The sequence below is a fragment of the Azospirillum sp. TSH20 genome (assembly GCF_003115935.1).
In the GTDB taxonomy this organism is placed as follows: Bacteria; Pseudomonadota; Alphaproteobacteria; order Azospirillales; family Azospirillaceae; genus Azospirillum.
Genome location: NZ_LGQU01000065.1, coordinates 1 through 54,095 on the forward strand (window position 1 = coordinate 1; position 54,095 = coordinate 54,095).

Below are 54,095 nucleotides of genomic sequence, written 5' to 3' on the forward strand. Positions count from 1 at the left end.
TAACCTGAAGGCCGCAGGTTCAAATCCTGCCCCCGCAACCAAATCAACAAAAAGCCCGCCTCCGCAAGGAGCGCGGGCTTTTTGCTGTCCGTATTTTCCGGCCGGGAGGGTGTGATGTCCGGCCGCTCCGCTTGTCTAGGAATCCAAGGGTGCCATTGCCGGCCCCGTCCAAGACAAGGACAGTGATGCCGACCATGCTCGATTGCCTGATCGTCGGCGGTGGCCCCGCCGGGTTGACTGCTGCCATCTATCTCGCGCGCTATCGCCGCAAGGCTCTGGTGATGGACGAGGCGAAGAGCCGCTGCGCCTGGATCCCGACTTCCCACAATCTTGCCGGGTTCACCGGCGGCATCCGCGGCACCGATCTGTTGGCCCGCATCCGAGCCCAGGCCGGAAGCTACGGTGCCTGCATCGAGACGGAGTCGGTGGCGAGGCTGGAGCGGCTGCCCGGCGGTTGCGGCTTTCGTGCCGGTTTGGGCGATGGCCGCGAGATCGATGCCGCTTCCGTGCTGCTCGCCACCGGCGTGATCGACGGCCAGCCGCGGATGCCCCATCTCTACGACGCGATGCAGCGCGGCCTGATCCGCGTCTGTCCGATCTGCGACGGGTATGAGGTGATCGACCGGCGCATCGCCGTCCTGGGGCATGGCGCCCAGGCGGTCGGCGAAGCCCGTTTCATCCGCACCTACAGCCCCTATGTCACCCTGCTGACGCTGGGTGAACCGATGGCCCTGTCGATTGAGGAGCGGGGTGAACTGGATGCCGCCGGCATCGCGGTGATCGAAGATCCGGTCGTCGTCGTCGGCACCTGCGAGGATGACAGCACCCGCCTGACCCTGGAGAGTGGCCGCATCCTCGACTTCGACACGCTCTATTCCGCCCTCGGCATCACCGCCCGCTCGGGCTTGGCGGAGCAGCTCGGCGCCGCCATGGATGAGGATGGCCGCCTGGTCGTCGACCGGCACCAGCGCAGTTCCGTCCCCGGCCTCTATGCCGCCGGGGACGTCGTTTCAACGCTCAACCAGATCGCCGTCGCCATGGGGGAGGCCGCAATGGCCGCCACTGCCATCCACAACGACCTGCGCCATCGGGACTGAACCTGACTCGGCGGTCAATGAACCTCCCGTTCGACGCGGGTCAGCAGATCGGTGAAGAAGGTCACCTCCTCCGGCGTCAAGCCCAGCCTGGCATGGCGGGGAAGGAGCTGGGAAACAGGCCGGCCGCTCTCCCGCCCTTGCAGCACGCCGTCGCGGACCACCAGCGACTCCCGGGCCAGATCGGCCGCGGACTCGTGGCAACGCCCGCACCGCTCCTGGAAGCGTGGCGACGTGCTGGCTTGGGCGAGCAGCATCTCGTACATCGGCTGAACGAGGTTGTCCGGCAGATGGTGGTTGTGCAGGAAGACCAGCAGATCGTCCTTGTGATGGACACCCTGGAGCTTTCCATCGGTCACGGTCAGGGATCGACGGGCGAAGGGGCCGGCATGGCGATGACAGTCCCCGCAGGTCTGCTCCCAGAACCGGTGAAGATCGGTCGCGTTGCCAAACGATGCCGGCAGAAGACCTGCGAGCAGGAATGCCGCCGCGATTGCTCTTTTCATCTTGCGCCTCCCGGTGGAGTTGCAGGCATGATGGAGGCGGCGTCCGGGCGCGCGCACCCGATCCACCACCAACATCAGCCAAGGCTGACATCATTCCGGCCGGGTTGCGACCCGTGCCGACGAGACTGTGCCGTTTGTCACGACCCGCACCCCATGCCCCGCGGTCATTGCGGTTGCGCCATGGGGTCGGCATGTCGTACCCATTTCGCCAGTTGCATCCACACGGATGCCCCCGCTTTGCATGCTTTTTGGGTGTGCGGGCAAGTTGCGAGCAGATGGCGAGCCCATGGCCAAGCGCAAGGTTTTCGACGATTTCGATCCGGCACCGTCCGGTCCCTCCGTCTCCGAGACTCTGCGCGCGACGCGCATGGCGCATGGTTACGACCTGCGCGACGTCGCGACGATGCTGCGCATCCGCTATCCTTACCTGCTGGCGATCGAGGAAGGTCGGTACCAGGAACTGCCGGGCAGCACCTATGCCATCGGCTTCCTGCGCTCCTACGCGGAATGCCTGGGGCTGGACCCCGACATGGTCGTCACCCGCTACAAGGAGGAGGCGGCCGGTACCGTCCGCCGGCAGGAGCTGTACCTGCCGACACCGGCGGCCGAAGGGCGCGCCTCCGGCGGGACTCTGCTGCTCGGCACGCTGGTGCTGGCCGGCATCGTCTATGGCGGCTGGTACTATCTGTCGGCGACCGACCGGTCGGTCGCCGATCTTGTGCCGGTCCTGCCGGACCGCCTGGTCTCGCTGCTGGACGGCGTGCCGGCCAAGCCGGTGGAGCAGGCCCCGGACCAGTCCGCCACCGCGCCGGGGCAGCCCATAGCCGCTCCCGAGGCACCCACGCCGGTCATCGCGTCCGCTCCGCCTTCGTCGCCTCCGGCCGCTCCCACTGCGGTTCCGCCGTCGGCCGTTACCGCGCCTGCCGCGCCGTCCCCCTCCACCACGTCCCCCTCCACCACGACCCCTGCCGCCGGCAGTCCGCAGGCCGTCGCGTCGGCGCCGTCCGCGGCATTGCCGCCGTCGGGGCAGACTGCCGCGAAAACTCCGGCAGGCTCCGCCCCCGCTGCGGCACCCCCGGGGCAAGGCATCGTCAATGTACCGGCCCCGCCGGCGGAGGACGACGACGAAGCCTCGCCGCAGGACCCGACTCCGCTGAATGCCGCGACGGCGCCGCCGGCCGCACCCACCGCCCCGACGGCGACGGTGCCGGCCAACGGCAAGGTCTACGGCACGCTGAACACCAACGCGAAGCTGATCCTGAAGGCGACGCAGGACAGCTGGCTGCAGGTGCGCGACGGCGGCGACATCGTTTTCACCCGCGTGCTGAAGCCGGGCGACACCTTCCGTGTACCCGACAAGCCCAACGTGAAGATCCGCACCGGCAATGCCGGCGGGTTGGTGGTGATGGCCGACGGCGGCGAGAGCCCGCCGCTGGGGTCGGTCGGGCAGGTTCTGCGCGACGTCGCCATCGACGCCCATGGGGTGGTGCGGCGCTGACGCGCCGTTCGGGGCTCCGGTTTGGGGCGGCAGCCATGCATCGGCGGCGCCCCACCACAGTCCTCCCTTAAATCCGGGGCCTTGAATCCCGGGCGCCGGAGCGCACTTCTGGCCTGACGCCGGCTGCGCTAGGATGCGGCATCCGGTATTGCTTTTCGCTGTCCAGAGGCTGACCTGAGATGACCGTCCGCGCCTACCGCCAGATCCTTCGCCGCAAATCGCGCCAGATTCGCGTCGGCAACGTGTTGGTCGGCGGCGATGCGCCGATCTCGGTCCAGACCATGACCAACACGCCGACCACCGACGTCAAGGCGACGGTGGAGCAGATCCAGGCTGCCGAGCGGGTAGGGGCGGACATCGTCCGCGTCTCCTGCCCCGACCGTGAGTCGGCACTGGCGCTGAAGGACATCGTCCGGCAGGTGAAGGTGCCGATCGTCGCCGACATCCATTTCCACTACAAGCGCGCCATCGAGGCGGCGGAGAGCGGCGCTGCCTGCCTGCGCATCAACCCCGGCAACATCGGCTCGGCCGAGCGGGTGCGCGAGGTGGTGAAGGCCGCCAAAGACCATGGCTGTTCGATGCGCATCGGCGTCAATGCCGGCTCGCTGGAGCAGGATTTGCTGGAGAAATACGGCGAGCCCTGCCCGGAGGCGATGGTCGAAAGCGCGCTGAACCATGCGAAGATCCTGGAGGACAACGATTTCCGCGAGTTCAAGATCTCGGTGAAGGCATCGGATGCCTTCCTGGCCGTCGCCGCCTATCAGGGCTTGGCGGAGGCCTGCGATTACCCGTTGCACATCGGCATCACCGAGGCGGGCGGCCTGCGCGCCGGGACGGTGAAGTCGTCGATCGGGCTGGGCATGCTGCTGTGGTCGGGGATCGGCGACACGCTGCGCGTCTCGTTGTCGGCCGAACCGGCGGAAGAGGTGCTGGTCGGCTACGACATCCTGAAATCGCTGGGCCTGCGCCGGCGCGGCGTCACCGTGATCTCCTGCCCCAGCTGCGCGCGGCAGAACTTCAACGTCATCAAGACGGTGGAGCTGCTGGAGCAGAAGCTGGCCCACATCACCACGCCGCTGACCCTGTCGGTGATCGGTTGCGTCGTGAACGGACCGGGCGAGGCGCGGGAGACCGACATCGGTCTGACCGGCGGCGGCAACAACACCCATCAGGTCTATCTGTCCGGCGTCACCGACCATCGGCTGAAGGACCAGGACATCGTCCAGCATCTGGTCGGGCTGGTCGAGAAGAAGGCGGCGGAGATCGAGGCGGTGAAGGCCGCGGCAGAGGCTACCGAAGCCGAAACCACCCGAGAAACCAAGCGAGACGTGGCCCCCGCCGCAGAGTAAGCTGCCCGGAATTCGGGCAGGGACAGCGACCCCAGGCGTGACCACCACCTCCTACCTCGTCATCGGCGCCAGCCACCGGACCTGTTCCGGCGTCGTCCGCGACCGCCTGTCCACCGACGAGGCGGAAGTGGCGGGCATGCTGGACCGGCTGCGCGCCGCCGGAGTGGGTCAGGCGGTGTGGCTCAGCACCTGCGACCGGGTGGAGGTGCAGGCCGTCCACGAGCGCCCGAACGAGGCGGCGCTGGCGATCGCCGAGGCGATGGCCGACCGGGCCGGGCTGTCCACCACCGATCTGGCGCCGCAGCTCTACACCCGAACCGGCATCGACGCCGTGCGCCACCTGTTCGCGGTGGCCTGCTCGCTCGACAGCCAGATCGTCGGTGAGCCGCATATCCTGGGCCAGCTGAAGGCCGCCCACCGCAGCGCCGCCGGCGCCGGACTGACCGGGCCGGAGTTGGAGGCGGTGCTGCAGGCCGCCTATGCCGCCGCCAAGCGGGTGCGCAGCGAGACTCCCATCGCGGAGGGCGCCACCTCGCTGGCTGCCGCCGCCATCCAGGTGGCGCGCGACCTGCACGGCGACATCAGGCGCTGCGGTGCCCTGCTGGTGGGGTTGGGCGATATGGGTGCCCTGGTGCTGGAGGGACTGCGCGAGGCCGGGCTGCCGCGGCTGACCGTCGCAGCACCGGTGGACCGGCGGGCGGAAGCCGCGGCGCGACGGCTCGACGGGCATTTCGCCCCCTGGGCCGATCTGGAGACGGCGATGACCGGCGCCGATATCCTGGTGACCGCGGCCGGTCTTGGGCGCTATATCCTCACGGCTCCGATGATGGAGGCGGTGCTGAAGCGCCGCCGGCGCCGGCCGGTCTTCGTGGTCGATGCCGCCATTCCGTCGGACGTCGACCCGGCGGTCGCCGGCATGGACGGCGCCTTCGTCTATGATCTGGGCGATCTGGAGCGGGTGGCGTTGCAGGGCCGCGTCGGGCGCGAGGCGGCGACCCAGGCGGCCTGGATGATCGTGGACGAGGCGGTGGCCGCCTTCGCCCGCGACCGTGCGGAACGCGCCGCGGTGCCTGCCGTGGCGGCGCTCCGCACCCATTTCGAGGCGGAGCGTCGGCGCCTGCTGGCCGGGCATGCCGATCTGGACGCGGCGTCGGCGACGCGGCTGTTGGTCAACCGGCTGCTGCACGCCCCGTCGGAGGCGTTGCGGGCACTGGCCGCCGATGGCAGCGGCGAGGGGCTGGCCGAACGGGCCGCGGCCGAACGGCTGATGTTCCGCCTTTTTGGGCTGGACAGGCTGACCGGCGCGGCACTGGAAGAGACTGAACGGGATAAGGACGAGCGACGTGAGCCTGGACGAGAAGTTCGATAAGGTGATGGCCCGGTATGACGAGCTGCGCGACACGCTTGCGGCCGGCCTGACCGAGTCCGGCGACTTCGCCCGGCTGTCCAAGGAATATGCCGACCTCACCCCGATCGCCGCGGCCATCGCGGAGCTGAAGAAGGGCCGTGCCGAGGCCGCCGATCTGGCGGAGATGATCGCCGACGCGGGCGCCGATCCCGAGATGAAGGCGATGGCGGAGGAGGAATTCCACGCCCTGACCAAGCGCATCCCGGAGTTGGAGCGCAAGGTGCAGATCTCGCTTCTGCCCAAGGACGAGGCGGACGAGAAGAACGCCATCCTGGAGGTGCGTGCCGGCACCGGCGGCGACGAGGCCGCCCTGTTCGCCGCCGAGCTGTTCGAGATGTACCGCCGCTATGCCGGCCTGCGTGGCTGGCGCTTCGAGGCGATGGACGTCAGCGAGACCGGCATCGGCGGCTACAAGGAGGCCACCGCCAACATCACCGGCCGCGGCGTGTTCGCCCGGCTGAAATTCGAGTCCGGCGTCCACCGCGTCCAGCGCGTGCCGGCGACCGAGGCGCAGGGCCGCATCCACACCTCCGCCGCCACCGTCGCCGTGCTGCCGGAGGCGGAGGAAGTGGACATCCACATCGACGAGAAGGATCTGCGGATCGACGTGTTCCGCTCCTCCGGCCCCGGCGGCCAGTCGGTCAACACCACCGACAGCGCCGTGCGCATCACCCACCTGCCGACCGGGCTGGTGGTGAGCCAGCAGGACGAGAAGTCGCAGCACAAGAACAAGGCCAAGGCGCTGAAGGTGCTGCGCGCCCGGCTGTACGACATGGAACGCGCCGCCAAGGATGCCGTCCGCGCCGCCGACCGCAAGAACCAGGTCGGCAGCGGCGACCGATCCGAACGCATCCGCACCTACAATTTTCCCCAGGGGCGGGTGACCGACCACCGCATCAACCTGACGCTCTACAAGATCGACAAGGTGATGGCCGGCGAAGCGCTGGACGAACTGGTCGACGCGCTGATCGCCGAGGACGAGGCCGCCCGGCTGGCGGAGTTGGGGTGACGAGCTTCGCGCGCCGACACCTAATTCCCTCCCCCGCCCAGCGGGGGAGGGTCAGGGTGGGGGCAAGTGCTACTAATTCTTGGCCCTCCCAAAGCTTCAAGCACGCTCGCCGCCACCCCCTCCGGGTTGCGAAGAACATCGTTGTTCCAGAACCTGAGCACCCGCCAGCCGCGACTCTTCAAAAACACGGTGCGCGCCTTGTCATAGCCGGAGTCGGCATGCTGCCCGCCATCGACCTCAACCGCGAGGCAAACCTCAAGGCAGGCGAAATCAAGGATGTAAGGAGGGATCGGATGCTGACGCCGAAATCGCCGGCCGCCAAGCTGACCGTTGCGCAGGTACTGCCAAAGGCGGCGCTCTGCATCGGTCGGCAGCGTGCGCATGCCACGGGCGCGGTGTTTGAGGACGGGGTTGCGCATGGGATGAGTGCGTATGTGTGGGAGACTTGCCCCCACCCTAACCCTCCCCCGCTGGGCGGGGGAGGGGACTGCGTGTCGCATCGGAGGGTTGCATGAACCTCCGCACCCTGCGGGCGCAGGCCGAGGCGCGGCTGCGGGAGGCCGGTGTCGATACGCCGGACCTCGACGCGCGCTACCTGCTCGAACATGCGCTGAGCCTCACCCGCACCGACTTCGTTACGAAGGCGGAACGGATCATCCCCGACACCGATGCCGCCCGCGCCCTGGCCCTGGTCGAACGCCGCGCGGCGCGGGAACCGGTGGGCCGTATCCTGGGGCACCGGGAGTTCTGGACCATCGACCTCGCCCTCAATCCGGACACGCTGGAGCCGCGGCCGGACACCGAGACGGTGGTGGAGGCGGTACTGGCCGCCATCCCCGACCGGAAGGCCCCGTTGCGCCTGATCGATTTCGGAACCGGAACGGGTTGCATCCTGCTGGCGCTGCTGTCGGAACTGCCGAACGCCACCGGTCTCGGCGTCGATCTCAGCCCGTTGGCGGTGGAGGCGGCGGCCGGGAATGCGGAGCGCAACGGGCTGGCGGACCGGGCCCGTTTCCAGACCGGCGATTGGGCCAAGGGCATCAAGGATTGTTTCGATATCGTGGTGTCCAACCCGCCCTACATCCCCAGCGCCGACATCGCCACGCTGGAGCCGGAGGTGCGGGAGCACGACCCGCTTCGTGCGCTGGATGGCGGGCCGGACGGGCTGGAGCCTTACCGCATCCTCGCCGCCGAACTGCCGCGCCTGCTGGTCCCCGGAGGGCTGGCCGCCTTCGAAGTCGGGCAGGGTCAGGCGGAGGACGTGGCGGCGCTGGTCGAGGCGCAAGGCTTGGGCGAGACTGCGATCCTGTGTGACCTTGGTGGGGTAAAGCGTTGCGTCCGGGCACGAAAGGGGCTGTGAGGCGGCCGCTTATCCAAAAAAACGGTTGGATCGGCAGGCTTTGGCGGGTAGTGTGCGGTACACGACCGTGAACCTATGGCCTGCGGAGCAAGAATCTCGGATGGTTTTCTGCCGAGCGCTGACCGCCATGGCCTGCCGCACGCGATGCGGACGCGTCGTTTGAACCCCGTGAGCGACCCATGGAAATCGTCCATGGCGGGCTCGGTGGCCGGGCCGGAAGGCCGGATGGCCGCCGGAGCGTTCCGGGGACTGCACTTCTCTTGCATGGGGCCTTAAGAGCCGAATGAGACAGGGACCGAACTCCAGGCGTTCGCGTGGTCGTGGCAACAGCGGCGGCGGGGGCAGCGGCGGTGGTGGTGGCGGGGGCGGCGGTGCCGGCCGGCGCCAGAACGTTCCGCTGCGTCATCAGACCTTCGACAGCAACGGCCCCGACGTCCGCATCCGCGGCAATGCGTGGCAGGTGCAGGAAAAATATCAGGCGCTGGCCCGCGACGCGATGTCGTCCGGCGACCGCGTGCAGGCGGAAAACTACCTGCAGCATGCGGAGCACTATCTCCGCATCATCAACCAGATCCAGGAATCGGAAAACCGCCAGCGCGGCGGCCAGCCCGGCAACGGGCATGGTCATCAGTCGCAGAGCGCCTCGCATGCCGGCGATGACGACGACCAGGGCGCCGAGGACGAGACCGACGGCGAGGAACGGGCGGCCGTCAACGCCTGAGACGTGACGCTTACCAGACGTGACGCTTATTCGGCCGGCGTGACCGGGTCGCCCACCGCGATCCGGCCGCCGCCTGTCACCCGGGCGCGCAGCAGGATTTGGCTGTGGCCATAGCCGCGCTCCATGATGTTCGGCAGGCTCAGGTCGGCGACGCCGGTGTCCGGGTTCACGTCGTTGCCGGGCGTACAGTCCAGCGCCTCCACCACCTCCAGCGTCGCGGCACCCACGGTCAGGGTCCGGCCGATCCAGCCGCGTTCCGCCCAGGGATCGATGCCGTCCACCAGCAGGTTGGCCCGCAGGCGCCGGGGATCGACCGGCTGCTTGGCGATCCGCTCTTCCAGATCGTGCAGGCTGGCGAGGTTCAGCAGCGTGACCGACGGCTCTTCGCTGTTGCCGAAGGCGCCGTGCCGCGCCTCGATCAGTCGGGGCATGCCGGGGACGATCCCGGCCAGATAGGCGGCGAAGAACTGTTCCAGCAGCGTGCGGCCCATCGGCTGGTCCAACCGGCCGCGCGACACCTGTCGTCCGCCGCGGCGGATGATCAGCGCCCGCGTCGCCTCGTCGAACTCGGTCTGCAGCGCCGCCAGCTTTTCGGTGCGGTCCAGCGTGAAGAAGTCCGACGGCAGGCGCCAGCCCTCCGTCTCGGTATCCAGAGCCGCCGGGCCGTGGAGCAGGCCGTACCGGCGGTCGAGCGGAATCGCCTGGCCGGCGGTCAGGTCGGTGGCGGGAAGGTCCTGGCCGCTCATGCCCTTGACGGGATAGCGGCGGATGGCGGTCAGTGTGGCGTTCATTGCACTGCACAATGAAAGGGCTGGAGCATCCCTGTCAACCGATGCTGTGCCTGTATCTCACGCTTCGGCTGGGGTAAAGGCCGTCGGAATCGCCCGAACCGCCCGCTCCACCCCTAATCTGGTGCCGTTACCAGCGTTCGGCGACCGGGCGGTGCCCCAGAAATTCCTCCAGCCGCCGTCCGGTGGCCGGCGACAGCCCTGCCGGCAGCTGATCGAGTGGGAAGAATCGGGCCTCCACGATCTCCACCCCGTCCGCCTTCGGGCTGCCGCTCCAGCCCTGCACGACATAAACCGCCACATGGTCGCTCGCGCCGTTGCGGAAGCGGGCGTAGATGCCGAAAGGCTGAGCGGGACGGTCGGCGATCAGCCCGACCTCTTCCCGCACCTCGCGCTGCATGGCGTCGGCCAGCGTCTCCCCGCGTCCGACGCCGCCGCCCGGCAGATGCCAGCCATCGACATAGCTGTGCCGGATCAGGAGAACGCGCCTGCCCTCCGGGTCCGACTCGTCGATGATGATCGCCCGCACCCCCATGGTCAGCGGCCGGGCGATTTGGTGCCAGACCCCGCGCAGGGTCCAGGCGAGACGAAGCAGTCGGGCCGTCATGGTCCGTGGCATGGCGTGGTGTGCGGGAACCGGCGAAGGTTTGGTGGTGGGGGCGGTGGTGCGCGTGCTGGTGCTGGAGGCGGCCAAATCGGTCATGATGGAAATCCGGAAGGACCCGTGGACGGCGGGCGGACGGAAGTCTAGCCGGGCCGGGCGCCTGCCGTGTAGGGGGGCAATCGGCGGGGCGGGTGCTACCCCTTTTCCCCGGTCCTAGGCGGTCCGGCGGAGAGGGCCGTGGCAGCGTTTCTCCAACGATACCCTTTCTGCGCCGATGGTCTTGCATGGCTTTCTGCCCTGCCTACATCTTCGGCAGCATCCTTGCGGATCGCACAGTTGCGTGGATCGAGTCGACTGGGCTGCCTCGCGGACGGTCGACAGGAGAAGGGGAGCATCATGGATTTCGAGCAATACACCGAGCGTAGCCGCGGGTTCATTCAGTCTGCGCAGACCCTGGCCGTGCGCCGTGGGCATCAGCGCCTGACCCCGGAACATCTGCTGAAGACGCTGCTGGACGACAAGGAAGGCCTTGCCGCCAACCTGATCCGTGCGGCGGGCGGCGACCCCAAGGCGGCGCTGTCGGCGGTCGACGCCGAACTGGACAAGCTGCCGAAGGTCGAGGGCAGCGGCGCCGGTCAGCTCTATCTGACGCCCGAACTCTCCCGCGTGTTCGAACAGGCGGAGAAGGTCGCCGAGAAGGCCGGCGACAGCTTCGTCACCGCCGAACGCATCCTGCTGGCGCTCGCCATGGCCGACGGCACCCCGTCGGGCAAGGCGCTGAAGTCGGCCGGCGTGACGCCGCAGGCGCTGAACACCGCCATCAACGACATCCGCAAGGGCCGCACCGCCGACAGCGCCAGCGCCGAGCAGGGCTATGACGCGCTGAAGAAGTACGCCCGCGACCTGACCGCCGCGGCGCGCGACGGCAAGCTCGACCCGGTGATCGGCCGCGACGAGGAAATCCGCCGCACCATCCAGGTGCTGGCCCGCCGCACCAAGAACAACCCCGTCCTGATTGGCGAGCCCGGCGTCGGCAAGACCGCCATCGTCGAGGGGCTGGCCCAGCGCATCGTCAAGGGCGACGTGCCGGAAGGCTTGAAGAACAAGCAGCTGCTGTCGCTCGACCTCGGCGCGCTGGTCGCCGGCGCCAAGTATCGCGGCGAGTTCGAGGAGCGGCTGAAGGCGGTGCTGTCGGAAATCCAGGCCGCAGCCGGCGAGATCGTCGTCTTCATCGACGAGCTGCACACGCTGGTCGGCGCCGGCAAATCCGACGGCGCGATGGACGCCTCCAACATGCTGAAGCCCGCGCTGGCGCGCGGCGAGCTGCATTGCGTCGGCGCCACCACGCTGGACGAATTCCGCAAGTATATCGAGAAGGACGCGGCGCTGGCCCGGCGCTTCCAGCCGGTCTTCGTGTCGGAGCCGACGGTGGAGGACACCATCTCCATCCTGCGCGGCCTGAAGGAGCGCTATGAGGTCCACCATGGCGTGCGCATCACCGACAGCGCCATCGTCTCGGCGGCGACCCTGTCCAACCGCTACATCACCGACCGCTTCCTGCCCGACAAGGCTATCGACCTGATCGACGAGGCGGCGAGCCGCCTGCGCATGGCGGTGGACAGCAAGCCGGAGGCCATCGACGAGCTGGACCGCCGCATCATCCAGCTGAAGATCGAGCGCGAGGCGCTGAAGCGCGAGCAGGATGCCGCGTCGCGCGACCGCCTGACCAACCTGGAGCGCGAACTGTCCGATCTGGAGCAGGAATCGGCCGAGCTGACCGCCAAGTGGCAGGCCGAGAAGGACCAGCTGCAGGGCGCGCAGAAGATCAAGGAGGATCTGGAGAAGGCCCGCACCGAACTGGAGACTTCGCAGCGTGACGGCAACTGGGGCCGCGCGGGCGAGCTGGCCTATGGCGTCATTCCGGGCCTGGAGAAGGCCTTGAAGGATGCCGAGGAGCATGCCAGCAGCCGCATGCTGAACGAGGAGGTGCGCGACAGCGACATCGCCGCGGTGGTTAGCCGCTGGACCGGCGTGCCGGTCGACAAGATGCTGGCCGGCGAGCGCGAGAAGCTGCTGGCGATGGAGGAGAAGCTGCGCGGCCGGGTCATCGGCCAGGACGAGGCCATCGTCGCCGTGTCCAACGCCGTGCGCCGGGCGCGGGCCGGCTTGCAGGACCCGAACCGTCCGATCGGCTCCTTCCTGTTCCTGGGTCCGACCGGCGTCGGCAAGACAGAGCTGACCAAGGCGCTGGCCGAATTCCTGTTCGACGACGAGACGGCGATGGTCCGGCTCGACATGTCGGAATACATGGAAAAGCACTCCGTCGCCCGCATGATCGGCGCGCCTCCGGGCTATGTCGGCTATGAGGAAGGCGGGGCGCTGACCGAGGCGGTGCGCCGCCGGCCCTATCAGGTCGTGCTGTTCGACGAGGTGGAAAAGGCCCACCCCGACGTCTTCAACGTGCTGCTGCAGGTGCTGGACGACGGCCGGCTGACCGACGGGCAGGGTCGCACCGTCGATTTCCGCAACGTCGTCATCATCATGACCTCCAACCTCGGCTCGCAGGCGCTGGCCGAACAGCCGGAGGGCGAGGACAGCGCTGCGGTGCGCGACGAGGTGATGGAAGCCGTCCGTGCCCATTTCCGGCCGGAATTCCTGAACCGCCTGGACGAGATCCTGCTGTTCCACCGGCTCGACCGCCGGCATATGGGCGGCATCGTCAAGATCCAGCTGGGCCGCCTGACGAAGATGCTCGCCGACCGCGAGATCACGCTGACGGTGGACGAGGCCGCGACCGAATGGCTGGCGGAGGCCGGCTACGATCCGGTGTACGGCGCCCGTCCCTTGAAGCGGGTGATCCAGCGCGAGCTGCAGAACCCGATGGCGACCCTGATCCTGGAAGGCCGCATCAAGGACGGCCAGACGGTGGCGGTCGGGGCGGAAGGCGGCTCCCTGACCATCGACGGCCAGCCGGTGAGCGGGCTGGTCCGCAAGGGGTGACATCTGTGCCGGCCGCATTGCACCGATGAGTGCAATGCAGCTTTGTCGGGTGGCTGAACTGTGCGTATGATCGGCGGAACTGTTTAACATATCGAACAGTTTCCGCCGATCCTTCGCGGACGGCGGGGCAACGCACCCGAACGCCCGAACAGGAAGCCCCGTTCCATGACCGCTCCCGTCAGCACCGCCGGCAATTCCGCCGCCAGCCGCGACAAGGCCTTCGTCCTCCATCCCTACACCAACCTGGATGCCCACGAGACGCAGGGGCCGATGATCATCGAGCGCGGCGAAGGCATCCGCGTCTTCGACGATGGCGGCCGGGATTACATCGAGGGGATGGCCAGCCTGTGGTGCGTCTCGCTCGGCTGGGGTGAGGAGCGGCTGGTCCAGGCGGCGACCAAGCAGATGCGGCAGCTGTCCACCTATCACATCTTCGGTCACAAGTCGCACGAACCCGGCATCGATCTGGCGGAAAAGCTGATCGGGCTGGCGCCGGTGCCGATGTCGAAGGTCTTCTTCGCCAATTCAGGCTCGGAAGCCAACGACACTGCGATCAAGCTGATCTGGTACTACAACAACGCGCTCGGCCGGCCGGAGAAGAAGAAGATCCTCTCGCGCCAGCGCGCCTATCACGGCGTGACGGTGGCGACCGCCAGCCTGACCGGGCTGCCCAACAACCACCGCGACTTCGACCTGCCGATCGCCCGCATCATCCACGGCGACTGCCCGCACCATTACCGCAACGCGCTTGAGGGCGAGAGCGAGGAGGCCTTCGCCACCCGTCTCGCCGAACAGCTGGAGGCGCTGATCCTGGCCGAAGGGCCGGACACCGTCGCCGCCATGTTCGCCGAGCCGGTGATGGGCGCCGGCGGCGTCGTGGTGCCGCCCGCGACCTACTTCGCCAAGATCCAGCCGGTGTTGAAGAAATACGACATCCTGCTGGTCGCCGACGAGGTGATCTGCGGATTCGGCCGCACCGGCAATTTCTGGGGCAGCCAGACGGTGGGCATGCAGCCGGACATCCTGACCTGCGCCAAGCAGCTGTCGTCCGGCTATCTGCCGATCTCCGCCGTCATGGTGACCGACGCGATCTATCGCGCCTGCGTCGACGAGAGCCGGAAGATCGGCACCTTCGGCCATGGCTACACCTACTCCGCCCATCCGGTGGCGGCGGCGGTGGCGCTGGAAACGCTGAACATCTACGAGGAACGCGACATCGTCGGCCATGTCCGATCGGTCGCCCCGGCCTTCCAGTCGCGGCTGAAGGCGCTGGCGGAGCATCCGCTGGTCGGCGAGGCCCGCGGCATCGGCCTGATCGGCGCGCTGGAACTGGTGGCCGACAAGGCGACCAAGGCCCCGTTCGACCCGCCCGGCCGCGCCGGCGCCCTGGTCAACGGTCTGGCCCAGGACAACGGCCTGATCGTCCGCGCCATGGGTGATTCCATCGCGCTCTGTCCGCCGCTGGTGATCTCGGAGGCGGAGATCCACGAGACCTTCGACCGCCTGACCAAGGCGCTCGACGCCGCGGTGCCGGTCCTGCGGGGGTAAGAGTTGGCCGGGGGTGGGGCTTGCGCCCTATCCCCGCCGCAGATGAATCTTGCCCAGGCCGCCCAGCGCGTCGAACAGCTGGCGGAACTGGGTGAGGAACTGCTCCCAGGTCACCTTCGTCGTCGGCTCGATGGCGGCGTGCAGGGCGCCCAGGCTGATCTGGCCGTCGATCCGCGACAGGATCGGGCCGGCCAGCCGGGGCAGGGGGAGCGCCACAACGCTGCCCATCAGGTCGAACTCCAGGCTGCCGCCGGGCGGCACCGCTTTCGCCACGGTCTTGCCGTCGATGTCGCGCAGGACCGGAACCACGTCGGGATTGTCCGGTTGGATGCGGGCGGCCTCCAGATCGCTGGGGCGCAGCAGATAGGCGATGTGCTTGGTGAAGGCGCCGGTGATCCGCTCGGTCCAGGCGGCGCGCTCCAGCATGCTGAGCCCCGCCAGTTGCTTCAGAACGCGGGCGTCCTTGATCCACAGCGACGGCTCATAGCGCAATGGGTCGATCAGCGTCGCGATGGCGAGGCCGGCGCTATCCGCCAGTTCCGCCAGCTGAGGCACGCTGTAGGGACGGTCGCAACTGTGCAGCAGCAGGTCGTAGAGGTTGGCGTCGGCCAGCCGATGGTCGCTGATGTGCGGGTTGTTCAGCAGCCAGTTGGTCGGCGGCAGCGCCTGGATCAACCGGCGGGCCAGCGCCACCTTCTCGGCCGGCGACAGCCCTTCGGTCATGCCGCGCAGAGCCTCCTGCATCGGATAGACGCCGGTGCGGCCATAGGGGGCGTAGACCATGATGCCGATGCCGCCGCCGGGCGCCAGCGCCCGGGCCAGCGAGCGCAGGCCGGCCGACGGGTCGTCCAGATGGTGCAGCACGCCGCAGCAGTCGATGTAGTCGAACGGCCCGGCTTCCGAAACGAGTCCATCCAGTTCAAGCAGCGACCCGCGGCGGAAGTCGATGTTGGTCAGGCCGCGCACCTTGGCCCGCGCCTCGGCGATGGCGCGGCTGGCGTCTGACAGGTCGATGTAGGTGATGCGGCCGGGATTGCCGGCGTCGGCCATCTGCTGCGCCAGCATGATGGTGCCGTCCCCCGTGCCGCCGCCGGCCACCAGCACGCGCAACAGCTTGGAATGATCGATCCGGCCGCCGAAGACGTGCTGGACCAGCTCGTCCAGATGGCTGGGCGAGCCGGTGACCAGCCGTTCGGCCTCGTCGGCCGGATTGCGCGCCGGATAGGGATAGGCTTCGTACTGGGCGCGCAGGTCGTCGATGCTCATGGGAACCGCTCAACGGGGGAAATGGGCGCGGCGACCATAGCACCGCGCCTGCCGTTGCGGCACCCGTTCGGTGGCGATCCTTGCGCCTCAGCCCGGCCAGCCCGTCGCCGCACGTACCTCACCCACCCGCGTGCCGGCGCGGTTCAGCAGCGGGGCGGTCAGCAGCTGCGGCACACGCGCCCATTGGGCGTCGGTCAGCGCCCGGGTCGAGCGGATCAGCGCGGCCAGCGCCACTTCGCGGGCGCGGACGGCGCCATCCTCGATCTTCAGGGCGATGCCGATGCCCTGCTCCGGAATTACGGCGCAGCCGACACCCTCGGCCCCGCCCTTGACCAGCACGGCGCCGCCGGCCGCCTCCATCAGCGCGGTGTCGAAGGTGCCGGTGCCGCCGATCAGGAAGGGGTGCTTGCCCCAGGCGGCGGAGATGCGGGTGACGGCCTCGGCCCGCGCGTCCGGCAGGTCGACCGGGTCGGCGATGCGGGCCATGGCGTAGGCGATGCCGCCCAACGGAATGCCGATGGTGGGGATGGAACAGCCGTCGACGCCCCAGGGCGCGCCGAACAGGTCCTGGCCGGTCATCTGCTCCATCACGCCCAGGATGCGCTGCTGCACCGGGTGGTCGTAGCGGACATAGCCCTTCAGCCGCTCGCCCTTGTGCTTGGCGGTTGTCAGGAAGCCGCTGTGCTTGCCGGAGCAGTTGTTGTGAAAGGCGGTCGGCGCCTCGCCGCGGCGGACGAGGTCCTCGGCGGTGGCGGGATCGTAGGGGATCTGCGCGCCGCATTCGTAATCGTCGAGCGTCAGCCCGACCCGTTCGGCCCAGGACCGCACCAGCTCCGTGTGCCGCGCCTCGCCATTGTGGGAGGAGCAGGCGAGCGCCAGTTCCTCGTCCCCCAGCCCGAAGGCGTCGAGCGCGCCGCTTTCCACCAGCGGGATCGCCTGCAGCGACTTGATGGCGGAGCGCGGGTAGACGGGCGCGTCGATGTCGCCCCAGCGCGCCAGCACATGGCCGCCGGCATCGACGATGCAGGCGCGGGCGCGGTGGACCGACTCCACCAGGCTGCCGCGCGTCACCTCGACGGTGATCGGGCTTTCCGCCGGGCCGGAAAGGTCGGCGCGGCCTTCGGCGCTCTCGCCATGATGGTGGGAATGGCCGTGGTGGTGATCCCCACCGCAGCAGGAATGGTCGGGAGTATGATCGTGGCTCATGCCGGCAAGCTTGCCTCGGGCGGCCGGCGGCGGCAAGCTCCCGCCCGGTTATCCTTACCTCGGAATGTGCGGGTTCTTCATGCGTGGTTATTTCGGAATTGGGGTCGAGCGGATCAGCAAGCCGGGCAACGTCGGCAACCTGATGCGCACCGCCCATGCCTTCGGCGCCTCCTTCTTCTTCGCCATCGATCCGGAACCGGATCTGCGGGAGACGAAGCTGGTCGACACCTCGGGCGCCACGCTGCACCTGCCGCTCTACATCCATGAGCGGGTCGCCGATTTCACCCTGCCCCGGGACTGCATGCTGGTCGGGGTGGAACTGACCGACGACGCGGTGGAACTCCCGAGCTTCCGTCACCCGTCCCGCGCCGCCTATGTGCTGGGGCCGGAGCGCGACAGCCTGTCGCCCGCCCTGCTGGCGCGCTGCGACCATGTGGTGAAGATCCCGATGTCCTTCTGCATCAATGTCGGCGTCGCCGGGGCGCTGGTGATGTATGACCGCATGATCTCGCTCGGCCGCTTCGCCGAACGCCCGGTTCGTCCCGGCGGTCCGCTGGAGGCGCCGGCCCAGCACCGCCACGGCCGCCAGATCATGCGCAACGCCGACCGCCGCCGCCGCATCCGCGGGGAGCAGAAGCCGGTGGAGAGTGACGGCGACGAGTAAGGATGCGTCAGAGCGGCAGCGGATCGTCCCCGGCGACGGCGCAGATCCGCTGCACCACCGCGGGCTTGGGCGCCGATACCTCCCCCTGTTCGAAGGCCACCACCTGAAGCGTGCCGCGCACGGCCTCCAGCAACTCGCCCCGGCGCAGCAGGAAGTCGGGGGAGGAGGGGCGGCCGAAGCGGGCGTTGCCGTCGGCGAAGGTCTCGTAGATCAGCAGGCCGCCCGGCTCCAGCGCCGCCAGCAGGGCGGGGAGGAGCGGGCGGTGCAGGTAGTTGGTGACGACGATGCCGGCGAAGCGGGCGTCGGCGGGCAGGGGGCCGAGGCGGCCTGCCGAATCGCCGGTTTCCAAATCGGCCTGGACCAGGGTGACGCCCGCGGTGCCCTCCAGGTCGGTGACGCCGCCGAGGTCGCGGTCCAGCCCGACCACCGAATGGCCGCGCCGCTGGAACAGCCGCAGATGCCTCCCGCCGCCGCAGGCGAGGTCGAGCACCGGGCCGCCCGCGCGCACCAGCGGAGCGAATCGCTCCACCCAGGCGGAGGGCGGCGACAGCGGATGCGGTGTCGGCATGGAGGATTTTCCTTTTCCAGACTTCTTTTCGATGGCCGCGGGAACGATATCACAGGAGGTACGCGCGACCGGACCGTCCGGTGTTTGACGGCGCGGCCCGGCCGTGCTGAATTAGGGCGCTTCGCGAGTCGCGCCGCAACCCGGATCGGCGTGCCCGGGCCTGATTTTCCTGCTGCGGGTTAGAGTCTGTCTGATGCTTATTGGAGCACCAGACAGACCCTAAGGTCTTCGTTTTCCGTGTGATTCACGCTTCAAGCGGTTCCGCTTGAACCGATCACACTCCAGTTTGAGGCTTGTGGGGATATGATCCTCTTCGCGTTGAGATGCTCGGCCGACCACCAGTTCGAGGCGTGGTTCCGCAACGGCGCCGCCTATGACGAGCAGGCGGCGGCGCACCAGATCGCCTGCCCGATCTGCGGCGACACCGTCGTCGGCAAGGCGCCGATGGCCCCGCGCATCGCCAAGGGCGTCGCCAGGGCCGCCGACCGCGCCCGCGAACAGGCCGAAGCGGTGGCCGCGAACGCCCCGCCGTCCGCGGCCCCGGCCGCCCCGGCCAATGCCGTGCCCGCGGCGCTTCCCGCGCCGATCCCCGCACCGGTCCCTCTGCCGAACGCCGCCGACGTCGTCGCCGCCCTGCCGCCCAGCCTGAACGATGCCCAGCGCGAGGCGGTGGCGGAGGTGATGCGGCAACTGACCGAGGTGCGGCGCAGCGTGGAAAAGAACTGCGACTATGTCGGCGACCGCTTCGCCGAGGAGGCGCGGCGCATCCATTACGGCGAGTCCGACCCGCGCGGCATCTATGGCGAGGCGTCGGACGAGGAGGTTGCCGAACTCAACGACGAGGGTGTGACATTTCACCGCATTCCCTGGATTCCGCGCACCGACTCCTGAGCGCAACCGGCGGACAGATCGTCCGGCCGGCCGGCGGATCGCCACTGATTCCGCACGAAACCATTTGAAAAACTGACTATTTGCAGGGCGCTCCCAACAGGGGGCGCCTTTGCATTTGTGTCTACTGCATTGAGTTGATTTTTGTTTTTCGGCATGCGCCGGCCTGCCGGCAACCCGCCCCATCGACCAAGGTAGGGGGTGCGCCCAACAATGATCTGTATCAAACAATTGGGCAGGTCAAGGGCGTACGAATTACGGGGAGAAACCCGGACGCGACTGCCCGGACGGCAACTGCCAACCTGTCTCTTGGACGTGTCTCTCGGACCCAGCCTTGCGGACGGCCGAACACTTGCCGGCACTCGATGAGGGGACGCACATGAATCAAAATGCACAACGGATCGTAAACAATCCGAAGTTCCAGGAGTTGGTGGCCAAGCGGTCCGCCTTCGCCTGGACTTTGTCGATTGCCATGCTGGTCATCTATTTCGGTTTCATCCTGCTGGTGGCGTTCGGGAAGTCGTTCCTGGGCACGCCGATCGGCTCCGGTGTCACGACCTGGGGCATTCCCGTCGGTGTCTTCACCATCGTGTCCGCCTTCATCCTGACCGGCATTTACGTGCATCGGGCCAATGGCGAGTTCGACGAGCTGAACCGCCAGATCCTGGAGGAGTCGAAGTGATGCGCGCCACCACCCGTTTCGCCGCTCCGGTCGCCGCTGCGGCGGCAGCCGCCGGCGCGCTGGTTCCCACCACGGTCCTGGCCGACGCCATCGGCGGCGCCGTGCAGAAGCAGGCGACCAACTGGTCGGCCATCCTGATGTTCATGGCCTTCGTGCTGTTCACGCTGGGCATCACCTACTGGGCGGCCCGCCGCACCAAGTCGGCCAAGGACTTCTACGCCGCCGGCGGCGGCATCACCGGCTTCCAGAACGGCCTCGCCATCGCCGGCGACTACATGTCGGCCGCGTCCTTCCTGGGCATCGCCGGTCTGGTGTACGCCTCGGGCTTCGACGGCCTGATCTATTCGGTGGGCTGGCTGGTCGGCTGGCCGATCGTGCTGTTCCTGGTGGCCGAGCGGCTGCGCAACCTCGGCAAGTACACCTTCGCCGACGTCGCCTCCTACCGCTTCCAGCAGACGCCGATCCGTTCGCTGTCGGCCTGCGGCTCGCTGGCGACCGTCACCTTCTACCTGATCGCCCAGATGGTCGGCGCCGGCAAGCTGATCCAGCTGCTGTTCGGCCTCGACTACATGGTCGCCGTCATCATCGTCGGCGTTCTGATGATCGGCTACGTCACCTTCGGCGGCATGCTGGCGACCACCTGGGTGCAGATCATCAAGGCGGTGATGCTGCTGTCCGGTGCCTCCTTCATGGCCTTCATGATCCTGGCGAAGTTCGGCTTCAGCCCCGAGGCGATGTTCAAGGCCGCCGTCGAGGCCCACCCGAAGGGTCTGGCGATCATGTCGCCGGGCGCCCTGGTCACCGACCCGGTCTCGGCGATCTCGCTGGGCATGGCGCTGATGTTCGGCACCGCCGGCCTGCCGCACATCCTGATGCGCTTCTTCACCGTCGCCGACGCCAAGGAAGCCCGCAAGTCGGTCTTCTACGCCACAGGTTTCATCGGCTACTTCTACATCCTGACCTTCATCATCGGCTTCGGCGCCATCCTGATGATCCTGGCCCCCGACGCCACCGGCGCCTATCCGTTCCTGACGGCGGCCCCGGCGGCCGGCGCCAAGGCGGTGATCGCCAACGTCATCGGCGGCACCAACATGGCGGCCATCCACACTGCCCATGCGGTCGGCGGCGACCTGTTCTACGGCTTCATCTCGGCGGTCGCCTTCGCCACCATCCTGGCGGTGGTCGCGGGCCTGACGCTGGCCGGCGCCTCGGCGGTCTCCCATGACCTCTACGCCTCGGTCTTCGCCAAGGGCCGCGCCAACGAGGCGGACGAAATCCGCGTGTCGAAGATCACCACCGTCGTCATCGGCATCCTGTCGATCGTCCTGGGCATCGCCTTCGAAAACCAGAACGTCGCCTTCATGGTCGGTCTGGCCTTCGTCATCGCCGCCTCGGCCAACTTCCCGATCCTGCTGATGTCGATGTTCTGGGGCAAGATGACCACCCGCGGTGCGGTTCTGGGCGGCGGCCTGGGCCTGGTCTCGGCGATCGTCCTGCTGGTCCTGGGTCCGACCGTGTGGAAGGCCGTGCTGGGCAACCCGGCCGCCATCTTCCCGTACGACAACCCGGGCCTCTTCTCGATCACCCTGTCCTTCGTCGGCATCTGGTTCTTCTCGATCACCGACAACAGCGCGCAGGCCCAGAAGGAGCGCAAGGACTTCGAAGCCCAGTACATCCGGTCGCAGACCGGCCTGGGTGCCGAGGGTGCCTCCGCCCACTAACAAGACCGCTCACCAAACAAGAGCGAAGGAAGGGATCGCGTCTCGCACCGCATCCCTTCCCCCCTCGGGCGAGCCTGAACCTGGGGGGCCAAGTGCGGGCGGTGACCGAACCACGCCGCCAAATGTCGCACCCGCTTCCGGCCTCGTGCCCGGCGGGTGTATCCTGAAAAGCGCCTCCGGACCCGATCCGGGGGCGCTTTTTTCATGATCAGCCATCTCCCGACCCAGCCATCTCCCGACGGAGTCCGCCCGTGCAGCATGCGATGCCGACCGCTTCTCCGGACTTCGATTTCGGGCGTCCGCCCTTCGACCTGCTGACGGAGGGGCAGCGCGCGGCGCTGGCCGGTGCGCTCGACATCGCGCTCTATCCGCGCGACACCGTCATCCTCAGCCGGGAGGAGCCGGCCGACGCGCTGTATGTCGTGCTGCGCGGCGCCGTCCAGGAGCGCCGCGGCGGCGAGGTGGCGGCGGTCCATGGTCCCGGCGACCGGTTCGGCCTGCAGGCGCTGTATGCCACCGCGGGCGACGGCGCCGGCGTGACCGGCGCCCGCCGCTTCGTCGCGGCGGAGGAGTGTGCCTGCCACCTGATCCCGCGCGCGGCGTTGGAGGCGTTGGCCGCCGAGAACCCGGCGTTCGGCGCCGCCATTCTCGGCGATTTCGCCCAGCGCATGCGCGATCTGGCCGCCTTGCGCTCCAACCGCGAGATGGCGGCGCTGACCATGGCCCGCATCCGGCAGGCCTATCTTCACCCGCCGCTGTTCGTCGATGCCGCCGCCAGCCTGCGCGACGCGGCCGAGGCGATGCGGCAGAACCGCGCCAGCAGCGTTCTGGTGCGCGGCGCGGATGGCACCACCGGCATCCTGACCGGCACCGACCTGCGCGATCTGGTGGTGCTGGACGGCCGGCCGGTGACCGACCCGGTCGGGCCGCTCGCCCGCTACGGTCTGCTGACGCTGGACCGCGACGACCTGCTGTTCAACGCGCTGGTGCTGATGACCAAGCATGCGGTGCGCCGCATCGTGGTGACGGAGAATGGCGCCATCGTCGGGCTGTTGGGGCAAAGCGACCTGCTGGCGGTGCTGTCCAACCATTCCCAGGTCATCGGGCTGCAGGTGGAGCATGCGACCGATCCCGCCGACCTGCGCCGGGCCAGCCGCTCCATCGTCGAGCTGATCCGCACGCTGCATGCCACCGGCGTGAAGGTCGCCTTCATCGCCGATCTGGTGACCGAGCTGAACCGCCGCATCTTCCGCAAGCTGTTCGAACTGCTGGCCCCGCCGGAACTGCTGGCCAACAGCTGCCTGATCGTGATGGGCAGCGAGGGGCGCGGCGAACAGCTGCTGAAGACCGACCAGGACAATGGCCTGATCCTGCGCGACGGCTTCGAGTGCCCCGATCTGCCGAGGATCGCCGCCGACTTCACCCGCCATCTGGTCGAGTTCGGCTATCCGCCCTGTCCCGGCAACATCATGGTCTCCAATCCGGAGTGGACCCGGCCGCTCGCCGGCTACAAGGACGCCCTGTTCAACTGGGTCCACCGCCCGGACGAGGCGGCGCAGATGAACCTCGCCATCTTCTACGACGCCGCCCCGGTGGCCGGCGACGCCACCCTGCTGGCCGAGGCGAAGGACTATCTGCTGAGCCGCCTGCAGGACAACCAGATGTTCTTCACCCAATTCGCCCGGCCGACCCTGTCCTTCGACACGCCGAGCGGCCTGTTCGCCGCCCTGTTCGAGCGGCGCCGGGCGGAGCCGGTGGACATCAAGAAGGCCGGCATCTTCCCCATCGTCCATGGCGTGCGCGCCCTGGCGCTGGAAAAGCACCGGGCGGAGACCAACACGGTGGAGCGCATCCAGGTGTTGGCCGAACTGGGGGCGCTGGACCGCAAGATGGCCGCCGATCTGGTGGAGGCCTTCACCATCCTGTCGACCATCCGCCTGAAGGCGCGCGTCGATCTGCCGGAAGAAAACGAAGGAGGGGAGGAGGGGGCGGAACTGGCGATCGACAACCTCGTCCACCCCGACCGGCTGGGCAAGCTGGACCGTGACCAGTTCAAGGACTGCCTGGCGCTGGTGAAAAGCTTCAAGGAGCTGATCGCCCACCATTTCCGCCTGAATCATTGAGGCGGCGACCATGGGATATCCCGATCACGGCGACACCGACCGACGCGAGCGTGTGGCGATCCATTGCGAAGCGACCAGCTTCGATCCGGAGGCCGCAACGCCTCTGGCTTTCGCAGCCATCCGCATCCGCGGCCCCCGCATCCTGACCGGAAGTGCGCTGCTGCTCCATCCCGGCAGCGACACCGGCCTTGCCGAGGCCGGCGATCTGCTGCACGCCTTCATCGGCGACCGTCCGCTGGTGGGCTACTACCTCGACTTCTCCGTCACCATGGCGGAGCGGCTGACCGGGCGGCCGCTGCCGGACGAGCGGACGGAAGTGTCCAGCCTCTATTACGCCCGCAAGATCCGCAGCATGTCCAAACAGGCGGTCGATCTGCGGCTGGACAGTCTGATCCACGACCTCGACCTGCCGGTCCGGCCCGACGGCGCCTTCGGCATCGCGCTGACCGCCGCCATGGCATGGCTTCGGCTGACGCAGGACGGGCGCTGAGGGGTCGGAGACCGAGAAATCAGAACCCCAGTCGCTCCACTGCGACGGTGCGGTCGTGGGTCAGCGAGGGGACCATGCCGCGGGCCTCCGTCACGCGGTCGAGGTCGAGGTCGGCGGTGATGAAGCCGACATCGGTCCCGGCATCGGCCAGCACCTCGCCCCAGGGGGCGATCAGCAGGGAATGGCCGTAGGTCTGGCGGCCCTGGTCGTGGCTGCCGGTCTGGGCCGGGGCGACGACGAAGCAGCCGGTCTCGATGGCGCGGGCGCGCAGCAGCGTGTGCCAATGGGCCCGGCCGGTCGGCACGGTGAAGGCGGCCGGCACCGTCAGGATCGACGCCCCCGCCTGGGCCAGCGCCCGGTACAGATAGGCGAAGCGCACGTCGTAGCAGACCGTCATGCCGATGCCGCCCCAGGGGCTGGCCGCCACCACCGCCCGCTCGCCCGGCCGGAAAGTGGCCGATTCGCGATAGGACTCGCCGTCCTTCAGCGTGACGTCGAACATGTGGATCTTGTCGTAGGAGGCGACGACTCGCCCCCCGGCATCGAACAGGTAACTGCGGTTGGCGGCGCGCCCGTCGTCGAGCAGGACATGCAGGGTGCCGCCAAGAATCCAGGCACCGGTCTCCCGCGCCAGATCGGCGAAGAAGGGGATGCCGGGATGCTCCGACTCGATGCGGACGCGCTCCATGGTCTTGGCGCGGCCCTGGACGATCCAGCCGACATTCTCCGGCAGGGCGATGAAATCCGCCCCGGCGTCGCGGGCGCGGCGGACGAGGTCGCCCGCCGCCCGCAGGTTCGGCTCAAGTTCCGTGCCCGCATTCACCTGGACGCAGGCGGCCTTCAGAATGCCGCCACCGGCATGTTCGGGCAGGCCGTGGCTCATGCGGCGATGCCGAGCAGCGGGTCGAGCTTGCCGGCGCGGTCCAGCGCGTGGATGTCGTCGCTGCCGCCGTAGGGCTTCCCGTCGATGAAGATCTGCGGGACGGTGGTCCGGCCCTCCGACCGCTGGATCATCTCGCTGCGGCGGCCCGGCTGGGCGTAGAGGTCGATTTCCTCGTATGTCACGCCCTTGCCGTCGAGCAGGCTCTTGGCCCGCATGCAGTAGGGACAGAAGGGCGTGGTGTAGATGACGACGTCGGCCATGCCACTGGGCTCCTGTTGCAGGTGGAGAAACTATAGGATCAACCTGCGGGAGGCGCCAGACGTTGCAACCCGCGCCGAACGCCGGTCAGCGTCGCCGGGCATGCCCCTTTTCAAGCGTCAGCGATGCACCACGCGCGCCAGCGTCAGCACGTCGACTCGGGCCGCCCCGGCGCGCAGCAGGACCCGCGCACATTCCGCCAGCGTCGCCCCGGTGGTCATCACGTCGTCGACGATCACCAGCCGCTGGCCCTTTACCGACTGTCCCGGCCGCAGGCGGAAGGCGCCCTTGACGTTGCGATGGCGCCCCTGGCGGTCCAGCCCGCCCTGGGTCGGGGTGGACCGGTGGCGTTGCAGCAGGTCGGGGGTGGCGGGAACGCCGCTGTGCCGCGACAGCGCCTGCGCCAGCAGGGCCGCCTGGTTGTAGCGGCGGTGGAACAGGCGGGCGCGGTGCAGCGGCACCGGCAGCAGCCGGTCGGCATCCTCCAGCAACTCCCGCCCGGCGCGGGCCAGCCAGACGCCGTAGGCCTTGGCGGCATGGATGCGGTCGCCATGCTTGAAGCCCAGCACCAGCGGCCGGCTGCCGTCGTCATAGGCCAGGACGGCGCGGGCGCGGGCGAAAGGCGGCGGGGAGGCCATGCAGGCGCCGCACAGCGTGCCCTCCTGCGCCTCATACTCGAAGGGCAGGCCGCAGCAGGCGCACAGCGGCGGGGCGATGAAGCTCAGCTTGACCCAGCAGGCGGCGCACAGGCCGCCCTGGCGGTCCACCGCCTCGCCGCAGCTGAGGCAGCGCGGCGGCAGCAGCGCGTCGAGCAGCAGGGTCGCCGCACCGGTTGCGATGCGGCCAATTCCGGCGAGAGGGGCGGGCGCCTGCATCGGCCGGACCCGTCACTGCAGCATGGCGATGCGTTCGAAGATCACGCCGGTGTAGTCGCGCAGCGCCAGATAGATCGCCGGGCCGGTGGCGAACAGGATCAGCAGCGTCGCGAAGAACTTCACATCCTGCTGCAGCGACGATTCGTTGATGTTGGTGGCGCTCTGGAACAGCATCAGCCCGGCCGACAGCAGGGCAGTGATGCCCAGCGGCGGCAGCGAAATCTTCAGGATGACCATCAGCGCTTCGTGGCTGACGGCGATGGCTTCGTCGATGCCCATTCCAATGCCTGTCCGGTTACGGTCCCGATCGGGAGCGGTGGCGTGGAGAAGGTGGCTGGGCTGCGAGTGTAGCACGGTTGTCGTGCCGCCGGGCTGGGGTATAGTGCGGCCATGACAAGCCCCGACAGCATGACCGTCTTCGACCGCGCGCTGGTCCGCCGCCGCCGCGACCGCGCCGTCGCCGAATTCACCGATCACGCCTTCCTGTTCGAGGAGATCGCCGACCGGCTGGCCGACCGGCTGGAGGACGTGATCCGTCCCTTCCCGCTGGCGCTCGACGTCGGCTGCCACGACGGGGCGATGGGACGTATCCTGAAAGGCCGCAAGGGGATCGAACGGCTGGTCGCCTGCGACCTGTCGCCGGACTTCGCGCGCGCCGCCGGCGGTCCGGGCAACCCGACGGTCGCCGCCGACGAGGAGTTCCTGCCCTTCGCCGCCGGCAGCTTCGATCTGGTGGTCAGCAATCTCAGCCTGCACTGGGTCAACGACCTGCCGGGTGCCCTGGTGCAGATCCGGCAGGCGTTGAAGCCGGATGGGTTCTTCTGCGCGTCGATGCTCGGCGGCCAGACGCTGGCCGAACTGCGCCGCTGCCTCTTCGAGGCGGAGATGGAAGTGTCGGGCGGCGTCTCCCCCCGCGTGTCGCCCTTCGCCGAGATCAAGGATGCCGGCGGGTTGCTGCAACGCGCCGGCTTCGCCCTGCCGGTGGTCGACAGCGACGTCATCACCGTGACCTACTCCGACGCCTTCGCCCTGATGCGCGAGCTGCGCGGCATGGGCGAGACCAACGCGGTGCTGGCCCGTCGCAAGGTTCCGGCAACCCGGTCCATGCTGTTCGACGCGGTCCAGCGCTATGCCCAGCTTTACGCCGAGCCGGACGGGCGGATTCCGGTGACCTTCGAGGTGCTCTATCTCGCCGGCTGGTCGCCGCATGAGAGCCAGCAGCAGCCGCTGAAGCCCGGCAGCGGACAGATCCCGCTGGGCGACGCGCTGAAGGGCAAGGGCCTGCATTGAGCCAGGAGGCGGGGGCGGTTTACGCAACCAGCTTCCACGCCATCCAGCCCAGAACCCCGGCGTTCACCAGCATGATCGCCGGGGCGACGCGGACGACGGCGATCCGCCAGGTGCGGCCGGCGATGTGGCCGGCCAGCCCGACCGCCAGCAGGCTCGGCACCGTGCCGAGCGCGAAGGCGGCCATGCCGAGGGCGCCGGTCAGCGCGCTGCCGCTCGCCGCCGCCACCGCGATGGCGCCATAGAGCATCCCGCAGGGGATGAAGCCCAGCGCCACACCCAGCCCATAGCCGCGCCAGCCGGTCGGATTGCCGAACAGCGGCCGGGCGAGCCGGGACACCCGGTCGCCCCACCAGCGCTGCAGCCCGTTGCTGCCCAAGGACGGCATCCTGGGCAGCCAGGACAGGACGTTGCGCACGGCATAGCCGAGGAAGAACAGCGCCGCCAGCGCCAGCAGCGCCACCGACAGCCAACGCAGGCCGGGCAGCGCCCCGACATGGCCGGCGACCGAGGCCGACAGCGCGCCGATCAGCGCATAGGTCGTCGCCCGGCCGGCATGGTAGGGCAGCACCGCCGCTCCGGTCAGGCGCCGGAATTCCGACATCGCCGACAGCGGCACCCGCTCCAGCCGCGCCGACACCTGGGCCAGCACGAAGGGACCGCACATGCCGGTGCAATGGGTGGTGCCGCCGACCAGCCCGGCGGTCAGCAGGGCCAGCAACAGCCCGCCGTCGCGGTCGATGACCACGGCACACTGATTCAGTCCGGCATCCAGCAGCGACAGCGCGTCCAAGGCAAGGCCTCTCCGGTTCGGGAACTCGCGGCGATCATAGGGGGAGGGGGAGGGGGGCCCAATGACGTGCGTCAATGGTCGAGGCGCGCTTTCGGGGGTGTGGGGGAAAGCGACCGGGGATGGTTCGGCGGCGGTCGCTTAACCCCACGCCCCTACGCCAGCAGGCGGGCGATGGGCGGGCGGCTGGGGTGGAGGACGACGCCGTCGTCAGCCGGTTCGACTTTCGCATCCGGATAGGCCGCCAGCGCATATTGCAGGGCCTGGACGAAGCGCGGCTTGAAATGCTTCATCTGGTCGTAGCCGGCGCCGAACTGGGCATAGAGCGACGGCCAGGAGATCGGCTGCGGCCGGCTCAGCGAATGCAGCCGATAAGCCAGCCAGACATAGAGGTCGAGGCTGAGCGAGCGGTCCTTCAACTGCCGCACCGCCTCCTCCAGCAGCGGCACCGGGTGGTCGCGCAGGGCCTGGAAGAAGGTCTCGTCCAACTGCACCACGTCGTTCCACAGCGTGCCCTGGCGGTCGTCGCCGAGATCGTCGTGGAAGATCAGCCCGCGCTTGACGATGCCGCCCTTCTCGAAGACGTCGGCGTCCTCGCCGTCCCAGAAGAATTTCAGGGTGCAGGCGGAAATGCGCAGCGACTGTTCGCGGAAGCCGCGGAAGGTCTCGCCGCCGACGCTGATCCCCATCCGGGTCAGCCAGTCGCGCATGGAGCGGCCGAGTTCGACCTCGCGCCGGCCGGTGCGCACGGCCTGGGTCTGCAGATAGATCAGGATCATCCGCGCCCGCGCGCCATAGGGGACGCCGAACAGCTTCATCTTGCCGTTCACCTTCAGCCGGCCCGGTTCGACCAGCAGCGTCACCTGATGGCCGCGCTTTTCCCAGGGAACGTCGTCGGCCAGCTTCTTGTGCGGCAGGCTGGTCAGGCAGAAGCCGCTGTAGGTGATGCCGAGATGCTGGTTCTCGTCCGCCAGGATGTCGGCGGCGATGTCCACCAGCGTCCGCTCCTCCGGCCGGACCAGGGCGCGCGCCTTGTCCCGGCCATGCTCGATCACCAGCCTGTGTATGTCGCCCATGGCAGCCTCACCCGGATGTTGTGGCATCCTGGTGAGCGGCGGGCGGTGGAGTCAATGTGGGGTTAGGCGACCGGGCTAGTCGACGGTTAGTTGTTAGACTTATTAGTTGAGTCGCCGCTTATCCCCATGGGGAAAGCCCGAGTCGCGCCGCTTTTCCCCACGATTCCGACGCTTTTCCCCACGGTGGACGGGGTGAGAAAAGGGTGCCGGTCGCTTTTCCCCACGGGCCGCGAGGGGCGACTCGCGGTGGTTGCAGAGGGACTCGGGGGCAGCGGGGCGGTCGCTTAACCCCACGGATCGGCGAATGGGTGGAGTGCCGGCTTCGATGCCCCCACCTCGCTTAATGGCTCATCAACACCGGAACCGTCATGTGCCTCAGCATGAAACGGGTCATGCCGCCCAGCACCAGTTCGCGGAAGCGGGAGCGGCCGTAGGCGCCCATCACCAGCAGGTCGCAGCTTTCGTCGGCGGCCATGTTCAGCAGGGTGTCGCCGGGCTCCACCACGTCGGTGGCGACATGGGTGGCCTCCACGCGGCAGCCGTGGCGGGACAGGTGGCGGGCGATGTCGGCGCAGGGCTCGTCGCCCAGGCCGTTCGGGCCGGGCTTCGGATTGGCGGCCATCACCACCACGCGCTTGGCGGCGGTCAGCAGGGGCAGGGCGTCGCCGACGGCGCGCGCCGCCTCGCGGCTGCCGTTCCAGCCGACCAGAACCCGTTCGCCGATGGTGGCGAAGCGGCCGGCATAGGGCACGACCAGAAGCGGCCGGCCGCATTCGAACAGAAGGTCGGCCGGCTGGGCGACGGGCTGGTCGCGGTCGCGGTCCGGATCGGGCTGGCCCACCATGATCAGGTCGGCATAACGGCCGCGCACGGCGGCGGTGATGGTCGGGTCGCCTTCCTGCGCCAGCCATTCGGACCGGTCGGTCAGACCATGGTGGCGCATGGCGTCGTCGAAGGCCGCCGCCATCCGGTCCGTCTGGTCCTTGCGGCTCTGCCGTCGGCTGTCTCGCAACTCCTGCGGGATTTCGGCTTCGATATAGCCGGGAAACACCGTGTCGGTGAAGGCATAGAGCGCGGTCAGGTGCGCATCGCACCGGGTCGCGAGCCGCGCCGCAAGGTCGAGACGTGCCGCGGACGCGGGCGTATCATCGACGACGACCAGGAAGTCCTTGAGAGCCATGGCGTAATTCCTGCCCAAATTGTGATCGTTGCCGTTATCGTCGGGGGTCTGTACGACCATGCGGTGCCGATCGGGGCGACATCCCCAGCCGCGTTGGCCCCACTTGTATTGGCAGTATAAATCTGACCGGCTCAGGCGCCGCCTTTCCATTCCAGGGCACAGCCATGCCCCCGCCGCGTTCCTGCACCGCACAAAAGCGACCGGGGGTCGGACTTCCGGTCAAGGTTGCAATCTCAGGCCGCAAGTGGCGTGACAAAGAACCGGGATAATTCCATCGCTCTTTCTCGCCGGAACAGAAAACCCGGATTGTGTGCGTTGCTTTGCTGCAACCGCGGCTTGAATGAATACTATGATATGCCCATGGACATGCCCATGTGTCTCCGTTGCATCGCCTGTAGAAATGTCCAAGCTCTGTTGCACCGGGGCAGCTTTGGTTTTGACGGGTGGGTGACACTTCGCGTAAGTGTTGGGTATCGATTTCCTGATGAGTACCCCACTCTATCCTCGCCATGAGTCCAGATCCCCGAATCTCCGCGCTGGCCGACGCTTTATCGGGTGCCGCTTCCGGTGCGCCGGGGCTTGACGCCCTGCGTCAGATTCTCGACGCCATGACGGTGAAGGTGGCGTTGATGGACCCGCGGCGGCGGCACATCTACGCCAACCGCGCCTATCTGGAGATGATGGGGACGACGCTCGACAAGGCGGTCGGCGGCACCATCGGCGAACTTCTGGGTCCGGAGCTTCAGCGTAACACCCAGGCCGCCGCCGAACGCGCGCTGGCGGGCGAGACGGTGCAGACAGAAGGCTGGATCACCCAGGCCGACGGCCAGCAGCGCTACGTGATGCGGCTGCACGCGCCGCACCGGGCGGAAGACGGCGCCATCACCGGCTATTTCGTGATCCTGCAGGACATGACCGAGCGCCGGCAGGTGCAGGACGACCTGTTCCGCCTCGCCTACTACGACCCGGTGACCGGCTTGGCCAACCGCCTGATGCTGCTGAAGCACATGGCGGACTATCGCAACATGGGCGAGCCCTTCACGCTCGTCATCCTGGACATCGACCGCTTCGCCGAAATCCGCAGCAGCATGGGGCAGGGCTTCGCCAACGAGCTGCTGGACGGTCTGGCGCAGCGGATGGCGGCGCAGGCCGCGGCCTTCGACCTGATCGCGCGCGTCAGCGACCATGCCTTCGCCATGCTGGCCGGCGGCGTCTGCGACCGGCCGGCGCTGGAAAGCGCCGTCGAGGAGCTGGCGGCGGTGGTGCGCTCCGCCCGCTCCAGCTCCGGCGGCACCGTGTTCCTGTCCGCCAGCATCGGCGTCGCCGTCTCGATGCCGACGCACGAGCGCCCCGACGACGTGCTGCGCGATGCCGAGATCGCCACCGCCCGCGCCCGCGAACAGGGCGGCGGCCGGCAGGCCTGGTTCGATCCGGCGATGCATTCCCATGTGGTCGAGCAGGTGCGGCTGGAACACGATCTGCGCGGCGCGCTGGACAGCGGCAGCGACCTGTGGGTCGCCTACCAGCCGATCGTGGAGATGGTGACCGGCGGTCTTGCGGGGTTCGAGGCGCTGATGCGCTGGACTCATCCCGAACGCGGCAACATCCCCCCCGGCATCTTCATCCCGATCGCCGAGAGCACCGGTCTGGTGGTATCGCTCGGCACCTGGGTGTTGCGGCAGGCCTGCCGGCAGATCGCGGAGTGGCAGGACCGCCGCGAACCGGGCTCCGCCCCGCTGTTCATGAGCGTCAACCTGTCCAGCCACCAGCTGTCCGACCCCAACTTCGTCCAGGTCGTGCGCGAGGTTCTGCGCGAAACCGGGGTGGAGCCGTCCTGGATCAAGCTGGAGTTGACGGAAAGCGCGGTGATGGACAAGGCGGAACAGTCGATCCGCCTGCTGCGCGACCTGCGGGCGCTGGGCATCAAGCTGTCGATCGACGATTTCGGCACCGGCTATTCGTCGCTGTCCTACCTGCACAAACTGCCGATCGACAGCCTGAAGGTCGACCGTTCCTTCGTCTCGGCCATGCACCAGTCAGAGGAAAACCGCGCCATCGTCCGCATCATCATGGATCTGGCGCGCCTGCTGGGTTTCGACGTGATCGCCGAGGGCATCGAGACCAGCGCCGACGCCAACCTGCTGCGCGCGCTGGCCTGCGACTACGGCCAAGGCTATCACTTCGCCCGCCCCTTGCCGTCGGCGGAGGCGGGCAAGCTGGTCGGCGGAGAACTGCCGTGGCAAATGCCGCGGTGAGGGCGGCGGCCTGACGCCGCCCCCTGAACCTTACTTTCCTCGGGCTTACTTCCCCCTGACGAACTTCGGCGTACCCGCCGCGCTGGGCAGCAGGCGGATGGCGTAGGGGCTGGTGCGCATCTGCGCCACCGCCTGGGCCGGGCCCGGCACGCTCTCGTGATAGCCGACGATCAGGTCGGCACCCTTCTGCTGCACGCTGTCGATGGCGACGCCATAGCCGGCCGTATCGCGCGGCCCCAGGAAGACCGCCACCGCCATCCGGCCGCCGGGCAGGGAGGACGGGGCCGGCTCCCCGACCCGCGCCCACAAGGCACTCCATTCGCCGGCGTCGCGGGCGACGACATAGGCGCGTTCGGCGGCGCTGCTGTGGTCGCCCTGCCAGCCGGTCCCGGCCTCCGCCTGGGCCGGCAGCAGATTGCCGTCGGCACGGTCGTTGCCGCCCTGGCAGGCAGCCAGAAGCAGCGCGGGCGTGAACAGCAGCGGGATCAGGCGGAGACGGAACGGCATCTTCATGGGACGGTCAGGCGCTCCGCGGCAGGATCGTCTCGACCAGCGACGCCCAATAGCTGGCGCCGGTGGTCAGGATCGCGTCGTTGAAATCGTAATGCGGGTTGTGCAGGCGGCAGGACGGACCGCGGTGGCCGCCATGGCCGAGCCAGATGTAGGCGCCCGGCCGCTCCTTCAGCATATAGCCGAAATCCTCCGCCGCCATGGTCGGGGCGGGGGCCCAGACCACATTCTCGTCGCCCACCACCTTGGCCGCCGCCGCCGCCGCGATGCGCGCCTCCGGCTCGCTGTTCACCGTGGCGGGATAGCCGGGACGGAAGCGCAACTCGGCCTTGGCGCCCAGACCTTCGGCGATGCTGGAGACGAGGCGGGCGAACTGCTCCTGGATGCGGCGGTGGTTCTCTTCCGAGAAGGTGCGCATGGTGCCGAGCATCCGCGCGCTGTCGGGGATGACGTTCGCCGCGGTGCCGGCCTCCAACACCGTGATCGACACCACGGCGCTTTCGGCCGGGTTGGTGCCGCGGCTGACCAGGCTCTGCGCTGCGGTGATGATGTGGGCTGACACCAGCACCGGGTCGATGCCGCGGTGGGGCATGGCGGCGTGGGCGCCGTGGCCGGTCACATGGATTTCGAACTGGTTGGCCGCCGCCATCACCGGGCCGGGATGGACGGCGATCTGGCCGGCCGGCAGTTCCGGCCAATTGTGCAGGCCATAGATCTGCTCGCAGTCGAACTGCCGGAACAGCCCGTCGTCGATCATCCGCTTCGCACCGCCCAGCCCTTCCTCGGCCGGCTGGAAGATGAAGTGGACGGTGCCGTCGAAGTTGCGCGTCTCCGCCAGATAGCGGGCGGCGCCCAGCAGCATCGTCGTGTGGCCGTCATGGCCGCAGGCGTGCATCTTGCCGGCATGGCGCGAGGCATGGTCGAAGTCGTTGGCCTCCGGCATCGGCAACGCGTCCATGTCGGCGCGTAGACCGATGGTCCGGCCGCTGCCGGTGCCGAGCCCCTTCAGGGTGCCGACCACCCCGGTCCCGCCCAGGCCGCGATGCACCGTTATGCCGAATTCCGCCAGCTTCGCGGCGACGATGGCGGAGGTGCGCTCCTCCTCGAACCCCAATTCCGGGTGGGCATGGATGTCGCGCCGCCACGCGGTCATGTCGTCCTGGAAGGCGGCGATGCGGTTGTTGATCGGCATGTCTCTAACGTCTGGTTGGAACGGCTGAATGGCGTTCAGGGGAACTGGCGGGAGAAGGTGGCAAGGGACAATGGATGGGCAACGAAGATGGGTCGTACGGCCGGAACCGGCCGGATCGGGGCGGCTTCCCGGACGTAACGGCGCCAGTCTGGCCGATTTGTGTGGCGAACGCCAGCGACAGCAAACAGCAATTCCGGGACTTAAAACGGCACGGCTCCGCCGCCGGGGAACAGCGCGGCGCAGCCGTGGGGCTTTACGATCCGCGTGGTCGACGGCGGATTGGCCGCCAACTTCGACGCCGGACGGATCGGCCGCCGCACCAGCTCGCCCCCGCAGTTCGGGCAGCGTTCCCCCGGCAGCCGGGCGCGGCAGTCGACGCAGAAGGTGCACTCGAAGGAGCAGATATAGGCGTCCGGTGCCTCGGGCGGCAGGTCGCGGTCGCAGCATTCGCAGTTGGGGCGCAGGTCCAGCATGGCGTGGTTTCCGGTTCAGGGATGCGCCATGGAGGATAGCGGGAGTTTCGGCGGCCGGTGAGTGGCGTGAATGCCGACAGGCGTGAAGATCTTGCCAAATCGGTGCACCTGTCGTCGGCGGAGGCCATCGATGCGGTGGTTCAACCTGCGACGAGCGCGGCCAGAACTTCGGACGCCAGCAGGCTGGGGTTGACCGGCTTGGCGATGACGCGGGTCACGCCCAGCTTGGCGAAGGCGGCGGAGGTCAGCTGGGACGGCACCTTGTCGTCGATGGCCGACAGGATGACCACCGGCATCTCCGGACGCAGGGAACGGGCGGCCTTGATCACCTCGAATCCATCATGGTCCGGCATGATGATGTCGGTCAGGACGAGGTCGAACTTCTGCACATACAGGATGCCGATGGCCTCCGTGGCGCCGGCGCACAGGGTCAGGTCATGACCTTCGCGCGTCAGGATCGCGCGGATCAGGTTGCGCGTGACCGGATCGTCGTCAACCACAAGCAGCTTGGCCATGCCAGTTCCCGTCGCCTCAATATTGCGCGCAGATATAGCCTGAACTTCGGCCTAAGCCAGAGGTCCTAGTCAATAGCACGGGCGCCATTCTGCGTGTCAAAATGTCACGCGGCGTCCAGCCCACGCTGTGAGAAACAGACCGGTTCCGGTCCACCGGCCTTGGAATGCGTTGTCCGTTTGGGGTAGTGTCCGCCCGCACCCCACGGACCAACAACGAGCAGACGCAAGACCGATGTTGCTTCCCAACGCCGTCCGCCGAATTGCCGGGGCCGCCTTTGCCGGTTCTGTCCTCTCCACCCTTCTCGCCGCCGGGCTTTTCGCATCTGGCTTGGCCGCCGCGCCGGCCGCCGCCGCCGACCCGCGCCATCTCGGCACCTTCAAGGACTGGAACGCCTTCGTGTTCGAGGAGAAGGGGCAGAAGGTCTGCTACATCTCCAGCCAGCCCAAGAAGACGGAGCCGAAGGCGAAGCGCGGCGACATCTATACGCTGGTCACCCACCGCCCGGCGGAGAAGGCCCTGGACGTCGTCAGCGTCATCGTCGGCTATCCGTTCAAGAAGGGCAGCGAAGCCGAGGTCAACATCGACGGCAAGGACTTCAAGCTGTTCACCGACGGCGAGACCGCCTGGGCCCGCGATGCCGACGGCGACCGCGCCGTGACCGCGGCGATGCGCGACGGCAAGCAGATGGTGGTGAAGGGCGTGTCCGGCCGCGGCACCAAGACGACCGACACCTACAGCCTGACCGGCGTCGGCCAGGCCTATGACGCCATCAACGAGGCCTGCGGCGTGAAGCGCTGATCGCCACAGCAGTTTACTTGGTCTTTTTCCCCTCGAGTCTTTTGACTCCGCGCGCGCATGGCCCTATGTAGTGGGGCCATGAGCGCCTCCAATCATGCCTCCGCCTTCGTTCCGCCGGCGACCGATGCCGACGGACGCAAGAACCTTGTCGGCCTGTCCCGCGAAGAGCTGGAAGCCGAGATGCTGTCGATCGGCCTGGAAAAGTTCCGGGCGCGCCAGCTCTGGCACTGGATCTATCACCGCGGCTCCACCGATTTCGCCGAGATGACCACGCTGGCCAAGCCGGTGCGGGAAAAGCTGGCCGACGTCTACGTCGTGGCGCGGCCGACCGTCGTGAAGGACCTGAAGTCGGCGGACGGCACCCGCAAATGGCTGCTGCGCATGCCGGACGGGCAGGAGGTGGAGAGCGTCCACATCCCCGAGGAGGATCGCGGCACGCTCTGCGTCTCCTCGCAGGTCGGCTGCACGCTGACCTGCCGCTTCTGCCACACCGGCACGCAGCGTCTGGTGCGCAACCTGGATTCGGCGGAAATCGTGGCGCAGGTGATGCTGGCGCGCGACATGCTGGCCGAATGGCCGGCGCCGCCCGACGGGCGGATGCTGTCGAACATCGTCATGATGGGCATGGGCGAACCGCTGTTCAATTACGACAACGTCGCCAAGGCGCTGAAGATCGTGATGGACGGCGACGGCATCTCGATCTCCAAGCGGCGCATCACGCTGTCGACCTCCGGCGTCGTGCCGATGATGGAGCGCTGCGGCGAGGAGCTGAACGTCAACCTCGCGGTCAGCCTGCATGCGGTGACCGACGAGCTGCGCGACATCATCATGCCCATCAACCGCAAATATCCGCTGCGGGATCTGATGGAGGCCTGCCGCAATTACCCCGGCCTGTCGAACGCCCGGCGCATCACTTTCGAATATGTGATGCTGAAGGGGATCAACGACACGCCGGCCGATGCGCGGGCGCTGGTGAAGCTGCTGGAAGGCATCCCGGCCAAGATCAACCTGATCCCCTTCAACGAATGGCCGGGCGCTCCCTACGAGCGGTCGACCGCGCGGGCGATCCAGGTCTTCGGCGACATCGTCAACAATGCCGGCTACGCCAGCCCTGTCCGCACCCCGCGCGGCGAGGACATCATGGCCGCCTGCGGCCAGTTGAAAAGCGCCAGCCTGCGCCTGACCGCCGCCGAACGCGCCGCCATCGCCAACGTCATCGCCGAGAAGGACGCGGCGCTGGTGTCGTAGAACCTCGGCAGGGCGGCAGGTCGTTTGGGGGAAGGCGGGCATGGACGCAGCGGCGACGGGCAGGGCGACGGGAAGTGGACCGGACGCCCCGATTCCCTGCCGCCTCTGCGGGGCTGACAGCACGCCGACGTTCGAATTGCGTTTGATGGGGCGTCATCCGGCCGGCTTCTTCCAATGCACCGGCTGCGGATCGATGCAGACCGAACAGCCCTATTGGCTGGCGGAAGCCTATACCGACCCTCGCCCGCTGACGGATGTCGGCATCGTCGCCCGCAGCATGGATTTGTCGATGCGGGTGGACCTGATCCTGTCGATGCTCGGTGTCGGCGCCGATGCCGTTTGCCTCGACTGGGCCGGCGGAAACGGCCTGTTCGCAAGGATGATGCGGGACCGCGGCTGGAACGTCTTCCTGCACGAACCCTACACGCCGAATTTCTACGTGCCTTTCCATTCCGCCGAACTGGCCGGGCTGGAGCGGGCGGACGTCGTCACCGCCTTTGAGGTGCTGGAACATCTGCCGGAGCCGGCGCGCGATACGCAGGCATTGTTCGCCTTCGATCCGGACATCCTGATCGTCACGACCGAACTCTACGGCGGGCAGGACCGAAGCTGGTATTATTTCGGCGAGGACAACGGCCAGCATGTGTTCTTCTACAGCCGCAAGGCGCTGGAACTGATCGCCCGCCGCCATGGACGCGGCCTGATAACCGCCGGATCGATGCATTTCCTGCTGCGTGCCAAACCGCGGCACTGCGCCTACGGCATGGCTGAAATCCGCGCGCTGGCCAATCTGCTCGGGGATCCGGATCGCCTGCACGCCGGAATGATGGAGCGGATGTCGGACCACATGCGCCATCCCTTCCGCCATGCTCTGCGCGATCATCAGGACATCCTTGGAAGGCTTCAGGCGGGGGAAAAACCAGCCTGACCGGCGACGCGACCGGATTGCGTCGCCCCCGCCGCCTGTGACAGGGTGGCGGCACTTCCGCCAACCAGACCCGGCCCAAGCATCGGCATGCCCGCCCCCATCGAGGACATCATCGCCAAGGCGATCAAGGACGCCGACAAGTCCTTCTTCAACGAGGATTATGCCAAGCAGGCGAAGGCCGTGACCGTCGCGCTGAAGAAGGCGGGGTACGAGGTGGCGCCGGTGAAGCCGCCGCCGGGGCTGGTCGAATGGGCCAAGGACAACATTCCGTTCGGCCGTCTTCGACCCGCGGAACTGATTACGCAGATGTACTCGATGATGGTCGAGAACGTGCGCCGCTTCGACAAGTAGCGGGGAGCCAGGCGCGGCGGTCCCCGACTGGCCTCATTCGCTGGTAATACCACAGAACCCGAAGGCCGTTTCTTTTCAGCCACTTCCCGCGCTGCGCCAAAATCGTCACACCAGCACTTTCGGCCACCCCCCGCCGTTGACTCGGCTGCTGCGGGAGCGTAATTCATTGCGCCAACCAATAGGACGGGACAGCCGTCCCAAAAGGGCACGCACCACCCAGCCGCCGCGGCAATCGTCATGTTGCGCCGCGTCCGGCCGCGAACAGAGGACGACGCAATGGCAAACGGCAGCGGTCGGCCGCTCTCCCCGCACCTTCAAGTCTACAAACTCCCGTTGACCGCAGTCATGTCCATCACGCACCGCATCACGGGCGTCGGGCTGGCTGTCGGCACGCTTCTGCTGGTCTGGTGGCTGGTCGCCGCCGCCGCCGGTCCGGAGGCGTTTGCGCGCGCGCAGGGCTTCATCGGGTCGTTCTTCGGCCTGCTGCTGATGTTCGGCTGGTCGGCGGCGCTGTACTACCACCTGTGCAACGGCATCCGCCATCTGGTCTGGGACGCCGGCAAGTCGTTCGAACTGACCGATGCCGACCGCAACAACAAGGTCGTCCTCGGCGCGACGGCGGTGCTGACCGTGCTGACCTGGATCGTCGGCTTGGCCGTGTGGTGAGGAGATAAGACATGGCGTCCAATAGCAAGACCCTCCGTTCGCCGCTTCAGGTCGCGCGCGGTCTGGGTTCCGCCAAGCATGGCACCGAACATTGGTGGTCGCAGCGTCTGACCGCGATCGCGCTCGTCCCGCTGACCGTCTGGTTCGTCTTCGGCGTCATCGGCCATCTCGGCGCCGATCACGCCGGGTTCATCACCTGGATGAAGTCGCCCTTCTCGGCCGTCATGATGGTCCTCACCGCCGTGGTCACCTTCCACCACGCCCAGTCCGGGCTGCAGGTGGTCATCGAGGACTACGTGCATGTGGAATGGCAGAAGATGGCGCTGATCATCGGCGTCAAGTTCCTGTCCTTCGCCCTGGCGGCGGCCTGCGTGCTGGCCGTCGTGAAGATCTTCATCGGAGCCTGACGACCATGGCGACCGCCTACAACATCATCGACCACACCTATGACGTCGTCGTCGTCGGCGCCGGCGGCGCCGGTCTGCGCGCCACCTTCGGCATGGCCGAAAAGGGGCTGAAGACCGCCTGCATCACCAAGGTGTTCCCGACCCGCTCCCACACGGTGGCGGCGCAGGGCGGCATCTCGGCCGCGCTCGGCAACATGGGCGAGGACGACTGGCGCTACCACATGTACGACACCGTCAAGGGGTCGGACTGGCTGGGCGACCAGGACGCGATCGAGTACATGTGCCGCGAGGCCATCCCGGCGATCATCGAGCTGGAGCACTACGGCGTGCCCTTCTCGCGCACGCCGGAAGGCAAGATCTACCAGCGCGCCTTCGGCGGCATGACCGCGCAGTACGGCAAGACCCAGGCCTACCGGACCTGCGCCGCCGCCGACCGCACCGGCCACGCCATCCTGCACACCCTCTACCAGCAGTCGCTGAAGCATGAGGCGGAGTTCTTCGTCGAATACTTCGCGCTCGACCTCATCATGGAGGACGGCGTCTGCAAGGGCGTGCTGGCCTGGAACCTGGACGACGGCACGCTGCACCGCTTCCGCGGCCAGATGGTCGTGCTGGCGACCGGCGGCTACGGCCGCGCCTACTTCTCGGCGACCTCGGCCCACACCTGCACTGGCGACGGCGGCGGCATGATCCTGCGCGCCGGCCTGCCCCTGCAGGACATGGAGTTCGTGCAGTTCCACCCGACCGGCATCTACGGCTCCGGCTGCCTCATCACCGAGGGCGTGCGCGGCGAGGGCGGATACCTGACCAACTCCAACGGCGAACGCTTCATGGAGCGCTATGCCCCGTCGGCCAAGGATCTGGCGTCGCGCGACGTCGTGTCCCGCTCGATGACCATCGAGATCCGCGAAGGCCGCGGCGTGGGTGAGCACAAGGACCACATCCACCTGCACCTCGAGCATCTGCCGCCGGAGATCATCCACCAGCGCCTGCCCGGCATTGCCGAGACGGCCAAGATCTTCGCCGGCGTGGACGTGACCAAGGAGCCGATCCCGGTTCTGCCGACCGTCCACTACAACATGGGCGGCATCCCGACCAACGTTCACTGCGAGGTTCTGTCGCCGACCGCAGAGAACCCGGACCAAGTGGTTCCGGGCCTGATGGCGATCGGCGAGGCGGCCTGCGTGTCGGTCCACGGCGCGAACCGCCTGGGCTCCAACTCGCTGCTCGATCTGGTGGTGTTCGGCCGCGCGGCCGCCATCCGCGCCGCCGAGGTCGTCAAGCCGGGCAAGGCCCCGTCGGTCAAGGCCGACAGCTGCGACAAAGCGCTGGAGCGGTTTGACCGCATCCGCAACGCCAAGGGCTCGATCAAGTCGGCCGACCTGCGGCTGGAGATGCAGCGGACGATGCAGAACAACTGCGCCGTCTTCCGCACCGGCGAGGTCCTGGACGAGGGCGTGAAGAAGATCGACGCCGTCTATGCCAAGAAGGGCGAGATGGCGATCTCCGATCGTACGCTGGTCTGGAACTCCGATCTGGTCGAGGCGCTGGAACTGGACAACCTGCTGGGCCAGGCGGTCGCCACCCTGCACTCCGCCCAGAACCGTCCGGAAAGCCGCGGCGCGCATGCCCGCGAGGACTATCCGAACCGCGACGACGAAGGCTGGATGAAGCACACCGTCATCTGGGTCGCGGACAACGGCGAGACGAAGATCGATTACCGCCCGGTCCACATGTACACCCTGACCGACGAGGTCGAGGTCTTCCCGCCCAAGGCCCGCGTGTACTAAGGCCCGCCGGATAAAGGAAATCAGCTATGGTTGAATTCAACCTGCCAGCCAACTCCAAGGTCGGCGTCGGCAAGACCGTCAACGTCGCGAACGGTGCCAAGCGGGCCAAGACCTTCAAGATCTACCGCTGGAACCCGGAGGACGGCCAGAACCCGCGCGTCGACAGCTATGTGGTCGACCTCGACAAGTTCGGGCCGATGATCCTCGACGCGATCATCTACATCAAGAACCAGGTCGACAGCACCCTGACCTTCCGCCGGTCCTGCCGCGAGGGCATCTGCGGGTCGTGCGCGATGAACATCGACGGCACGAACACGCTGGCCTGCCTGAAGGCGATCGACGAGGTTCCGGGCGACGTCAAGATCTACCCGCTGCCGCACATGCCGGTGGTGAAGGATCTGGTCCCCGATCTGAAGCACATCTATGCCCAGCTCGCCTCGATCAAGCCGTGGCTGCAGACCCAGTCGCCGGCCCCGAGCCGCGAGCGCCTGCAGTCGCCGGAGGACCGCGCCAAGCTGGACGGCCTCTACGAGTGCATCCTGTGCTTCTGCTGCTCGACCTCCTGCCCCAGCTACTGGTGGAACGGCGACCGTTACCTCGGCCCGTCGATCCTGCTCCAGGCCTATCGCTGGATCGCCGACAGCCGCGACGAGATGACGGGCGAGCGCCTCGACAACCTCGAGGATCCGTTCCGCCTCTACCGCTGCCACACCATCATGAACTGCACCAAGGCGTGCCCGAAGGGTCTGAACCCCGCCAAGGCCATCGCCGAGATCAAGAAACTGATGGTCGTGCGCCGCTGATTGCGGAGAGTAATCGCGACACGAAGAAAGGCGCCCCTCCGGGGGCGCCTTTTTCGTTTCTGCGGGGTCAGACGAAATCGGGATCGGTCGGCCGCGACGGCGGCAGGTCATTGCCGGGAACCGGGCTGTCGGTGGTGCCGGGGCCGCCGGGATCGGGCAGGTCGGGGTTGTCGGTCCCCGGCAGGTCGACGACCGGAACATCCTCGTGCGGACCGGGGAACGGGTTGGGAGGGGCGGCGCTGAGGCCGGGGGCGTTGATCGGCATGGGATGCTGTCCCTCTGTTGGTTGGTCGCGGTCGTGCGCTCTCCTGTATCAACGGCCGAGTCCGCAATCCGCTCCATCGCACGGGACGATTGCATGCGGACCGGTTGACCGGCGGCGGCGAGGGGGTATGCTCTTCGGGAGATCACCAACGACGACGAACCACGAATGGGCGGTGCCGGCCGGCGGCGCCCAGCGTATGGACACATTTTCTTTCTAGGGAAGGACCAATCATGGGCGGCATGGCAGGCCAGGCGTGGAGTTGGATCCAGGGCGAATGGATGGAGGGCAATCCGCCAATCGTCGGACCGCTGTCCCACACGCTGTGGCTCTCTTCGACGGTCTTCGACGGCGCTCGCGCCTTCCAGGGCGTGGCCCCCGACCTCGACCTGCATTGCGCCCGCGCCATCCGCTCCGCCCAGGTGATGGGGCTGGAGCCGATGGTCACCGCCGGCGAGATCGAGGAGCTGTGCTGGGACGGCATCCGCCGCTTCCCGAAAGAGGCGGAACTGTACATCCGCCCGATGTTTTACGCCGATGACGGCTTCGTCGCCCCGGCGCCGGAGAGCACGCGCTTCGTCCTGTCGATCTACGAGGACCCGCTGCCGCAGCCGACCGGCTTCGCCGCCTGCATCTCCACCCGCCGCCGTCCGATCCCGACCATGGCCCCGACCGAGGCCAAGGCCGCCTGCCTGTATCCCAACGCCGGCATGGCGCTGACCGAGGCGCGCAAGCGCGGCTTCCAGAACGCCATCATGCTGGATGTCATCGGCAATGTGGCGGAGTTCGCCACCTCGAACATCTTCATCGCCAAGGACGGCGTGGTGCGCACCCCGGTGCCGAACGGTTGCTTCCTGAACGGCATCACCCGCCAGCGCATCATCGCCCTGCTGCGCAACGACGGCGTGACGGTGGAGGAATGCACCCTGACGCCAAAGGATCTGCTTGAGGCCGACGAGGTCTTCTCCACCGGCAACCACGCCAAATGCGTGCCGGTGACCAAGGTGGAAGACCGCAGCTTCGCGGCCGGTCCGATCTTCCAGCGGGCGCGGGCGCTCTATTGGGAATACGCGTTCCGCTGATCGAGCAGAGCCACTGCCGCCCGGCGGTGATGGGCCAGCGTGACGGCCAAGCGGGCCAGCCACGTATCGGTCGTGCAGGCGGTCGCGGTCAATGCGCCGCGACGCCGGGCGGATGCGAGGCGCGCTTCGGCCGCGAGATCGGTGTGCAGGCGGAGCGTTGCGGCGCGTTTGACGGCGTTGGCGCGGGCCGCGCCGCCGAGCAGGGCGGTGCGAAGTTCGGGCTTCGGTGTCGGGCCGTCATGGGTGCGGTGAAGGCTGTCCAGGCGGGCGGCACGGTCCATGGGATGGGACGGTAGCGCCTGCCTGGATAGCAGTAAAGGGAAATTTTCCTAGGATCGTGCGCCGGGCCGGAAGGTGTTTTCCCTCACCCTCACTGGCTCGCCCAGATGATCCGCGCCATCCAGGCGACGTCCGACAGCGGGATGCTGCGGTCGGGGTGGGCGCGGTTGATCGACAGCAGTTCGATCTTGGTCGCCGTCTCGCGGATCAGTTGCTTGGCCATCACCTCGCCGCCCTTGGTGCGGACGACGACGCGGTCGTTGCGACGGATCTGCGCGGCGGGCGAGACGATGATGGTGTCGCCGTCGCGATAGACCGGCTCCATGCTGTCACCGGAGATCTCCAGCGCATAAGCGTGAGGGTCGCCCAGGCTGGGGAACAGCAGTTCGTCCCAGCCGCTGCCGGCGGGAAAGCCGGCGTCGTCGAAATAGCCGGCCGATCCGGCCTGGGCATAGCCGATCACCGGAACCCGCTGCAGCGGGGCGGTGCCGGCGCCGTCGCCGACCAGCGACACGAATTCCGACAGCGACGCGCCGGTGGCGTCCAGCACCTTGGAGATGCTTTCCGTCGAGGGCCAACGCAGCTTGCCGTCGTTGGTCGTGCGCTTGCTCTTGTTGAAGGTCGTCGGGTCCAGTCCGGCGCGCCGCGCCAGCCCGGAGGCGGAGAGCCCGTGCTGCGCCGCAAGACGGTCGATGGCCCGCCAGATGTCCGTGTGTTTCAGCATGGGACGATAATCTCATAAAGCGGCGACAGCGTCCCTAGGAACTTTTTCATAAACCTGTTGACCGCGCGCATTGAGCGGAACATAACGCAAACAGATGGCGCGGCCACAACCCAGGCCCGGCGCCCGCTCTTTCAAAAATCCGAAGCCGCAAGGAGACCAGCATGCTGAGTCCGGCCGCCCCCGTTTTGTCCGCCGCCCGCCTGTCCCAGATCGTGCCCTTGAAGGCGGAACCTTACAGTGTCGACGGCGAACCCTTCGCCGACGCGGAAGAGGCGTGGTTCTGGGCGGTGCAGGCGCATGACGCCAAGGCGGCGGGCGCGCGGGTGGTCGCCGGCTGCGGGCAGGTGGCGCGGCCCTGCGAGCCGCAGGACGTTCTGCGGGTGGTCGACCGCCTGTTTCGAATGCGCAAGCTGATGCGCGACCATCTGCATGTCATGGTCCATTACGGCCGCCGCCAGAATGCGCCGGAGCCGGATCGCTTCCGCGAACAGCGCGCCCATTCCCTGTGGACCGAGGCTTTCGCCGTCATTGCCCCCGCCCTGCGCGAGAAGGGCATTGTCCGGGGCATCGCCCGATGACCGCCACTCCCTGGACGGCGGCCTGGGTGGTCTATCGCGGGGAGGCGCCGCTGTGGTGGCTGCGTCTGCTGAAGCCGGGATTCCGCCATTGCCTGGCGTTGCTGACCGACGGGCGGCGCTGGGTGGCGGTCGATCCGCTGGCGGGCTTCACCGACTTGGCCGTGTTGGACCTGCCGGCCGGGTTCGACCTGCCGGGCTGGTACCGCGCCCAGGGGCTGACGGTGGATTCCGCGCCGCTGCGCCGCCCGGCCGGCCCCGCCCCCTGGGGCCCCTTCACCTGCGTCGAGGCGGTCAAGCGCCTGATCGGGCTGCGCGCCCGCCGGGTGCTGACCCCCTGGCAACTGCACCGCCACCTGACCGGAGGAAACCGCGAATGCCCGCATCCGCAGCCGTGAAACCGCCCGCCCGCCGGAAGGGCGACCTATCGGAACCGGAAGCCCTGCTGGACCGCTACCGCGCCGCCCGCGAACGGCGCACCGTGTGGGAAAGCCACTGGCAGAACTGCTACGACCATGCGCTGCCCAACGGCCGGCCCTTCCGCGGCGGCGGCACGCCGGGCGAGCGCCGGGTCGACCGCCTGTTCGACGGCACCGCGCCCGATGCGGTGGAGCAACTGGCCGCCAGCCTTTTGTCGGAACTGACGCCGCCCTGGTCGCGCTGGTTCGGCTTTCAGCCCGGCCCCACCCTGACTGGAGCGGAGCGCGATCGCGTCGCCCCGCTGCTCGACCGCGCCGCCGGCATCGTCCAGGCCCATTTCGACCGCTCCAACTTCGCGGTGGAGATCCATCAGGCCTTCCTCGACCTCGTCACCGTCGGCACCGCCAGCCTGCTGATGGAGGAGGCCGCCCCCGGCGCGCCGTCCAGCCTGCGCTTCACCGCCGTGCCGCTGGCCGAAGCGGTGCTGGAGGAGGGGCCGGAGGGCCGGCTGGACGCCACCTTCCGCCGCAGCGAGGCGACGCTGGCCCAGATCCTCCAGCGCTTTCCCGGAGCCGACCTGCCCGACGAACTGCGCAAGCAGGCGGCCGAGAATCCCGACAGCCGCTTCCCCCTGGTCGAGGCGGTGCTGCCCGACGGTGCGGCCTATCGCTGGGGCGTGGTGCTGGACAGCGGGCTGGCCGAACCGTCCTGGCTGGCGCAGGGGCGCTTCGCCCAGTCGCCCTTCGTCAATTTCCGCTGGCTGAAGGCGCCGGGCGAGACCTATGGCCGCTCGCCGGTGATGAAGGCGCTGCCCGACATCAAGACCGCCAACAAGGTGGTGGAACTGGTGCTGAAGAACGCCTCCATCGCCGTCACCGGCATCTGGCAGGCGGACGATGACGGGGTGCTGAACCCCACCACCATCCGGCTGGTGCCCGGCACCATCATCCCGAAGGCGGTGGGATCGGCCGGGCTGACGCCGCTGGCCAATCCCGGCCGGTTCGACGTGTCGCAGCTGGTGCTGGACGATCTGCGCGGCCGCATCCGTCACGCTCTGCTGGTCGACCGGCTGGGGCCGGTGGAGTCGGCGCGGATGACCGCGACCGAGGTGCTGGAACGCTCCGTCGAGATGGCGCGGCTGCTCGGCGCCACCTATGGCCGGCTGCAGGCGGAGCTGATGACGCCGCTGGTGCTGCGGGCGGTGTCGATTCTGCGCCGGCGCGGCGAGATCCCCGACATCACCGTCGATGGCCGGCTGGTCGAATTGCAGCACCGCTCCCCGCTCGCCCAGGCGCAGGCCCAGCGCGACGTTCAGGCGGCGTTGCGCTGGCTGGACAGCGTCAAGGCGCTGGGGCCGGAGGCGGAGGCGACGGTGGACGCGGCGGCGACCGCCCATTGGCTCGGCGAGGCCTTCGGCGTGCCGGCCAAGCTGATGCGGGCGGAGGTCGCCGCACCTGCGGCCACCCCTGTTGTTGCCCCTCCGCCTTCGCCGGCATCCCCCGTGGCGACGGCCGATGCCGGAACCTCCAATGGCTGAGCGCACGACCGGCGAACAGGCCGGCTGGGACTGGCTGGAGGCTTCGCCCTCCGCCGGTCCGGACCCCGCCACGGCGACCGACGCCGATCCGGCGCCCAGCTTCGCCCGCTGCTTCGCCGGGGGTGACGGCTTGCGGGTTCTGGCGATGCTGCGGGCGATGACGCTCGACCGCGCGCTTGGTCCCGACGCGCCGGAAGCGGCGCTGCGCCACCTCGAAGGACAGCGCCAGCTGGTCGCCACCATCCTCGCGCTGGTCGCGCGCGGGCGGGCGGGCTGACCGGCGGTGCTGCCGCTCTCCTCTTTCCCTTCCCTGCAGGAGTTGATGATGGCCGACACTCTGCTGACCGAATCCGCCGCGATCGATGGCGCTCCGCCGCTGCCGATCCCGGAGAAGTTCCGCGATCCCAAGACCGGCGCCCTGCGCGTCGAGGCTCTTCTGAAATCCTATCTGGAGCTGGAACGCCGTCTGTCGTCGCAGGGGCGGTCCGGGCAGACGCCGCCGGACGCTGCAACCGAGTCGGTCCCCGCAGCCGCTCCCTTCGATCCGGCCAGCCTCGACCCGGCGCAGCTTCGCCGGCTGCTGGGCGCGCCGGAGACACCGGACGGCTACAGCATCGCCTGCGACCATGGCCTGTTCCAGCCCGATCCGGAGATCAACGGCCGCCTGCACGAGGCTGGCTATACCCCGAACCAGGCGCAGCTTCTCTACGATCTCGCCGCCGAGCGGATGATCCCGCTGATCCAGACCATGGCCGCCGAGTTCCAGGCCGAACGCGAGGTCGAGCGGCTGGTCGCCCGCTTCGGCGGCGAGGAGCGTTGGCGTGAGGTGTCGCGGCAATTGCTGGCCTGGGCCGGCAAGACCCTGCCGCCGGCCGCGGTGGAAGGGCTGGCGACCACCTACGAAGGTGTCATGGCGCTCTACGCGATGATGACCGGCAGCGAGCCCGCCGCCCTGTCGATGGCGGGCAACCGCCCGGCCGGCGGCGAGGGCGAGGCCGAACTGCGCACCCTGATGCGCGACCCGCGCTATTGGCGGGACCGCGATCCGGCCGTGATCGCCCGCGTCACCGAAGGGTTCCAGCGCCTCTACCCCAGCCAGCGCTGAATTGAACCGTCGTCGGCCGCCATCCCCGCCAGCACAAGGCGAGTGGCGGCCGACACCAAGTGCGCCGACAGGGACAAAGCGCCGCAGCATGCAACCTTCGTATAGGTTGGACAGGCATCTGTTGCGCGTGCGAAGAAAAATTGCATTGCACGGCTGAAACGAAGCCGTCACTTTTCCCTCTGCATGACTAACCGTCCGTTTACCGAACGGACAAGAGAGCGACGCCGGGCCCGATGACGCTGCGCCGCAAGATTCGCTGGCTGACCTGGATCGGCCTGATCGGCTGCCTGATGGCGGCGATTCCCGCGCTCTACCTGCTGCGGCAGGGCATGATCGCCGAGCGGGGGCAGGTCGCTGCCGCCCTGGTCGATTCGGCGGGCGTGCTGCTGCGCGATCTGGAACGGTCGGCGTCCTCCGGCGCGATCTCCGGCGACGAGGCGCGCGACCGCGCGCGAACGGCCTTGCAGGCGCTGTCCGCCAAGCCCTTTCATGTCAGGATTTTCACGGACGGCATCGTTCCGCCGGGCTGGCCGGCCATCGACCGCGCAGTGACGGCGCAGGGACGGTTCGAGCCTTGGGGCTGGGCCATCGCCACCGCCGGCGACATCGGCGACCTCGACCGAGATTTCCTGATCGAGGCGTCGGGTTTTCTGCTGTTCCTGGCGGCCTTGCTGGTGCTGAGCTGGCCGGGGTCGCGCTTCCTGTCGCAGCATGTCGTCGGGCCCCTGGAAGCGCTGTCCGATCGCATGCGCCTGCTGACGGAGGGGCGGACCGACATCGACATTCCCGGCTGCGACCGCCGCGACGAATTCGGCGCGATGGCCCGCGCCATGGAGTTCTTCCGCCGCGCCGCCATCGCCCTGATCGAGCGGGACGAGCGGCTGGCCGGCATCATGAACAATGTCGGCGAGGCGATCCTGCTGGTCGACGCCCGCGGACGGATCGAGGAGTACAACCCCGCCGCGGTGGCGCTGTTCGGCGTGCCTGCCGGGGATCCTGCCGGGGATCTGCGCGGCCGGCCGCTGTCCGCGCTGTTCGCCGCCGCCGACCGTGCGCGGATCGATGCGCTGCTGGCCGGCATGGCCGCGGAGGCGGACGTTCCGGAGCCGGTGCGAGAAGAGGCGCTGGGGATCGAACGCGCGGGAAGCGGCGAACGGATCGACGCCTCGCTCAGCGTCTCGCCGCTGGTGGTGCAGGGGCGGCGCGGCTTCGTCTGCGCGCTGGCCGACGTGACCGAACGGCTGCGCCATGAACGCGAGCTGATGCGTCTGGCCACCCGCGACCGGCTGACCGGCCTGCCCAACCGCGCGATGATCGAATCGCTGCTGGAGGCGGCGGTGGAGCGCAGCCGACGCTACCGCCGCCCCTTCGCCGTACTGTGCCTCGACCTGTCGCGCTTCAAGCTGATCACCGACACGCTGGGCCATCAGGCCGGCGACGCGCTGCTGCAGGAGGTGGCGCGGCGGATCGTCGCCTCGGTGCGCGCCGCCGATCTGGTCGGCCGCATCGGCACCGACGATTTCGCCGTCGTGCTGGAGGAGATCCGCGACGCCGACGAGGCGGCGGCGATCGCCGGGCGCATCCTGGACGCCTTCGACGCGCCGGTCACCCTGCCGGGCTGCGAGCATTACGTCCGTCCGGCGGTCGGCATCGCCGTCTATCCGACCGACCTCGCCGGGGAAGGGGCCGCCGAGGGGCGTTGGGATGGCGACGACCCGCAGGCGCTTCTGCGCTCGGCCGAAACGGCGCTCTATGCCGCCAAGCGGATGGGTGGGCGCCGCCATGCCTTCTTCCGTCCCGAACTTGCAGAACAGGCGCGGCGCCAGCTGGCGCTGGATGGCGATCTGCGGGCGGCGCTGGCGCTGAAGCAATTCCGCCTGCATTACCAGCCCAAGGTGTCGCTGATCGACTACTCGCTGGAAGGCTTCGAGGCACTGCTGCGCTGGGAGAAGCCGGGGAACGGCACGGAGCGGGGAATCATGATCCCGCCCGGCGAGTTCATTCCGGTGGCGGAGGAGACCGGCTTCATCGTGCCGCTGGGCGATTGGGTGCTGGACGAGGCCTGCCGGCAGATGCGCGAATGGCTGGATGCGGGGATGGAGCCGGTGCCGGTCGCCGTCAACATCTCGCCCAAGCATCTGCGCAACCGCAGCGCCGAGGATTTCCAGCGCATCATCGACCGCCACGGCCTGCCGCCCGGCCTGATCGAACTGGAGATCACCGAGGGCGCGGTGATGCAGGACATCGACCATGCGCTGGCCGTGCTGGCGGCGCTGAAGGCGATGGGCATCCGGGTGGCGGTGGACGATTTCGGCACTGGCCATTCGTCCTTGAGCTATCTGAAGCGGCTGCCGATCACCACGCTGAAGATCGACCGCTCCTTCATCAACGGCGTGCCGAACGAGCGCGAGGATGCCGGCATCGTCTCCACCATCATCGCCATGGCCGACATGCTGGGCCTGCATGTGGTGGCCGAAGGGGTGGAGAAGACGGAGCAGGCCAATTTCCTGCGCCACCACAACTGCACCCAGGTCCAGGGCTGGCTGACCGGCCGCCCGGTGCCGGCCGAGGCCGCCTGCCGCCTGTTGATGGAGCGGCTGCGTCAGGCGGCGCTAGGGGCCGCCTGACGCGCCCCCCGAAGCCGGGCCAGAAGCCGGGACCGCCTTCCGCCGCGGGCGGGGAACCATCAGTTCGACCAGCGTGACCGGACGGAAATTCCAGACATCGACGCCGACGTCGATCTGCCGGGGCTGCGGCTTCAACTGGCCATGGCTGTGGCCGTGCAGGTTCAGCGCCCTGCGGTGCATGCCGTTCCAGGTGCGGAAGGCGTAATGGCACATCACCAGGTCAACGCCGTCCAGCGTCAGCTCGGCGTAATGACCGACGCTGGCCCAACCGGGGAGCGCCAGCGTCGCCGGGCCGTCGTTGTTGCCGGCGATCAGATGCTTGGTGCCGTTCAGCCGGCCGAGCAGGGCGGCCATGGCGTCGGGCTTCATGTGCAGGGCGAAGTCGCCGAGGTGCCAGACCTCGTCGTCGGGGCCGACGGTGGCGTTCCAGTTCGCCTCCATCGCCGCGTCCATCTCTGCGGTGGACTCGAATGGGCGGCGGAAACGGCCGCGGGCGCCGCCATGGCCGAAATGGGTGTCGGAGGTGAAGTATACGGTCATCGACCGGTCAACGCCGGCGCGCCGCGGGCTGTTCCCGTACCGGGATCCCGCGGCAGCTGCGCCGGCCACCCTATGCTCAGTGCTTGTGGTCGTCCGCCGCCGGGTCGAGGAAGCGGTGCAGGTGGACGATGTAATAGCGGGTGTGGGCATCGTCGATGGTCTGGCCGGTGGCACCGCGCCATGCCTTGTAGGCGTCCTCATAGCTCGGGAAGATGCCGACGATGTGCAGCTTCGACGGATCGACGAACTGGTCCGTGTCCGGACGCACGAGTTCGCCGCCGAACACGAGATGGAGGAGCTGTTTGTCAGGCATGACCTTTGTCCTTGTAGCCGGGAGTGATTGAGGAGTTATGGCTGTCTTTGCGCCGGCGAGCCGGCTGATGCGTCGCATTCTCATATCCGCCGTCCGGGCGGCGCTTCAAGCCTGTTGACAGGTCCACCGACCTTTGCCACCACGGAACCGCGGCGTTTTCAGGATCAGCATAAAGAATCCGTCCATTTGCCGCAGATGACGGACGCCGAAAACACGGCCGAACACTGCGAGGATCGAGCGATGCCAAGTGGTCATACCGCGACTCGGGAGAAACACGGGCGCGAGCTGCGGGTCTGGGACCTGCCGACCCGCCTGTTTCATTGGGCACTGGTCGCCGCGGTGGCAGTCGCGATTCTGTCGGCCGAGCTTGGTGTGCTTGATGTTCATATGTTGGCGGGTGAAACAGTTCTGATTCTCGTGCTGTTCCGGCTGGTCTGGGGCGTGGTGGGCAGCCAGACCGCGCGCTTCGCCGATTTCGTGAAGGGACCGGGCGCGATCCGCGACTATCTGAGGCGGTCGCGCGCAGGCGGGGAGGCCGCCTTCACCCTGGGCCACAACCCCCTGGGCGCGCTGATGGTGGTGGCGCTGCTGCTGGTCCTGTTGGTCCAGGCGGGCAGCGGGCTGTTCACCAGCGACGACATTCTGGTCGACGGGCCGCTGGTGCCGATGGTCTCCGGCGCCACCGTGGCGCTGCTGAGTTCGCTGCACCGGCTGCTCGCCAACGGCATCTTCGTGCTGGTCGGTCTGCATGTGGTCGCGGTGTTCTTCTATTTGCTGGTCAAGCGGGACAACCTGATCCGTCCGATGGTCACCGGCCGCAAGGTCCTGCCGGCGCGACTGGCGGCGACGGAACCGCGGCGCGCCCCGGCGGCGCTGGCGCTGGCGGTTCTGGCTGCGACCGCCGGGCTGGTCTTGCTGGTGCTGCGGGCCGCTGGTTGATCCTGCCGGCCGGCGGTGAGCCGAACCTCCGCGGCATATACCGATGGATCGTGCGACAATGCGCCGTCTGGGGCTTCACGTCTTCTAGTCTAGAATAACTCCAGATTGATCCGCACGAAACGTCACGAAACCAATGAAGCCGGCCCGATTTCCGGGATCGATCGACCTTTGCCTGAATGAAGCTTCAGGTTGCGGTGAGAATGTAGGCCGGCCGGGAGACCGCCAGTCATGCACGCACAAACCGGACAAAGCCCGACCGCAGCGCTGAAGGGGCTGCTGGTCGCCACCGCCGCCGCTCTCGGCATCCTGGCCACCACCGCAGGCGCGGCGCCGGCTGCCGAATCGACGGCATCCGGGGCCGCAACTGGCGCCGCTGCCGGTGGCGACACCCTGATGGGCCGCGCGCGCGAGCTGTTCAAGCCGCTGCCCGCCACCTTGCCCGTGGTCCGCAACAATGCGGTCACCCATGAGAAGATCGAACTGGGCAAGATGCTGTTCTTCGATCCGCGCCTGTCGGCCAGCGGCGTTTTCTCGTGCAACAGCTGCCACAATCTGGGGCTCGGCGGTGTCGACGGGCTGGAGACGTCGGTCGGCCATGGCTGGCAGAAGGGGCCGCGCAACGCGCCGACCGTGCTGAATGCGGTGCTGAACGTCGCCCAGTTCTGGGACGGCCGGGCGGAAGACCTGAAGGCCCAGGCCAAGGGGCCGATCCAGGCCGGGGTGGAGATGAACAGCACGCCCGACCGCGTCATGGCGGTGCTGAACAGCATCCCCGCCTACAAGGCCAGGTTCGCCGACGCCTTCCCCAACGAGAAGAGCCCGGTCAGCTTCGACAATGTCGCCATGGCGATCGAAGCGTTCGAAGCGACGCTGACCACCCCCGCCGCTCCCTTCGACCAGTATCTGGAGGGCA

The 54,095-nt window shown here is 68.2% G+C and carries 57 protein-coding genes (1 of these 57 running past the window's edge); 34 read left to right on the forward strand and 23 right to left on the reverse strand.

Going from position 1 to position 54,095, the window contains the following annotated elements:
• The first annotated feature begins 185 nt into the window (after positions 1-185).
• Positions 186-1,097 carry an NAD(P)/FAD-dependent oxidoreductase gene (locus TSH20_RS18340; protein ID WP_109076062.1) on the forward strand — a complete coding sequence of 304 codons (912 nt, stop codon included), beginning with the start codon at positions 186-188 and terminating at the stop codon, positions 1,095-1,097.
• Between the two features lie 14 nt (positions 1,098-1,111).
• Here TSH20_RS18340 and TSH20_RS18345 read toward each other — a convergent pair whose 3' ends face one another.
• On the reverse strand, positions 1,112-1,600 hold the full coding sequence (locus TSH20_RS18345) for a hypothetical protein (RefSeq protein WP_109076063.1): 489 nt from the start codon (positions 1,598-1,600) through the stop codon (positions 1,112-1,114).
• A gap of 286 nt (positions 1,601-1,886) precedes the next feature.
• Here TSH20_RS18345 and TSH20_RS18350 point away from each other — a divergent pair, with 286 nt between their 5' ends.
• From TSH20_RS18350 to prfA, 4 genes are all read left to right on the forward strand, one after another.
• Complete coding sequence (locus TSH20_RS18350; protein WP_109076064.1) at positions 1,887-3,098, forward strand: helix-turn-helix domain-containing protein; 1,212 nt, start codon at positions 1,887-1,889, stop codon at positions 3,096-3,098.
• 179 nt (positions 3,099-3,277) lie between these two features.
• Positions 3,278-4,447: a flavodoxin-dependent (E)-4-hydroxy-3-methylbut-2-enyl-diphosphate synthase gene (gene ispG / locus TSH20_RS18355; RefSeq protein WP_109076065.1), complete on the forward strand. Its 1,170-nt coding sequence runs from the start codon at positions 3,278-3,280 to the stop codon at positions 4,445-4,447.
• 37 nt (positions 4,448-4,484) lie between these two features.
• The gene (hemA, locus tag TSH20_RS18360) at positions 4,485-5,816 is read left to right on the forward strand and encodes a glutamyl-tRNA reductase (protein WP_109076066.1); all 1,332 of its coding nucleotides are present in this window, start codon (positions 4,485-4,487) and stop codon (positions 5,814-5,816) included.
• Positions 5,791-6,864 (forward strand): peptide chain release factor 1, encoded by a 1,074-nt coding sequence (prfA, locus tag TSH20_RS18365; RefSeq protein ID WP_109076067.1) that lies wholly within the window; start codon positions 5,791-5,793, stop codon positions 6,862-6,864. Before hemA ends, prfA begins: the two co-directional genes overlap by 26 nt.
• A gap of 20 nt (positions 6,865-6,884) precedes the next feature.
• Here the strand turns inward: prfA and TSH20_RS18370 are convergent, their stop codons facing one another.
• Positions 6,885-7,364 (reverse strand): endonuclease domain-containing protein, encoded by a 480-nt coding sequence (locus tag TSH20_RS18370; RefSeq protein WP_348770445.1) that lies wholly within the window; start codon positions 7,362-7,364, stop codon positions 6,885-6,887.
• Positions 7,365-7,375: 11 nt separating this feature from the next.
• Here TSH20_RS18370 and prmC point away from each other — a divergent pair, with 11 nt between their 5' ends.
• On the forward strand, positions 7,376-8,224 hold the full coding sequence (gene prmC / locus TSH20_RS18375) for a peptide chain release factor N(5)-glutamine methyltransferase (protein ID WP_109076069.1): 849 nt from the start codon (positions 7,376-7,378) through the stop codon (positions 8,222-8,224).
• A 283-nt stretch (positions 8,225-8,507) separates the two neighbouring features.
• A complete protein-coding gene (locus TSH20_RS18380) occupies positions 8,508-8,945 on the forward strand; it encodes a DUF4167 domain-containing protein (protein WP_109076070.1) in 438 nt (145 codons plus the stop codon).
• A 26-nt stretch (positions 8,946-8,971) separates the two neighbouring features.
• Here TSH20_RS18380 and TSH20_RS18385 read toward each other — a convergent pair whose 3' ends face one another.
• Both TSH20_RS18385 and TSH20_RS18390 read right to left on the reverse strand, forming a co-directional pair.
• Positions 8,972-9,736: an MOSC domain-containing protein gene (locus tag TSH20_RS18385; RefSeq protein WP_109076071.1), complete on the reverse strand. Its 765-nt coding sequence runs from the start codon at positions 9,734-9,736 to the stop codon at positions 8,972-8,974.
• Positions 9,737-9,863: 127 nt separating this feature from the next.
• Complete coding sequence (locus TSH20_RS18390) at positions 9,864-10,436, reverse strand: NUDIX domain-containing protein (protein WP_109076072.1); 573 nt, start codon at positions 10,434-10,436, stop codon at positions 9,864-9,866.
• 297 nt (positions 10,437-10,733) lie between these two features.
• Here TSH20_RS18390 and clpB point away from each other — a divergent pair, with 297 nt between their 5' ends.
• Positions 10,734-13,337 (forward strand): ATP-dependent chaperone ClpB, encoded by a 2,604-nt coding sequence (clpB, locus tag TSH20_RS18395; protein WP_109076073.1) that lies wholly within the window; start codon positions 10,734-10,736, stop codon positions 13,335-13,337.
• A gap of 165 nt (positions 13,338-13,502) precedes the next feature.
• Complete coding sequence (locus TSH20_RS18400; protein WP_109076074.1) at positions 13,503-14,885, forward strand: aspartate aminotransferase family protein; 1,383 nt, start codon at positions 13,503-13,505, stop codon at positions 14,883-14,885.
• A gap of 27 nt (positions 14,886-14,912) precedes the next feature.
• On the opposite strand, the gene TSH20_RS18405 is transcribed toward TSH20_RS18400, so the two are convergent.
• Positions 14,913-16,151, reverse strand: coding sequence for a class I SAM-dependent methyltransferase (locus TSH20_RS18405; protein WP_109076075.1), 1,239 nt, complete (start codon positions 16,149-16,151; stop codon positions 14,913-14,915).
• Between the two features lie 87 nt (positions 16,152-16,238).
• Positions 16,239-17,357: an asparaginase gene (locus TSH20_RS18410; protein WP_109076121.1), complete on the reverse strand. Its 1,119-nt coding sequence runs from the start codon at positions 17,355-17,357 to the stop codon at positions 16,239-16,241.
• Positions 17,358-17,436: 79 nt separating this feature from the next.
• Between TSH20_RS18410 and TSH20_RS18415 the strand changes: the two genes are divergently transcribed.
• Complete coding sequence (locus TSH20_RS18415) at positions 17,437-18,021, forward strand: RNA methyltransferase (RefSeq protein WP_109076076.1); 585 nt, start codon at positions 17,437-17,439, stop codon at positions 18,019-18,021.
• A 7-nt stretch (positions 18,022-18,028) separates the two neighbouring features.
• On the opposite strand, the gene TSH20_RS18420 is transcribed toward TSH20_RS18415, so the two are convergent.
• Positions 18,029-18,589, reverse strand: a complete 561-nt coding sequence (locus TSH20_RS18420; protein ID WP_109076077.1) for a class I SAM-dependent methyltransferase — start codon at positions 18,587-18,589, stop codon at positions 18,029-18,031.
• 303 nt (positions 18,590-18,892) lie between these two features.
• Here TSH20_RS18420 and TSH20_RS18425 point away from each other — a divergent pair, with 303 nt between their 5' ends.
• The 5 genes from TSH20_RS18425 to TSH20_RS18445 all read left to right on the forward strand — a co-directional run bounded on the left by TSH20_RS18425 (position 18,893) and on the right by TSH20_RS18445 (position 24,493).
• Positions 18,893-19,480 (forward strand): DUF1178 family protein, encoded by a 588-nt coding sequence (locus TSH20_RS18425; protein WP_109076078.1) that lies wholly within the window; start codon positions 18,893-18,895, stop codon positions 19,478-19,480.
• Between the two features lie 376 nt (positions 19,481-19,856).
• Entirely contained in the window at positions 19,857-20,159 is a 303-nt protein-coding gene (locus tag TSH20_RS18430; protein WP_109076079.1) for a DUF485 domain-containing protein, read from the forward strand.
• On the forward strand, positions 20,159-21,880 hold the full coding sequence (locus TSH20_RS18435; protein ID WP_109076080.1) for a cation acetate symporter: 1,722 nt from the start codon (positions 20,159-20,161) through the stop codon (positions 21,878-21,880). Before TSH20_RS18430 ends, TSH20_RS18435 begins: the two co-directional genes overlap by 1 nt.
• A gap of 263 nt (positions 21,881-22,143) precedes the next feature.
• Positions 22,144-24,003 (forward strand): DUF294 nucleotidyltransferase-like domain-containing protein, encoded by a 1,860-nt coding sequence (locus tag TSH20_RS18440; protein WP_169055027.1) that lies wholly within the window; start codon positions 22,144-22,146, stop codon positions 24,001-24,003.
• Positions 24,004-24,013: 10 nt separating this feature from the next.
• Positions 24,014-24,493: a DNA polymerase III gene (locus TSH20_RS18445; RefSeq protein WP_109076082.1), complete on the forward strand. Its 480-nt coding sequence runs from the start codon at positions 24,014-24,016 to the stop codon at positions 24,491-24,493.
• A 19-nt stretch (positions 24,494-24,512) separates the two neighbouring features.
• Here TSH20_RS18445 and TSH20_RS18450 read toward each other — a convergent pair whose 3' ends face one another.
• The 4 genes from TSH20_RS18450 to TSH20_RS18465 all read right to left on the reverse strand — a co-directional run bounded on the left by TSH20_RS18450 (position 24,513) and on the right by TSH20_RS18465 (position 26,788).
• Positions 24,513-25,376 carry a carbon-nitrogen hydrolase family protein gene (locus tag TSH20_RS18450; RefSeq protein ID WP_109076083.1) on the reverse strand — a complete coding sequence of 288 codons (864 nt, stop codon included), beginning with the start codon at positions 25,374-25,376 and terminating at the stop codon, positions 24,513-24,515.
• Positions 25,373-25,636, reverse strand: a complete 264-nt coding sequence (gene grxC, locus TSH20_RS18455; RefSeq protein WP_109076084.1) for a glutaredoxin 3 — start codon at positions 25,634-25,636, stop codon at positions 25,373-25,375. Before grxC ends, TSH20_RS18450 begins: the two co-directional genes overlap by 4 nt.
• Positions 25,637-25,753: 117 nt before the next feature.
• Complete coding sequence (locus TSH20_RS18460; protein WP_109076085.1) at positions 25,754-26,509, reverse strand: ComF family protein; 756 nt, start codon at positions 26,507-26,509, stop codon at positions 25,754-25,756.
• 12 nt (positions 26,510-26,521) lie between these two features.
• Positions 26,522-26,788 (reverse strand): flagellar biosynthetic protein FliQ, encoded by a 267-nt coding sequence (locus TSH20_RS18465; RefSeq protein WP_109076086.1) that lies wholly within the window; start codon positions 26,786-26,788, stop codon positions 26,522-26,524.
• A gap of 111 nt (positions 26,789-26,899) precedes the next feature.
• On the opposite strand from TSH20_RS18465, the gene TSH20_RS18470 reads away from it, so the two are divergent.
• Positions 26,900-27,799, forward strand: a complete 900-nt coding sequence (locus tag TSH20_RS18470) for a methyltransferase domain-containing protein (protein ID WP_109076087.1) — start codon at positions 26,900-26,902, stop codon at positions 27,797-27,799.
• A 19-nt stretch (positions 27,800-27,818) separates the two neighbouring features.
• Here the strand turns inward: TSH20_RS18470 and TSH20_RS18475 are convergent, their stop codons facing one another.
• The 3 genes from TSH20_RS18475 to TSH20_RS18485 all read right to left on the reverse strand — a co-directional run bounded on the left by TSH20_RS18475 (position 27,819) and on the right by TSH20_RS18485 (position 30,842).
• Positions 27,819-28,589 carry a sulfite exporter TauE/SafE family protein gene (locus tag TSH20_RS18475; RefSeq protein ID WP_109076088.1) on the reverse strand — a complete coding sequence of 257 codons (771 nt, stop codon included), beginning with the start codon at positions 28,587-28,589 and terminating at the stop codon, positions 27,819-27,821.
• Positions 28,590-28,741: 152 nt separating this feature from the next.
• A complete protein-coding gene (locus tag TSH20_RS18480; protein WP_085090460.1) occupies positions 28,742-29,662 on the reverse strand; it encodes a replication protein RepA in 921 nt (306 codons plus the stop codon).
• Positions 29,663-30,002: 340 nt separating this feature from the next.
• On the reverse strand, positions 30,003-30,842 hold the full coding sequence (locus TSH20_RS18485; protein ID WP_109076089.1) for a universal stress protein: 840 nt from the start codon (positions 30,840-30,842) through the stop codon (positions 30,003-30,005).
• A 509-nt stretch (positions 30,843-31,351) separates the two neighbouring features.
• Between TSH20_RS18485 and TSH20_RS18490 the strand changes: the two genes are divergently transcribed.
• Positions 31,352-33,097, forward strand: coding sequence for a GGDEF domain-containing phosphodiesterase (locus TSH20_RS18490; RefSeq protein ID WP_109076090.1), 1,746 nt, complete (start codon positions 31,352-31,354; stop codon positions 33,095-33,097).
• A 45-nt stretch (positions 33,098-33,142) separates the two neighbouring features.
• Here the strand turns inward: TSH20_RS18490 and TSH20_RS18495 are convergent, their stop codons facing one another.
• From TSH20_RS18495 to TSH20_RS18510, 4 genes are all read right to left on the reverse strand, one after another.
• Positions 33,143-33,610 (reverse strand): protease complex subunit PrcB family protein, encoded by a 468-nt coding sequence (locus TSH20_RS18495; RefSeq protein WP_109076091.1) that lies wholly within the window; start codon positions 33,608-33,610, stop codon positions 33,143-33,145.
• Between the two features lie 7 nt (positions 33,611-33,617).
• Positions 33,618-34,799, reverse strand: coding sequence for a M20 aminoacylase family protein (locus TSH20_RS18500; protein ID WP_109076092.1), 1,182 nt, complete (start codon positions 34,797-34,799; stop codon positions 33,618-33,620).
• A gap of 200 nt (positions 34,800-34,999) precedes the next feature.
• On the reverse strand, positions 35,000-35,272 hold the full coding sequence (locus tag TSH20_RS18505; protein WP_109076093.1) for a DUF1272 domain-containing protein: 273 nt from the start codon (positions 35,270-35,272) through the stop codon (positions 35,000-35,002).
• A 140-nt stretch (positions 35,273-35,412) separates the two neighbouring features.
• The gene (locus TSH20_RS18510) at positions 35,413-35,787 is read right to left on the reverse strand and encodes a response regulator (protein ID WP_109076094.1); all 375 of its coding nucleotides are present in this window, start codon (positions 35,785-35,787) and stop codon (positions 35,413-35,415) included.
• Between the two features lie 232 nt (positions 35,788-36,019).
• Between TSH20_RS18510 and TSH20_RS18515 the strand changes: the two genes are divergently transcribed.
• The 8 genes from TSH20_RS18515 (at position 36,020) to TSH20_RS18550 (ending at position 42,779) form a co-directional block, all read left to right on the forward strand.
• Positions 36,020-36,586: an invasion associated locus B family protein gene (locus TSH20_RS18515; RefSeq protein WP_109076095.1), complete on the forward strand. Its 567-nt coding sequence runs from the start codon at positions 36,020-36,022 to the stop codon at positions 36,584-36,586.
• Positions 36,587-36,664: 78 nt separating this feature from the next.
• Positions 36,665-37,834, forward strand: coding sequence for a 23S rRNA (adenine(2503)-C(2))-methyltransferase RlmN (gene rlmN / locus TSH20_RS18520; RefSeq protein ID WP_109076096.1), 1,170 nt, complete (start codon positions 36,665-36,667; stop codon positions 37,832-37,834).
• A gap of 145 nt (positions 37,835-37,979) precedes the next feature.
• Positions 37,980-38,762: a methyltransferase domain-containing protein gene (locus TSH20_RS18525; RefSeq protein WP_158282015.1), complete on the forward strand. Its 783-nt coding sequence runs from the start codon at positions 37,980-37,982 to the stop codon at positions 38,760-38,762.
• Positions 38,763-38,849: 87 nt separating this feature from the next.
• Entirely contained in the window at positions 38,850-39,113 is a 264-nt protein-coding gene (locus TSH20_RS18530; RefSeq protein WP_109076098.1) for a hypothetical protein, read from the forward strand.
• 276 nt (positions 39,114-39,389) lie between these two features.
• Positions 39,390-39,779: a succinate dehydrogenase, cytochrome b556 subunit gene (gene sdhC, locus TSH20_RS18535; RefSeq protein WP_098738833.1), complete on the forward strand. Its 390-nt coding sequence runs from the start codon at positions 39,390-39,392 to the stop codon at positions 39,777-39,779.
• 11 nt (positions 39,780-39,790) lie between these two features.
• A complete protein-coding gene (sdhD, locus tag TSH20_RS18540) occupies positions 39,791-40,186 on the forward strand; it encodes a succinate dehydrogenase, hydrophobic membrane anchor protein (protein ID WP_109076099.1) in 396 nt (131 codons plus the stop codon).
• A gap of 5 nt (positions 40,187-40,191) precedes the next feature.
• Positions 40,192-41,976: a succinate dehydrogenase flavoprotein subunit gene (gene sdhA / locus TSH20_RS18545; protein ID WP_109076100.1), complete on the forward strand. Its 1,785-nt coding sequence runs from the start codon at positions 40,192-40,194 to the stop codon at positions 41,974-41,976.
• Between the two features lie 26 nt (positions 41,977-42,002).
• Positions 42,003-42,779: a succinate dehydrogenase iron-sulfur subunit gene (locus TSH20_RS18550; protein WP_085090448.1), complete on the forward strand. Its 777-nt coding sequence runs from the start codon at positions 42,003-42,005 to the stop codon at positions 42,777-42,779.
• Between the two features lie 67 nt (positions 42,780-42,846).
• Here the strand turns inward: TSH20_RS18550 and TSH20_RS18555 are convergent, their stop codons facing one another.
• Positions 42,847-43,044: a hypothetical protein gene (locus tag TSH20_RS18555; RefSeq protein WP_109076101.1), complete on the reverse strand. Its 198-nt coding sequence runs from the start codon at positions 43,042-43,044 to the stop codon at positions 42,847-42,849.
• A 230-nt stretch (positions 43,045-43,274) separates the two neighbouring features.
• Here TSH20_RS18555 and TSH20_RS18560 point away from each other — a divergent pair, with 230 nt between their 5' ends.
• A complete protein-coding gene (locus tag TSH20_RS18560; protein WP_109076102.1) occupies positions 43,275-44,123 on the forward strand; it encodes a branched-chain amino acid aminotransferase in 849 nt (282 codons plus the stop codon).
• Here the strand turns inward: TSH20_RS18560 and TSH20_RS18565 are convergent.
• Together TSH20_RS18565 and TSH20_RS18570 are read right to left on the reverse strand one after the other, a co-directional pair.
• Positions 44,099-44,404 carry a hypothetical protein gene (locus tag TSH20_RS18565; protein WP_109076103.1) on the reverse strand — a complete coding sequence of 102 codons (306 nt, stop codon included), beginning with the start codon at positions 44,402-44,404 and terminating at the stop codon, positions 44,099-44,101. The genes TSH20_RS18560 and TSH20_RS18565 overlap by 25 nt on opposite strands.
• A gap of 89 nt (positions 44,405-44,493) precedes the next feature.
• Positions 44,494-45,126, reverse strand: a complete 633-nt coding sequence (locus TSH20_RS18570; RefSeq protein WP_109076104.1) for a helix-turn-helix transcriptional regulator — start codon at positions 45,124-45,126, stop codon at positions 44,494-44,496.
• Positions 45,127-45,287: 161 nt separating this feature from the next.
• Here TSH20_RS18570 and TSH20_RS18575 point away from each other — a divergent pair, with 161 nt between their 5' ends.
• The 6 genes from TSH20_RS18575 to TSH20_RS18600 all read left to right on the forward strand — a co-directional run bounded on the left by TSH20_RS18575 (position 45,288) and on the right by TSH20_RS18600 (position 51,390).
• Positions 45,288-45,704: a hypothetical protein gene (locus TSH20_RS18575; RefSeq protein WP_109076105.1), complete on the forward strand. Its 417-nt coding sequence runs from the start codon at positions 45,288-45,290 to the stop codon at positions 45,702-45,704.
• Positions 45,701-46,099: a hypothetical protein gene (locus TSH20_RS18580; protein WP_109076106.1), complete on the forward strand. Its 399-nt coding sequence runs from the start codon at positions 45,701-45,703 to the stop codon at positions 46,097-46,099. The genes TSH20_RS18575 and TSH20_RS18580 overlap by 4 nt, the downstream gene beginning before the upstream one ends.
• Positions 46,078-47,658 carry a portal protein gene (locus TSH20_RS18585; protein WP_109076107.1) on the forward strand — a complete coding sequence of 527 codons (1,581 nt, stop codon included), beginning with the start codon at positions 46,078-46,080 and terminating at the stop codon, positions 47,656-47,658. The genes TSH20_RS18580 and TSH20_RS18585 overlap by 22 nt, the downstream gene beginning before the upstream one ends.
• The gene (locus TSH20_RS18590) at positions 47,651-47,935 is read left to right on the forward strand and encodes a hypothetical protein (protein ID WP_247871261.1); all 285 of its coding nucleotides are present in this window, start codon (positions 47,651-47,653) and stop codon (positions 47,933-47,935) included. Before TSH20_RS18585 ends, TSH20_RS18590 begins: the two co-directional genes overlap by 8 nt.
• 45 nt (positions 47,936-47,980) lie before the next feature.
• Positions 47,981-48,763, forward strand: a complete 783-nt coding sequence (locus tag TSH20_RS18595; RefSeq protein WP_247874487.1) for a hypothetical protein — start codon at positions 47,981-47,983, stop codon at positions 48,761-48,763.
• Positions 48,764-48,996: 233 nt separating this feature from the next.
• The gene (locus TSH20_RS18600; RefSeq protein ID WP_109076109.1) at positions 48,997-51,390 is read left to right on the forward strand and encodes an EAL domain-containing protein; all 2,394 of its coding nucleotides are present in this window, start codon (positions 48,997-48,999) and stop codon (positions 51,388-51,390) included.
• Here TSH20_RS18600 and TSH20_RS18605 read toward each other — a convergent pair.
• Together TSH20_RS18605 and TSH20_RS18610 are read right to left on the reverse strand one after the other, a co-directional pair.
• Positions 51,376-51,930: a metallophosphoesterase family protein gene (locus TSH20_RS18605; RefSeq protein ID WP_109076110.1), complete on the reverse strand. Its 555-nt coding sequence runs from the start codon at positions 51,928-51,930 to the stop codon at positions 51,376-51,378. The genes TSH20_RS18600 and TSH20_RS18605 overlap by 15 nt on opposite strands.
• A gap of 76 nt (positions 51,931-52,006) precedes the next feature.
• A complete protein-coding gene (locus TSH20_RS18610; protein WP_085090438.1) occupies positions 52,007-52,243 on the reverse strand; it encodes a DUF4170 domain-containing protein in 237 nt (78 codons plus the stop codon).
• Positions 52,244-52,483: 240 nt separating this feature from the next.
• Here TSH20_RS18610 and TSH20_RS18615 point away from each other — a divergent pair, with 240 nt between their 5' ends.
• Both TSH20_RS18615 and TSH20_RS18620 read left to right on the forward strand, forming a co-directional pair.
• Positions 52,484-53,182 (forward strand): cytochrome b/b6 domain-containing protein, encoded by a 699-nt coding sequence (locus tag TSH20_RS18615; protein WP_109076123.1) that lies wholly within the window; start codon positions 52,484-52,486, stop codon positions 53,180-53,182.
• 228 nt (positions 53,183-53,410) lie between these two features.
• A protein-coding gene (locus tag TSH20_RS18620) for a cytochrome-c peroxidase (protein ID WP_109076111.1) crosses the window boundary here: on the forward strand, positions 53,411-54,095 show its 5' portion. 446 nt of this gene lie beyond the right edge of the window; the window shows 685 of its 1,131 coding nt (coding positions 1-685); its start codon is at positions 53,411-53,413; the stop codon falls past the right edge of the window.

Bases quoted from the DNA above. Each gene is read 5' to 3' on its own strand.
- TSH20_RS18340 (WP_109076062.1), top strand. From the start codon at position 186: ATGCCGACCATGCTCGATTGCCTGATCGTCGGCGGTGGCCCCGCCGGG.
- TSH20_RS18345 (WP_109076063.1), bottom strand. From the start codon at position 1,600: ATGAAAAGAGCAATCGCGGCGGCATTCCTGCTCGCAGGTCTTCTGCCG.
- TSH20_RS18350 (WP_109076064.1), top strand. From the start codon at position 1,887: ATGGCCAAGCGCAAGGTTTTCGACGATTTCGATCCGGCACCGTCCGGT.
- ispG (WP_109076065.1), top strand. From the start codon at position 3,278: ATGACCGTCCGCGCCTACCGCCAGATCCTTCGCCGCAAATCGCGCCAG.
- TSH20_RS18370 (WP_348770445.1), bottom strand. From the start codon at position 7,364: ATGCGACACGCAGTCCCCTCCCCCGCCCAGCGGGGGAGGGTTAGGGTG.
- prmC (WP_109076069.1), top strand. From the start codon at position 7,376: ATGAACCTCCGCACCCTGCGGGCGCAGGCCGAGGCGCGGCTGCGGGAG.
- TSH20_RS18380 (WP_109076070.1), top strand. From the start codon at position 8,508: ATGAGACAGGGACCGAACTCCAGGCGTTCGCGTGGTCGTGGCAACAGC.
- TSH20_RS18385 (WP_109076071.1), bottom strand. From the start codon at position 9,736: ATGAACGCCACACTGACCGCCATCCGCCGCTATCCCGTCAAGGGCATG.
- TSH20_RS18390 (WP_109076072.1), bottom strand. From the start codon at position 10,436: ATGACCGATTTGGCCGCCTCCAGCACCAGCACGCGCACCACCGCCCCC.
- clpB (WP_109076073.1), top strand. From the start codon at position 10,734: ATGGATTTCGAGCAATACACCGAGCGTAGCCGCGGGTTCATTCAGTCT.
- TSH20_RS18400 (WP_109076074.1), top strand. From the start codon at position 13,503: ATGACCGCTCCCGTCAGCACCGCCGGCAATTCCGCCGCCAGCCGCGAC.
- TSH20_RS18405 (WP_109076075.1), bottom strand. From the start codon at position 16,151: ATGAGCATCGACGACCTGCGCGCCCAGTACGAAGCCTATCCCTATCCG.
- TSH20_RS18410 (WP_109076121.1), bottom strand. From the start codon at position 17,357: ATGAGCCACGATCATACTCCCGACCATTCCTGCTGCGGTGGGGATCAC.
- TSH20_RS18415 (WP_109076076.1), top strand. From the start codon at position 17,437: ATGCGTGGTTATTTCGGAATTGGGGTCGAGCGGATCAGCAAGCCGGGC.
- TSH20_RS18420 (WP_109076077.1), bottom strand. From the start codon at position 18,589: ATGCCGACACCGCATCCGCTGTCGCCGCCCTCCGCCTGGGTGGAGCGA.
- TSH20_RS18425 (WP_109076078.1), top strand. From the start codon at position 18,893: ATGATCCTCTTCGCGTTGAGATGCTCGGCCGACCACCAGTTCGAGGCG.
- TSH20_RS18430 (WP_109076079.1), top strand. From the start codon at position 19,857: ATGAATCAAAATGCACAACGGATCGTAAACAATCCGAAGTTCCAGGAG.
- TSH20_RS18435 (WP_109076080.1), top strand. From the start codon at position 20,159: ATGCGCGCCACCACCCGTTTCGCCGCTCCGGTCGCCGCTGCGGCGGCA.
- TSH20_RS18440 (WP_169055027.1), top strand. From the start codon at position 22,144: ATGCCGACCGCTTCTCCGGACTTCGATTTCGGGCGTCCGCCCTTCGAC.
- TSH20_RS18445 (WP_109076082.1), top strand. From the start codon at position 24,014: ATGGGATATCCCGATCACGGCGACACCGACCGACGCGAGCGTGTGGCG.
- TSH20_RS18450 (WP_109076083.1), bottom strand. From the start codon at position 25,376: ATGAGCCACGGCCTGCCCGAACATGCCGGTGGCGGCATTCTGAAGGCC.
- grxC (WP_109076084.1), bottom strand. From the start codon at position 25,636: ATGGCCGACGTCGTCATCTACACCACGCCCTTCTGTCCCTACTGCATG.
- TSH20_RS18460 (WP_109076085.1), bottom strand. From the start codon at position 26,509: ATGCAGGCGCCCGCCCCTCTCGCCGGAATTGGCCGCATCGCAACCGGT.
- TSH20_RS18465 (WP_109076086.1), bottom strand. From the start codon at position 26,788: ATGGGCATCGACGAAGCCATCGCCGTCAGCCACGAAGCGCTGATGGTC.
- TSH20_RS18470 (WP_109076087.1), top strand. From the start codon at position 26,900: ATGACAAGCCCCGACAGCATGACCGTCTTCGACCGCGCGCTGGTCCGC.
- TSH20_RS18480 (WP_085090460.1), bottom strand. From the start codon at position 29,662: ATGGGCGACATACACAGGCTGGTGATCGAGCATGGCCGGGACAAGGCG.
- TSH20_RS18485 (WP_109076089.1), bottom strand. From the start codon at position 30,842: ATGGCTCTCAAGGACTTCCTGGTCGTCGTCGATGATACGCCCGCGTCC.
- TSH20_RS18490 (WP_109076090.1), top strand. From the start codon at position 31,352: ATGAGTCCAGATCCCCGAATCTCCGCGCTGGCCGACGCTTTATCGGGT.
- TSH20_RS18495 (WP_109076091.1), bottom strand. From the start codon at position 33,610: ATGAAGATGCCGTTCCGTCTCCGCCTGATCCCGCTGCTGTTCACGCCC.
- TSH20_RS18500 (WP_109076092.1), bottom strand. From the start codon at position 34,799: ATGCCGATCAACAACCGCATCGCCGCCTTCCAGGACGACATGACCGCG.
- TSH20_RS18505 (WP_109076093.1), bottom strand. From the start codon at position 35,272: ATGCTGGACCTGCGCCCCAACTGCGAATGCTGCGACCGCGACCTGCCG.
- TSH20_RS18510 (WP_109076094.1), bottom strand. From the start codon at position 35,787: ATGGCCAAGCTGCTTGTGGTTGACGACGATCCGGTCACGCGCAACCTG.
- TSH20_RS18515 (WP_109076095.1), top strand. From the start codon at position 36,020: ATGTTGCTTCCCAACGCCGTCCGCCGAATTGCCGGGGCCGCCTTTGCC.
- rlmN (WP_109076096.1), top strand. From the start codon at position 36,665: ATGAGCGCCTCCAATCATGCCTCCGCCTTCGTTCCGCCGGCGACCGAT.
- TSH20_RS18525 (WP_158282015.1), top strand. From the start codon at position 37,980: ATGGGGCGTCATCCGGCCGGCTTCTTCCAATGCACCGGCTGCGGATCG.
- TSH20_RS18530 (WP_109076098.1), top strand. From the start codon at position 38,850: ATGCCCGCCCCCATCGAGGACATCATCGCCAAGGCGATCAAGGACGCC.
- sdhC (WP_098738833.1), top strand. From the start codon at position 39,390: ATGGCAAACGGCAGCGGTCGGCCGCTCTCCCCGCACCTTCAAGTCTAC.
- sdhD (WP_109076099.1), top strand. From the start codon at position 39,791: ATGGCGTCCAATAGCAAGACCCTCCGTTCGCCGCTTCAGGTCGCGCGC.
- sdhA (WP_109076100.1), top strand. From the start codon at position 40,192: ATGGCGACCGCCTACAACATCATCGACCACACCTATGACGTCGTCGTC.
- TSH20_RS18550 (WP_085090448.1), top strand. From the start codon at position 42,003: ATGGTTGAATTCAACCTGCCAGCCAACTCCAAGGTCGGCGTCGGCAAG.
- TSH20_RS18555 (WP_109076101.1), bottom strand. From the start codon at position 43,044: ATGCCGATCAACGCCCCCGGCCTCAGCGCCGCCCCTCCCAACCCGTTC.
- TSH20_RS18560 (WP_109076102.1), top strand. From the start codon at position 43,275: ATGGGCGGCATGGCAGGCCAGGCGTGGAGTTGGATCCAGGGCGAATGG.
- TSH20_RS18565 (WP_109076103.1), bottom strand. From the start codon at position 44,404: ATGGACCGTGCCGCCCGCCTGGACAGCCTTCACCGCACCCATGACGGC.
- TSH20_RS18570 (WP_109076104.1), bottom strand. From the start codon at position 45,126: ATGCTGAAACACACGGACATCTGGCGGGCCATCGACCGTCTTGCGGCG.
- TSH20_RS18575 (WP_109076105.1), top strand. From the start codon at position 45,288: ATGCTGAGTCCGGCCGCCCCCGTTTTGTCCGCCGCCCGCCTGTCCCAG.
- TSH20_RS18580 (WP_109076106.1), top strand. From the start codon at position 45,701: ATGACCGCCACTCCCTGGACGGCGGCCTGGGTGGTCTATCGCGGGGAG.
- TSH20_RS18585 (WP_109076107.1), top strand. From the start codon at position 46,078: ATGCCCGCATCCGCAGCCGTGAAACCGCCCGCCCGCCGGAAGGGCGAC.
- TSH20_RS18590 (WP_247871261.1), top strand. From the start codon at position 47,651: ATGGCTGAGCGCACGACCGGCGAACAGGCCGGCTGGGACTGGCTGGAG.
- TSH20_RS18595 (WP_247874487.1), top strand. From the start codon at position 47,981: ATGATGGCCGACACTCTGCTGACCGAATCCGCCGCGATCGATGGCGCT.
- TSH20_RS18600 (WP_109076109.1), top strand. From the start codon at position 48,997: ATGACGCTGCGCCGCAAGATTCGCTGGCTGACCTGGATCGGCCTGATC.
- TSH20_RS18605 (WP_109076110.1), bottom strand. From the start codon at position 51,930: ATGACCGTATACTTCACCTCCGACACCCATTTCGGCCATGGCGGCGCC.
- TSH20_RS18610 (WP_085090438.1), bottom strand. From the start codon at position 52,243: ATGCCTGACAAACAGCTCCTCCATCTCGTGTTCGGCGGCGAACTCGTG.
- TSH20_RS18615 (WP_109076123.1), top strand. From the start codon at position 52,484: ATGCCAAGTGGTCATACCGCGACTCGGGAGAAACACGGGCGCGAGCTG.